Genomic DNA, 56,850 nt, shown 5'->3' on the forward strand with positions numbered 1-56,850 from the left:
CTTTCCCCATAAAACACCCAATTGCCGTGCTGCATCCGGATCCACGGACCCCAGGTCATACTCGTCCAAGGACCTCCTCCTTCAGGTCGGTCGCAGGCCGGTCAGAACACTAGAAGCCGCCACCGACAGAAGCAGGCGATTGTCATATAGGGTCGCCCGTGGCGATCCGAACAGCACTAAATCGAACTGAATGAGAAACGACACCCAGAGCCGAAAAGCCGCAGCTCAGCAAGTGTCGGCCCCGCGCCCGCGGGGATGCTCCCTACACCATCCAGATCAACGGCGTCCAGGTGGGGTCGGCCCCGCGCCCGCGGGGATGCTCCCTACGACCGCACGGTGACGCTGGGGTCCGGCACGTCGGCCCCGCGCCCGCGGGGATGCTCCGCGGCGCCCGGCCGAGCGCGACAGGTCAGATCGGTCGGCCCCGCGCCCGCGGGGATGCTCCCGCCTACGTCTGCCCCGGCTGCGCCTCCGGCCTGTCGGCCCCGCGCCCGCGGGGATGCTCCCCACTGCAGGACCGCGGTGGAGTAGATGTCGCAGTCGGCCCCGCGCCCGCGGGGATGCTCCGGTCTGGGGCGGCCTGCCGAAGGACGCCCAGGTGTCGGCCCCGCGCCCGCGGGGATGCTCCGCCCTGCACGTCCTTTGCCCGGGTCAGCAGCCAGTCGGCCCCGCGCCCGCGGGGATGCTCCCCGGGCAGGGGCGGACATACCGGGGGGGCATTGTGTCGGCCCCGCGCCCGCGGGGATGCTCCCTGTGATGGGTGCGCGGAGGTGCTTGGCGCAGGGTCGGCCCCGCGCCCGCGGGGATGCTCCCGGCACCATCACCGCCGCGTACAAGCGGGCGGAGTCGGCCCCGCGCCCGCGGGATGCTCCGGTATTCGAGGGCCTGACCCCTGGAAGTACCACGTCGGCCCCGCGCCCGCGGGGATGCTCCGGTATTCGAGGGCCTGACCCCTGGAAGTACCACGTCGGCCCCGCGCCCGCGGGGATGCTCCTCCGACCATCTCAGTGAACATTCCGCTGTCGGTGTCGGCCCCGCGCCCGCGGGGATGCTCCGAAGCTCGTGCTGTACCCGGTCGACGCGATGGTGTCGGCCCCGCGCCCGCGGGGATGCTCCCAGCTACTCCACCTTGTGGAGCGTCGACAACGGGTCGGCCCCGCGCCCGCGGGGATGCTCCTCCGGGTGCCTGTCCCTGGCCGACCCTCGTGCGGTCGGCCCCGCGCCCGCGGGGATGCTCCGCCGTACGTGACCAAGGCGCTGGTCGACGAGGCGTCGGCCCCGCGCACGCGGGGATGCTTCTCCTTGGTGGCCTGCTCGGTCAGCGGACCACAGGTCGGCCCCGCGCCCGGCCGCGCCCGTGACCGTGGTCGTGAACAGGCTTGTTGTGGGCGGCGTCGGCCGAGGCGATCCCGGGCAGTGCGGCCATCACGCCGCCGAGCACCGCGACGATCGCGGCCCTGCGCAATGCACCCATGTGTCATCCCCCTGCGAGTAGTGCTGCTGTGCGTACGGCCGGGCACGACGGGCCCGACCGTGCACAACGATCAAGGGGCAGCACGAAATCAATCAGGACGAAGGTTGTATGAGCGTCATAAGTGAACGTTTCGCCCCTGTCAGGGGGTGACAACGCACTTGACGAAGCCGTCCGGGCGGTCGAGGAAGTATCCGAACCCCGTGTCGAGGTCCTCCAGTGAGACGGTGTGGGTGATCAGCGGCTCGAAGGTCAGGCGCCGGTCCGCCATCATGCGCAGCCCCTCGGCCATGGCGGCCATGAGGCGCCACCGCTGCCCGGTGAAGCCGTTGACGATGGTCACGCCGCGATACCACAGCTCGATGTCCAGCTCACGCGGGCCGTCGTGGTGGTAGCCGGCGACGCAGAGCGTGCCGTGCGTGGTCACGAGGTCGCCCGCGAGCTTGAGCCCGGCGGCCTTGCCGGAGAACTCGACGACCACGTCGAACGTGCCGCGCAGGCTCTCGCCTGCCTCCTCGGGGGTGTGCACGTCGCTCGCGCCCAACTCGGCCGCGAGCTCGCGGGCCAAAGGCGCCGGGTCGACGCCGGCGAGACGGGCGGGCGCGCGGTCGGCGGCGACCTGCAGGGCGCCCAGGCCCATGAACCCGAGCCCCACGACCGCCACGCGCTGCCCCGGCCGCAGGCCGCACCTCGACAGCGCCTCGACCACGCAGGCCAGCGGCTCGCCGAGCACGGCCCGGCTCGGCACGTTGGACGGGGCGGGCAGCAGCTCCCTGGCGTCGACGTTCACCGTGTCGGCGAACGCGGGAGACGCGAAGCCGGTGACGCGGTCTCCCCTCGACCATCCATGGACGCCCGGGCCCAGCTCCACGATCTCGCCGCTCAGCTCGTGCCCGAGCCGGCGCGGCGCGGCGTCGTCGTGCTCCGCCCAGGCCGGCAGCTCGGAGACGCAGATCCCCGACGCGAGCGTGCGTACGCGGACCTCTCCCGGGCGGACAGGCGCGTCAGGGACCTCGACGACCTCCGACCGGCCCGGGGCGACGACCTGTGAAAACCGCATGTTCTCCTCTTCCGATCCGGATCAGCTCAGGCCGCGGCGGGCCAGCTCGACGGCTCCGACCACGGGCGGGGCCTGGAGCAGGGTGGCCGTGACCGCCGGGAGCAGGGACCTCAGCTCCTCCTCGAACGCCCGCATCAGGCGGGGCTGGTTGGCGATGACACCACCCGCCACGACCACGGCCCGGAGGTCGGCGCCCCGCCCGGCCAGGCAGGACACGAGACGGGCCAGTGACCGGCCGCCCGCCGTGATGACGGCGTCGGCGGTCGCCGACCCGGCATCCGCGGCCGCGAAGACGACCGGGGCGTGGGCGCCCCAGGTCTCGACTCCTCCGTTCCAGCTCATCGCCGCCGCCAGCTCGGGCAGGCCGCCGACGCCGAAGGCGCGCAGGAGGGCGACATCGAGCCCGTCGCCGGGCGCGCCCTCGTCGGCGCGGGCGAGCACCGCGCGGGCCGCGTCGCGGACGAGCGCGGAGCCCGATCCCTCGTCGCCGAGCACCCATCCCCAGCCGCCCGCGGACAGGTACGCGCCCGTGTCGCGGTGCCTGCCGACGGCGATGGCGCCCGTGCCGGAGATGACGCCGATCCCCCCGGCCAGGCCCGCGGCCGGGACGAGCAGTTCGGCGTCGTTGACCACGGTCACCGGCGTTTCGAGCACCGGGACGAGCTCGTGGGCGAGCCGTTCGAACTGGTCGGGGGTCTCGCAGCCGTGCGCGCCCACGACGACATGGCGTACCTCCGGGCCCTGCCGGAGCAGCGGGTGGAGCCGCTCCGACAACCAGGCCGCCGCCTGGGGAAGGCAGGCCGTCTGCCAGCCGGTGCTGGGCACCGTCAGGTCGGTGAGCACCTCGCCGCTCGACGCGTCGGCGAGCCGGACGCGGGTCTTGGTGCCCCCCACGTCCACGCCGGCCACCACCGGGCTCATCCGATGGGCTCCTCGATCTTGGTGTCGGTGTTGTCGAAGACGAAGTCCTCGATCGCCACGCCGCGCACCATGGCGAGGGATCCCGCGAGCCGTTGCAGTACGGCGGTCTCCAGGACCGTGCGGACCGGCATCGACACGCCCTCGGGGATGCGCACCACGTGTAGGTGGTCGCCGGGGTCGACCTCGGCCGAGGTGACGCAGAGCGTGAGGTGGCGGGCTCCGGCGAGGCTGCGCGCGATCTCCAGCTCCCGGCCGTCGCCGAGGACGACGTGCAGGGTCTGCCCCGCCGACTCCATCTCCCCGTGCAGGTAGTTGCGGGTGACCAGGGCGGAGGCGGGCACCCGGCACACCTCGCGGAGCAGCAGTGCCCCCGACTCGGAGGCGGAGCGGGAGGCTCCCGACGCGACGATGTCCGCCGCGACCACCCGCCCGGCGCGGCCCGCCACCTCGTCCACCACCGGCGCGAGCGCGTGCTCGTGGCGGGTGAGGACGTCGGCGATGCCGGTCCACTCCGCGGCGACCTCGGCCGGGGACGTGCCGAGGATGGTGCGGGCGATCATCGCCAGGGCGATCAACGTGCCGGTGTAGCCGATGGTCGAGGCATAGCTGTCGGGCTCGTTGCCGAGATCGACAGGGTGCGCCGCCGTGTCGCCGAGCCGGGAGGGCACGACGTTGACCACGGCCGCCCGCCGCTCCCGCGGCACCATGGCCAGCGCGTCGACGGTCTCCGGGCTGCGGCCCGACTGCGAGACGCCGATCACGATGTCGGCCTCCGCGAGCGCGACGCCGGAGCCGATCTCGCTGGCCAGCTCCTGGCGGGCCGGCACCGCGCCGTCGGCGAGCATCCGCAGCGGCAGGGCGAGCGCGGCGTAGCTGGCTCCCATGCCGACGAAGACCGGGCGGGAGCGGCCCGCGAACACGTCACGGCCGTCCCGGAGCTGGGCCGCGACCCGCGCCGCGACCCGCTCCAGCGCCGCCGGCTGGGCCGTACGGCCGTCGACATAGGGGATCCGTTCTCCCGGCATTCCGTCAGTTCCCTTCAACACACATAGGCGAGCCAACCGCGACACAAGCCTAGACCAGACGCTTCAAATCAAATACCACTGCATACCAAATGATGCCGTACGGACAACTGGTATTGGTCAGGAGTTCGGACAGCACGAAGCCGTGGGACCGCACGACGCGCGTCCCACGTGGAGAAACAGGCCCGTCAGGCGGGGCTCGTTCCCCCTCGTACGAAGGAGGTGCGCAGGCGGTAGCGGTCGCCCCGATAGGTGATGGCCGAGACCAGGACGACCCGTCCGACGGCGTCGACCATCGACTGGTGCATCACCAGGACGGGATCACCGGGGGTGAGGTCGAGGTGCTCGGCGATCCCCTCGGGGCAGCCCTTGGCCTCGATGACCGACTGGGCGACGACCGGCTCGGCTCCCCCGGCGGTGAGCTCCTCGATCAGCGACGCCTTGGTGAAGTCGGTCTCCGGGAGCCGCGGCGCGACGTTCAGCACGACGCGTGAGGAGTCGACGCCGACGGGGACGCCGTCCAGCATGCGCACGCGTTCGAGCACGAAGAGCCGCGTGCCCGCCGCCACGCCGAACTGGTCGGCCTCGTCGAGCGACGCCTCCTTGACCTCGGCGCGGATCACCCGGGAGGTCGCGGTCAGCGCCTTCCGCCTGGCCGTCTCGGTGAACGACTCCAGCGAGTTGGGCCAGTCGCGGTCGGGCCGGCCGGCGACGTACCAGCCTCGCCCGTGGGACGAGCGGAGCACGCCCTGCTCGACCAGGTGCTGGAGCGCGCGCCGGAGCGTCACCCGGCTGATGCCCATCTGGTTGCACAGCTCACGCTCGGCGGGCAGGCGCCGTCCGCTGGCAAGGGCCCCCTCGCGCACCCGGCGCTCGATGAGTTCGGCCGCTTGCACCCACAGCGGTTCAGGGCTGTCCGAAGCGATGAGACTCGCCTGAGACACCCTATTCACCCGGTCCACGTCCTTTCGTCCCCCGCCCACCTACCGGCGAACATAATGTCATTCTCACACCGGATCCGCCCGGTGGAACTTCACCCATGGCGATCGCCGACCAGGCGATCGAATGCCGCGTCCAGCTCCGGGTTCGCCCGGCGTCGCGACGGCTCCTCGTCGAACCAGGCGACGATCTCGCGCGCTCCCCGCGCAAATGGAACTTTCGGCAAAAAACCGGGCACCAGCCGCTTGATTTTAGAGTTGTCGTAAATGACCGAGTGCCGGAAATCCTCCTGCAGAACCGGCCCCATCCAGGCGATTTCCCGGCCGATGTCCTCGCTCGACCGGTGCACGATCCGGGGCACGGCTCCCGCGGCCGCGGCGAGGCACAGATGGATCTCGTCCCAGGTGAGAATCTCGTCCGAGGTGATGTGCACGCTGTCGCCCACCGCGTGACGGTTGCCGACGAGGCCGATCAGGCCCCGGGCGAAGTCGCGCGCGTGCATCAGGTTCCACAGCGAGGTCCCGTCGCCGTGGACGACCACCGCCTTGCCCGCGCGCCACCGCTCGATGGCGGTCCAGCCCGCGAGCAGCGGCAGCGCCGTCTGGTCGTAGACGTGTGCCGCGCGCACGATCGTGACCGGGAAGTCCTCGTAGCGGTACGCCTGTTCGAGCGCCTCCTCGCAGCGGAGTTTCTGCGCCGGATAGTCGAAACCGTTGTTGCGCCGCGCGGAGGACTCCACGATCGGCAGCGCCGGGGCCGGACGTGCGTACACCGATCCGGTCGAGATGAAGACGTACTGCCCGGTGCGGCCGGCGAACCTGGCCACGTCGGCCCGGACGTCCTCGGGCGTGTAGCCGATGAAGTTCACGACCACGTCGAACGTCTCGTCCCCGAGCGCCGCGCGCATCGACGCGTCGTCCCGCACGTCGGCCTCGACGGCGCGTACGCCGTCGGGCAGGGGCCGCGACGTCGTGCGGCCCCTGGTCACGGCGGTCAGGTCGAGACCCGCCGCGACGGCCTCACGGGCGCAGGCGGCACTGAGCACGCCCGTTCCCCCGAGGAAGAGCACCCGCTGCGCGCTCATCGCGGCCCCACCTCCCCATCGATCACGCGTTCCACCGGCTTGCGGCCCACCGCCAGGCCGCGGCCGACGAGGAACTCGTAGCATCGGCGCAGCAGGCCGTACATGTCCTCGCGGGACCGGTCCGCCTCGACGATGTGCCAGCGGATCGCCGGGTTGGCGCGGACCACGCTCTCCACGTCGACCACGCCCTCGCCGAACGGGACCATGTAGTCGTCCATCCCGCGGGCCGGTCCGTCCTTGAGGTGGACGAACTCCACGCGGTCGCCGAGCGAGGCCGCGACGGGGGCCGGGTCGAGCCCTGCCGTACGGACCCAGTAGACGTCCAGCTCGACGGCGACCGCCGGATCCAGCTCGCGCAGCAGGAGGTCGTAGGCGCGCTCTGCGCCGAAGACGTTCTCGAACTCGGCGAAGTGGTTGTGGTAGGCGATGCGCATGCCCCGCCTGGCCGCGTTCGCCGCCGCCTCGTTGACGCGCTCGACGCCCCGCAGCACGCCGTCGCGCGTGGCGAACTCCTCGGGCTCCATGCTCCAGACGAGCGTCTCGACGCCGAGCTCCTGGTGCTCGTCGAGGATCGCCTCGGCCGCGTCGCCCGCGGGGAACGGCGCGTGGGCACTGCAGAACTCCAGCCCGAGGCCGTCGGCCACGTCCCGTACGACGGACGGCTTGTGGCCGTACAGGCTGATCGGCTCGACCGCGAGGAAGCCGAGCGCCGCCACCCGTTCGAGCACGCCGAGCAGGTCGCGGGAGGCCTCCTCGTGCAGGGACCACAGCTGCGCGGCGATCGGCGCGGCGCGGCCGTCCGTACGTGATCCGCTCACGCCGCACCTCCGATGATCTTGCCGTTGCCGAGGGGCCAGCGGGTCGACCAGGTCAGGATCTCGTCGTCCCGGACGCCCGCCGCCCAGAGCGTCGCCTGGCGGACGAGCTGCCGGAAGCCGGGGTTGCCCCAGGCCCGCGCGTCGTGTCCGAGCGCGGAGTAGCAGACCCGGCCTTCGCCGTGGTCGCGCACGTAGAGGACGGGCTCGGTGCCGTCGTCGGTCACCCGCTCGGCGAGCACCCGGACGTCGGGGCCGTATTCCAGGACGTAGAACTCGTCGTCGATGCCGAAGTCCTCCATGTGGCGGGTGACCGGGTGGTCGCCGCACAGCCGGACGTCGAACCGTCCCTCCGATCCCGAGGTCCCGTGGGAGAGGTAGCGGGAGCCGACCAGCTCGAACGCGACGCGGTCGGCCTCCAGGCCGCCCTCGCCGAACCCGAACAGGTTGCTCGCGTGCAGGACGACCAGTCCCTTGCCCGCGGCGACCAGGTCGGACAGCGCCTGCTGCTCCCGGGGGTGGAAGACGATCGACGAACGGTAGACGACGTAGACGTCGGCCTCCGCCGTGGCCGGGGTGAGGTCGGCGAAGCGCTCCATCCCCACGGCCCTGGCGGTGGGGAGCCCCGCCTCGGTGACGATCTCCTGGAGCGCCAGCGCGGCGCCGATCAGGTCGTGGTGGATGTCCGTACCGTCGACGATCACCATCGCGGACGGCGAGCGTCTCAACTTCATCGTGGATTCCTTCGGTTGTCCTGACGGCCGGGATCGCCTAGCCGGCCAGCGTGGCCGCCTCGGCGTACTCCTTGGCCATGCGGTCGCCGCCGGCGACCTTCCACTTCTGCACCGCCGACGTCAGGCTGGAGGCGGGCTCCCGGCCGAGGAACACCGCGGTGATCGCGTCCTGCATCTGCTGCTCCAGCGACGAGCCCTTGGTGTTGAAGGTCTCGGAGTAGAGGTGCTGCGCGGGGTTGTCGAGGAGCATCGGCACGGCCTTCTGCTGCCACTCGTAGTTCAGCTTGTCCACGCCGGGAGCGCCCTGCGGGTCGCACAGCACCTGCGGGCCGCCCACGATGTAGGCCAGGCCGAGGTCCTGCTCGCGCTGTCCGCGGGTCGTGAGCACGGCGACGCCGTCCTTGACCGTGTAGTCGACGCCCTCGACCCCGTAGCTCATGATGAACGACTCGCGGGAGCCGAACGGCGCGGCGATGTAGTCGAGGACCCGGAGGAACATGTCGATCCGGTTCTTGTCGGTGGTCTTCTTGATCATCGTCATGGCGTACGCGCCGCCGCCGGTCCAGTGGACGCCCTTACCGCCGTCCTTGCCGAAGGGCACCATGATGTCGAAGACCACGTCCTTGTCGTCGGCCACGATGCCGACCGCGCGGTTGCCGTCCCAGAGCATCGCCAGCTTGCCGCCCCGGAACATCGAGTCGCGCTGGGTCTTGTTGTTCATCAGCGTCGGGGTGTCGGGGTGGAAGCAGCCGCTCTTGTAGAGGTCGGCGAGCTCCGCCATGGCCGGGATGAACGCCTCGTGCTCGTAGGCCGAGACGAAGGTGCCGTCGCTGCGCTTGGTCCACTTGTTCGGGACTCCGAACATCATCATCATGAAGTCGGCGATGTTGCTGCCGAACGCGTAGACGCCCGCCTTGGGGTTGGTGACGGCCTTGGCGAGGTCCTTGAACTCCTGGAGGTTCGTCGGATTCGGGTTGGCGCCCGCGGCCTCGATGACGTCGGTCTTCGTGTAGATCTGCGAGGTGAAGATGGGGTCCGACTTGGGCACGCCGTAGATGCGGCCGTTGAGGTAGCCGTTGAGCCAGGCGTAGTTCTGGATGCCGGCGAGGTTCGGATACTTCTTCACCGCGTCTCCCGAGAGGAACTCGCTCAGGTCGGTGAACTGCGCCTCGGCGAGCTGCGGCAGGCGGGAGACGTTCATGTACATCGGGACGGAGACGAACTCGGGCAGATCATCACCGGCGACCAGGGCGGGGAACTTCGTCTGGAAGCTGTCGAACGGCACCTGGAGGGGCTTGACGTTGAGGTTCAGCTCCTTGTTGAGGAGCTGCCAGTAGGGGCTCTCGCTCACCGGCGGCGACGGCTGGCCGTACGTCATGATCAGCACGTTGAAGTCGCTGCCGTCGCCGACCTGCCCGTTGACCGTACGCGGCCCGTCCATGGGGAAGGACGCGTAGACGTCCATGACGCCCTGCGCGTTGCCCTCGAGCAGGGGCTTCGGCTTGACCGGCGGCACGTACGTCGGCAGCGGCACCGCCTTGGCCGCGCCGGACGAGGCGGCGCCGCCGCCACCGGCCTCCGAGCCGGAACCGCAGGCCGCGAGCACGCCGCTCATCGGGACGAGCGCGGCGGCCAGACCGGCGCCCCTCAGCAGGCTCCTGCGGCTGACGCCCTCGTTCGAGGCCGAGAATCCGGATCGATTTCTGATCCCCATGATCTGTTCCTTTGTTTTCTGATGGGAGGTGTCGGAACGCGGGCTTATCCCTTGATGGCCCCGGTGAGCATTCCCTTCGACATGTGCTTCGTCAGGAAGGGATAGACCAGCAGGATCGGCACCGTGGCGATCGCCACGAGGGCCATCTGGACGGACTGGGCGGGTGGTGCCACATATCCGGGAATGGCGGCCGCGTTCGAGGTGACGTTGTTCTGCAGCACGAATGTCCGCATCACGAGCTGGAGCGGCCACATCTGGGTGTCGTTCAGATAGAGCAGCGGGCTGAAATAGTTGTTCCAGTAGCCGACGGCGAGGAAAAGGCCGACGACGGCGATGACGGCTTTCGACAGGGGCAGCACGACGGACCACAGGATCCGCCATTCACCCGCGCCGTCCATTCGCGCGGCGTCGAAGAGCTCCTTCGGAATTCCTTGGATGAAGCCCCGGACGATGACGATATTGAAGGCGCTCACCGCACCGGGGATGATCAGCGACCAGTAGGTGTTGAGCATGCCGAGCTGCTTCACCATGAGATAGACCGGAATCATCCCCGGGCCGAAGAGCAGGGTGAGCAGCACGAACGACAGCAGGCCCCGCTGGAAGAGCGAGCCCCTCCGGCTCAGGCCGTACGCCGCGAGCACCGTGCAGAAGAGGCTGAACGCGGTGCCCACGGCGGTCACGCAGACGCTGATGACGATCGACCTGGCGACCTGGGTGCCGTTGAAGATCTGGTAGTAGGCGTCGAACGAGATCTGCGTGGGCCACACGACGTAGCCGCCGTTCGCGTCGATCTCCTGCTTGGTCGCCAGGCTCGTCGAGACGACGACGAGGAACGGGAAGATCACGACCGCGCTGATCAGCACGAGGGCCAGCGCCTTGAGCGCGAGGGCGACGGGCTTCGGTTTGCCGAGCCAGACGGGCCGGCCGGGGTGGCTCATCGCTTGTACACACCTTCCTCACCGAACCGATGGGCGATCTTGTTCGCCGCGAGGACGAGAAAGAGACTGACGACGCCCTTGAGGAGGCCTGCCGCGGTCGCGGTGCCCCAGCTCCCGTCGACGACGCCGTTGTAGTAGACGAAGGTGTCGAGCACCTCGGCCGCTCCCGGGCCGACCGCGTCGCGTTGCAGCAGGATCTGCTCGAACCCGACCGTCAGGGCGTCACCCAGCCGCAGGATGAGCATCAGCACGATGATCGGCCGCATCCCCGGCAGCGTGACGTGCCAGAACCTGCGCCAGGCGCCGGCGCCGTCCATCGCCGCGGACTCGTAGAGAGCGGGGTCGATGGCCGCGATGGCGGCGAGGAAGATGATCGTCCCCCAGCCGGCGTCCTTCCAGATGGACTGGGTGGTCAGCAGCAGCTTGAACGTGTCGGGGTTCGACATCACGTCGAACGGCGAGAGGCCGTGCGTTATGAGGAACCGGTTGATCACCCCCGCGCCCCCGAGGACCTGCTGGAACAGCGCGACGATGATCACCCAGGAGAGGAAGTGGGGCAGGTAGATCACCGACTGGACGAACCTCTTCGCCGCCGGCAGCGCCACGGTGTTCAGGAGCACCGCCAGCAGGATGGGGACCGGAAAGAAAAGCGCCAGCTGCAGGAACGTGATCTGCACGGTGTTCCACACGGCGGTCCAGAACGACGGGTCGGAGAACAGCGCCGTGAAGTTGTCCCAGCCCACCCAGTCTGATCCGGTGAACCCGAGAAACGGGACATAGTCCATGAATGCGATCACGCTTCCCAGAAGCGGGATGTACGTGAACAGCAGGAGCACGATCGCGGCGGGCGCGACCATCACAAGCAGTGGGGCGTCCCGCCATAAGCGTGCGAGAAACGGCGTCTTCTGTTGGGCCGGCCGCGTTTCCCCGCCTTCTGCGAGCGCACGAGGCAATGCCTGCTTGACCGTCATGGGCACCTCTAATCGAGCTGCGTGGATCGCCGTCGCCTCGGTGCGACATGGGCAGATACCAGCGAAGTACCGGGAAGATACCACTTGCACCAAATCAAGACAAGAAGTACCTTCGCGGTCACATGCTGGTGCGCCGGCATCTTCGGACTTCGGACGGACCGACCCGACGGGACACGCTTTGGACCCCTATTCCGCGCTTCTTCCCCGACCCCGGCAAGCCCTTTCACGCCCGGGAAAATGCCTGCTCAACGCGGGTGTGGCAGTCAAGGTCGCGGGGTCGCCCGCGACCGAGGCGCTGGTGAGGAGGTTCGTCTCGGGACTGCCGCTGCCCGCCCCCGGGCCCGAGGGCGATCCAGCTAATACCACTCAGACCACTTGGGTTTCCGTGACCGAGACCGACGACGCCCCGGGCGCGTACCGGCTGGAGGTCACCGAGTCGGGCGTGGACATCCGCGCCGGCGGCTTCGAGGGCGCCGCCGGCGCGCTGACGACGCTCCGGCAGCTCATGCCCGTCCAGGCGTGGCGGCGCGAGTGGGCGGGCGACGCCGGCGGCTGGGCCGTGCCGTGCGGCACGGTGGCGGACCACCCGGCGTACGAGTGGCGCGGGGCCATGCTCGACGTGGCCCGCCACTTCTTCCCCAAGCAGACCGTGCTGCGCTACGTCGACCTGCTCGCGGCGCACCGCTTCAACCGCCTGCACCTGCACCTGTCGGACGACCAGGGATGGCGTGTGGAGAGCCGCCGCCACCCGCGCCTGCACGAGGTGGGGAGCTGGCGTCCGCTGACCCGGCTCGGCCCCGGCGGCGTCGCGGACGGCACCCCGCACGGCGGCTACTACACGCTCGACGACCTCGCCGAGATCTCGGCGTACGCACGCGCCCGGGGGATCACGATCGTCCCGGAGATCGACGTGCCGGGGCACACCTCCGCGCTGCGCGCGGCCTATCCGGAGCTGGGCCGTCCCGGCCAGGAGCAGGCCGTGCTCGACACCGTCTGGGCGGGCGGCTCGTCCATCAGCCCCACCCGCCCGGTCGTCGCGTTCCTCCAGGACGTCCTGGAGGAGATCCTCGACGTGGTCGACACGCCGTACGTGCACCTCGGCGGGGACGAGTGCGACATGAGGTGGTGGGCGGACGACCCCGCGATCGCCGCGGAGATGGCCGAGCACGGATACACCGACGTGAAGCAGATGCACGGCCACTTCCTCCGCACCCTCGGCGGGTTCCTCGCCACCCGCGGCGTACGCATGGTCGTGTGGGACGAGGGCTTCGTGACCGGGGGCGTGCTGCCGGACACCATCGTCATGGCGTGGCGCGGGCACGAGGTGGCGGGCCGGGCCGCGGCGTCGCAGGACGTCGTCCGTACGCCGCTGTTCCCCACGTATTTCAACTTCGACCAGTCGGACCTGCCCGAGGAGCCCCGCTCGGAGGGCGGCCCGATCACGCTCCGCGACGTCGCGGACTTCGAGCCCGCTCCCTCCGAGTGGCCGGAGGAGCTGCGCGGGCGGGTTCTCGGCGGCCAGTTCCAGATCTGGACCGAGTGGGTGCCCAGCGAGCGGCGCCTCGACTACCTGGCCTTCCCGCGCGCGTGCGCCCTCGCCGAGGTGCTGTGGAACGGGCAGGTCGACGACTTCGCGGACTTCGAGCGGCGGCTCGCCGTCCACCTCGAACGGCTCGACGCGATGGGCGTCGGCTATCGCCCGCTCGCGGGGCCGCACCCCTGGCAGACCGGCGGCACGGGGGTCTGGCGGCGCTCCGGGCCCGGGCGGATCGAGGAGACCAAGAAGTGGGTGGAGTCCGTCTCCCGCGAGCCCTGACCGGGGTCTGACAGACTCCCTGGTCAAGACCCGGAAACTCCTATTGCGAATGGAAATGTGACCTGATGACGCAGAATGCGAACTTCCTGTGGGGCACGGCCACCTCGTCGTACCAGATCGAGGGCGCGGTGAGCGAGGACGGGCGCACCCCGTCCATCTGGGACACCTTCTGCGCGACCCCCGGCACCGTGGCGGACGGCGACACCGGCGCCGTCGCGTGCGACCACTACCACCGCATGCCCGAGGACGTGGCGCTCATGGCCGAGCTCGGGATGGACGTCTATCGCTTCTCGCTCGCCTGGCCCCGCGTGCAGCCGGACGGCACCGGCCCGGGCAACCCCGCGGGCATCGCCTTCTACGACCGTCTCGTCGACGAGCTGCTCGACAAGGGCATCCGCCCGTGGGTGACGCTCTACCACTGGGATCTTCCCCAGGCGCTGGAGGACGCGGGAGGCTGGCCGAGCCGCGACACCGCGTATCGCTTCGCCGACTACGCGGCCATCGCGTACGACGCGCTGGGCGACCGGGTGGACCAGTGGACGACCCTGAACGAGCCGTGGTGCTCGGCCTACCTCGGCTACATCACCGGCCGGCACGCCCCGGGCCGCCAGGACGCCCGCGCGGGCATGGCCGCCCTCCACCACCTGCTGCTGGGGCACGGGCTGGCGGCGCGGGTGATCCGCGAGAAGGCGGCGGCGAGCGGCCGCTCCGACCGGCTCGAAGTGGGCATCACGCTCAACCTCGGCCCCAAGGTGCCCGCGAGCGACTCCCCCGCCGACGTCGCCGCCGCCCGCTGGGCGGACGGGTGGGACAACCGGCTCTACCTCGACCCGCTGATCCGGGGCGAGTATCCGGCCGACATCGCCGACAAGCTCACCGAGCTGGGCTGCCCGCTCCCGGTGCGGGACGGCGACCTCGCGGTGATCTCGGAGCCGCTCGACGTGCTCGGCGTCAACTACTACTCCTCGCACATGATCCAGGCCGGGCCGGTGGGGCAGAACGGCTGGCCGTCGCCGGTCGTCGTGCGCCGCGACGTCCCGCGCACCGCGATGGACTGGGAGGTCACCCCCGCCGCGCTCACGGACCTGCTGCTGCGCCTCGAACGGGAGTATCACGGCCAGGCCTGGTACATCACCGAGAACGGCGCGGCGTACGCCGACGTGGCCGACGAGAACGGCTACGTGGACGACGTCGAGCGGGCGGAGTATCTGCGCACGCACATCGACGCGGTGCTGGAGGCCCGGGCGCAGGGCGCCGACGTCCGCGGCTACTTCGCCTGGTCGCTGCTCGACAACTTCGAGTGGTCGTACGGCTATGACCGCAGGTTCGGCATCGTCCGGGTCGACTACGACACACAGAAGCGGACGCCGAAGCGCTCCGCGCGCTACTACGCCGAGCGCGTCGCCGCCGAGAAGGAGAAGGCCGCGAAGGAGAAGGCGGAGAAGGGCCGGGCGTGATCACCGTTCTCACCAGCCACCTCGGCTACAACACCGGGAGCACGAAGAAGGCCGTCGTGCTCCTGCGTGGCCGGGTGGCCGTCGAGGGTGCCGTTCTCGTCGACGAGGAGGACGGCACCCGGACCACGCTCGCCGTGGGCCCGGAGGAACGGGTCGACGGCTGGTCCCTCGGCACGTTCCGGCGCGTCGACTTCAGCCGGGTGCGCACCGAGGGGCGTTATCGGGTGGAGGTGGTCACGCCCGACGGGGTGCACGCCGGCGAGCCGTTCGTCATCGGCACGCGGCGGGTGCAGCACATGACGCTGTCGGACACCCTCTACTACTTCAAGGCGGTGCGGTCGAGCGGCGAGATCGACCGCAAGGACCGGCACGCACGGTTCTACCAGGACGACTCGGGCCGTACGGTCGACGCGCGCGGCGGGTGGCTGGACGCCTCAGGCGACCACAGCAAGTTCCTCAGCCATCTCAACTACACCCGCATGATGAACCCCCAGCAGACGCCGCTGTGCGCCTGGGCGTTCATGGCCGCCCGCGACCGGCTCGCCGCGCACCATCCGGAGCTGTCGCGCAGCCTGGGCGCGCGCATGCGCGACGAGGGCCTCCACGGCGCGGACTTCCTGGTGCGCTTCCAGTCCGAGGAGGGCTACTTCTACACGGCCATCTTCGACGCGCTGACGAAGGATCTGGACGAGCGGGTGATCAACGCGCCGCTGCAGGACAGCGTCAGGACGACCCGCTGGCAGGCCGCCTACCGCCAGGGCGGAGGCATGGCCATCGCGGCGCTCGCCCGCGCCGCGACGCTCGACGACCACGGCGACTTCACTCCCGGGGAGTATCTGGCCGCCGCCCACCGCGGGTTCGCCCACCTGGAGGAGCACAACCTCGACTACCTCTACGACCGCACGGAGTCGGTCATCGACGACTACTGCGCGCTCATGGCCGCCACCGAGCTCGGCCGGGCCGCGCGCGTCGTGTCCGGCGCGCCCGATCCGGCGGCGTACGAGAAGGCCGCGCTGCGGCGCGCGGAGTCGCTCATCGGCCGCTACACCGACACCGGCATGGGCTTCGGCTACCTGAAGGGAGACGTGGAGGGCAGGCCGTTCTTCCACGCGGCGGAGGCCGGTCTCCCCGCGGTGGCCCTCATGCGGTTCGCCGAGACGTACGACGGCCGCGCGCTCGCCGGTCAGGCACGCGCCACGGCGCTCGCGCTCATGCGCGACGCGGCGCACCTGGCCGACGAGGTGCCGAACCCCTTCGGCTACGCCCGGCAGTACGTGCAGCCGGCCGGCCGGCCGCCGCGTACGGCCTTCTTCTATCCGCACGACAACGAGACCGGCTATTGGTGGCAGGGCGAGAACGCCGCGATCTGCTCCCTCGCGTACGCGGCGCTGCTCGCGGCCGAGCTCCCCGAGTGCGACCCCGCCCTGCGCGACCGGCTGCTCCGGCTGGCGGACGACCAGGTGCACTGGGTGATGGGGCTGAACCCCTTCGACGCCTCGATGATCCAGGGCAGGGGCCGCAACAACGTCGAATATTCCACGGTGTTCCAGAACGTGCCCGGAGGCATCCTCAACGGGGTGACCAGCGGCTTCGACGACGAGCACGACATCGCGTTCATGCCGGACGAACACCGTGAGACCGGTCATTCATGGCGCTGGGCCGAGCAGTGGATCCCGCACAGCGCGTGGTTCCTGCTCGCCGTCTCGGCGCTCGGTTAGGAGGCGGCCATCACGATCATCCGTCCGTTCCGGCCGTTCGACCTGCCGGGCATGTATCGGGTGTGCCTGCGGACCGGCGACTCCGGCAGGGACGCCACCGGGCTCTACCACGACCCGGATCTGCTCGCGCACGTCTACGCCGGGCCGTACCCGGTCGCGGATCCCGCGCTCACGTTCGTCGCCGCCGACGAGGGCGGCGTCCTCGGCTACATCGTCGCGACCGCCGACACGTTCGCGTTCGAGACCTGGCTGGAGGAGAACTGGTGGCCCGCGCTGCGGGAGCGCTATCCGATCGAGCTGGCCGCCGATCCGGCGGACGGCAGCCAGGACTGGCAGCGCGTCGCCCACATCCACCGGTCGCGGCCCCGGCACGACGAGCTGTACGACCGCTATCCGGCGCATCTGCACATCGACATCCTGCCCAGGGGCCAGGGCGCCGGGCTCGGCAGGCGGCTGATGACCACCCTGCTCGACGCGCTGCGGGCACGGCGGGTGCCCGGCCTGCACCTGGGCGTGGGCAGCGGCAACCCGGGCGCGTACGCGTTCTATCGGGCGATGGGCTTCACGGAGGAACGCCGGGGCGACTGGGGTTCCATCATGGTGATGGACCTCCGCGAGTGACCGGACGACCGGCCCGTCCGGGCCGGTCACGGGGGAGGAGCCGCCCCGGAGCTGGGCAAACCGCGATGCTAACCTAAGTCAGTCGCTTTAAACGCGCATTACGCCCCGCCCGCGCAACGGAAGAATCCGCGCATGTCCCCTGTCTCCGTCACCCATACAGCGCGCCGGCTCAGAGGCGTCGCCGCGGTCGCCGTGGCGGGGGTGGCGCTGTTCGCGCTCAGGGACCGGATCCCCGATCCGGACGCGGTCTGGGCCTCGATACAGGGGGTGAACCTCGGCTGGCTGGCCGTCGCCGTGCTCGCCGAGGCCCTCTCGATGCGGCTCTTCGCGGCGCTGCTGCGCCGTCTGCTCAGGAGCGGGGGCGTCAGGCTCACCACTCCGCGCTCGATGGCCGTCACGTACGCCCGCAACGCCGTGTCGAGCTCCCTGCCCGCCGGACCGGTGCTCTCGGTCGCCTTCACCATCCGCGAGCTCGGCCGGCTCGGCGCGTCCACGTCGCTGTCGGCCGCGACGCTCGCGCTCAGCGCCGTCTATTCGACCACCACCTTCGCCCTGCTGGGGCTGGTCGCGCTGCTGGGCGGCGACGCGACCCGGATGCCCGCGCTGATCGCGCTGGCCGCCGCCGCGACGGCCGTCTTCGCACTGGTGCGGCTGCGCCGGCGGCGGCACGGCGCACACCGTCGCGACCCACACCGTCGCGACCCACACCGGCGCGACCCACACCGGCGCCGCGCCTGCCGGATCCTCTCGGCCGGCGACGCGATCAGGCCGACCGGCAGAGACCGGCTGGTCCTCGTCGTCCTGGCGCTGGCCAACTGGCTTCTCGACGTGGCCTGCCTGGCCGCCGTGTGCGCGGCCGCGGGAGTCGGGCTCGGGCCCCACACCGTGCTGCTCGGCTACGTCGCGGGCAAGATCGCTGCGACGGTCGCGTTCATCCCCGGCGGGCTCGGCGTCACCGAGCTCGGCATGGCCGCCACGTTCGTCGGAGCGGGCACCACCGGCACCATGGCGGCGGCCGTCGTGGCGCTCTATCGGCTGATCTCCTACTGGGCCGTGCTCGCCGTCGGCTGGATCGCCTGGCTGCTGCTGCGCGACGCGGTCCGGGCCCGCCTGGCCGCGGCCGGACGGTGGCTGCTCGGCGTCGCCGGGTGCGGTGACGACAAGACGGGCATGCGCCCGGCGAGGTGAGGCTACGGGTCGCCGGAAACGGGCGCCAGCCACAGCCCGACGAGCGCGTCGATCAGTCCGGTCGCCGTGTCGTTCCAGCTCGGCCGCGGCGTGGACGCGCCTTTGGCGAGAGCGCGCTCGCGTTCGGCGCACACGTGTGTGATCAGATGCCACGCCATGTCGCCGCGCTCCGCCCGGACGCCGGCGGGCAGCTCGGGCAGGCAGCGGTGGAACCCGGCCATCACCTTGCGCAGTGAGCCCTGCGTCTCCTCGGCGATGATCGCGCGCAGCGAGGGATCGGTCACCACTTGGGCGATGAAGCGGGCACACCAGGTCGGAGTGCCCTGGGCGGCCAGATGCTCGGTGACCGGGCGGACCAGGCAGGCCACCCAGTCGCGTACGTCGGCGGAGTCGCCGATGCCGGCCAGCATCCGCTCGCGCATCCGGTCGACCGGCTCGGCGTGCCTGCGGGCGATCGCGCGCACGAGATCGGCCTTGGTGCCGAAGTGGTAGCCGACCGCGGCGTTGTTGCCCTGCCCCGCCGCCTCGCTGACCTGGCGGTTGGACACGGCGGACACGCCGTGCTCCGCGAACAGCCGCTCCGCCGCCGACAGGATCCGCTCACGGGTCGCACCGACCCGTTCGGCTCGCACCTTCCCGGCCATCCTCACCCGGCCATCCTCACCCGGCCATCCTGGACACGGCCATCCTGGACACGGCCATTCTGAACACGGCCATCCTCACCACCGCACCGGAACCGCTGCGCGGTTCACCGAACGAAAGGCCACCCGGCCCGGTGCAAGTTCATCCATGCCGGCGAGGTAAGTCAAGCAGTTGAATTAAAACGCCTCGCGGCGCTCGCGAGCACGGGTGGCCAGCGTCACGGGTACGGCGTGGCCCAGCACGCCGACGCCCCAGCCCAGGACGGGCCAGATCGGCCACGGATACCAGGAGCCGGTCGACCGGCCGACGACGAGCCAGACGGCCACCATGAGGAGCGACGTGCCGGCATAGACGCCGGCGTGGATGCGCACCCCGAGCCTGGCCGCCCTAGCCTTCCGGGCCCGGCCGCGCGCCCGGTCCCTCGACGTACGCAGCCGGGGCGGCAGGTCGGCGAGGAGCGCGTCGAGCTCGGCGTGGTGCCGCGCGCGGGTGGCGAGGTCGAGGCGCTCGTCGAACTCCTCCTTGGTCAGATAGCCGGCGCCGTACGCGTCGGCGAGCAGCTCGACCGCGTGGTCGCGGTCCGCCGCGCCGGCCCGGGGAGAGGCGGCGGGTGTGGCAGCGGGGGCGGCGGGCCTGGAGCGCAGCGTGGTGCCGGAGTAGGTGGTCAAGGGAGCCTCCAGGGGTCGGGCGGGCAATCGCCGCGAATGTCGATAACCGGAGCGTCGCACAGACACACTAGCGAATGCAATACGCTACAGTTAACATGTGTAAACAAAAGAAGGGAGACAGGCCCATGGAGGCGACCTCGACGACCGGTCCTTCACGACGTCAGAGGGTGCGCGACGCCACGCTGCGGGAGCTGATCTCGGTCAGCCGCGAGATCCTGACGACCCAGGGCGTCGAAGCGCTGACGATCCGGGCGGTCGCCCGGGAGATGGGGATGACCCCGCCCGGGGTCTACCGCTACTTCGACAGCCACCGCGCCCTCCTCGACGCGGTCATCCTGGCGATCCTGGACGAGCTCACCGAGTTCGTCGCCGCCGCCGTGGCCGAGGTGGACGAGGCCGACACGGCGGGCAGGCTCGTGACCGCCAGCAGGGCGCTGCGGCGCTGGGGGGTCGAGCACCCCCGTGAGTTCCACCTCTCCCTGGTCGTCTCCCCGCCGGAGGAGGAGAACCCGACGGTCCGCCGGGCGCGAGGCCAGGTGGGCAGGCTGTTCGGCGAGATCTTCGCCGGAGTCTGGCGCGACTACGGCAGCGCATCCCCCGCGGCCTGGCCCCGCGAGCCCCGGATCGAGCCGCTGGCCGAACGGCTCGTGCGGATCCTGGAGATCACGATGCCCTCCACGGCGGCCGCGGCCGCCTTCACCCGCTGCTGGATGCGGCTCTACGGCATGGTCTGCCTGGAGTCGCTCGGCCTCCCACGGATCGTCGGCGACGAGGAGGGCGACCTGTTCGAGGCGGAGCTGGCCGAGCTCTCACGGACGCTCGGCCTTCCCGAGGCCGCCCTGCGCACCGGCCGCTGACGTCCATCCCACCCCCCACATCGAAGGAGAGCCATGACCCCCCTGCAGCTCAGCCAGCCCACCCAGATGATCGCCGGCGCCGTCCTGCTGACCATCGTGACCATCGAGTTCGGCGGGTGGTTCCTCACCCGGATCGTCCGCGGCGCGGTGCCGATGACGCCCTTCCAGCAGGCCTTCGCCCGAGCCGGCCACGCGCACGCGGGGGTGCTGGTCATCCTCGGGCTGGTGGGCCTCCTCTTCGCCGACGCCACCGGTCTCGACGGCGCCGCCCTGTGGACCGCCCGGCTCGGCGTGCCGCTCGCGGCCGTGCTGATGTCCGCCGGATTCTTCCTGTCGTCCATCGGACGGGACGTGACCCGGCCCAACCGCCTGATCGTCCTGCTCTGGCTCGGCGCGCTCTGCCTGGCGGCGGGCGTGCTGACCCTCGGCGTCGGCCTGCTGACGAGCTGACGGCCGTCCCCTCGGGGACTGCCTACTCTGACGTCAGAGTAGGGTGAGGCTGGTCACATGGTTCTCCCGGCCGACGCGCCGCCGTCCCGCCGACGTCTCCTACGACGTCCCGTCCTCGCGCCCGCGTCGTGACCGCCGGAAGGCCAGGTATCCGGGCGGCCTCGCCGCCCGCCGGGGCCCGCTCGCGTGGGAACGTCCTGTGCGGCGGGTCCGGCCACACGGGATCGCACGTGGAGAGGAGGACGATGTCCGTCTACCGCGTCAGGATGTACAGCGGGTTCCAGCGCACCCTCACCGCCGACCGGGTCGTCGTCAACGGCGACAACATCTGTTTCGAGCGGAGCAGGAACGGGTCCTGGGTGGCGGCGCTCCAGCTGCCGACGCAGCTGGTCACCCGGGTCCGCCGGAGGTGCGTCCAGCCGGACGGCACGGTCACGTGGAACGTCGAGAAGCCGGAGCCCAGCACCTACTGATCGAGCTCCTGCTCCCAGATCATTGCTCCATAACCTTCCGTGAGAGTAGAGTCTGGCCCGCTTGCGGTGGGACTCCGCTTCGCCGCGTGCTCACCCATCGCAGGCGTCAACGCCACCGCACGGCCCGCCTGGCACCTTCCCCCTCGCCGGGCGCGCCGTCGCGGTGGGAACAAGCGTTGTTCTGCGAAACTCCACCCGTACGTAACGGTAGGCCGTGAGTGGCGACGTACCCGCGAGAGCTTTGACCGCGGGGGGTAGGAAAGGTGAGCGGAGCGATGCCTGAAGGTCTGGTGCAGATCGGCGAGGTCGCCGAGCGGCTCGGGCTGTCTTTGCGCACGATCCGCCATTACGAAGAGGTCGGCCTGGTCGTGCCCGCCCGCACGCAGGGCGGTTTCCGGCTCTACAGCGAGGAGGACGTGCAGCGCCTGGCGCTGATCCGGCGGATGAAGCCGCTGGCGTTCACGCTGGAGGAGATGCGCGACCTGCTGGAGATCACCGACCGGCTCGCGCGCGGCGACGACGATCCCGGCCTGGTCGCCCGGCTGCAGCTCTTCGAGCGGGCGGTCGCGGAACGCGCCGACAGGCTGCGCGAGCAGCTCGCGATGGCCAGGGAGTTCGCCGAGCAGCTCCGGCGTCAGCGGTTGAGCGCCCCGAAGCCGACGCCCGCGCACTGACCTTTCCCGTCTCCCGGCGGCCCCGGCCCGTCCCGCGGGCCCCGCCGGACCCGTACGGACCGGAGCCCGCACAGGCGTCCGGGTAATGGTTCGTTATGCGGATACCCGCCCTCGCCTTGGGGATAGCGACCATTCGTATGGCCTGCCTAATCTGCGATAAGTGACGCTCTTTCCGACCGTTTGACGCACCGCGCATGGAAGGGCGGGGCGCTTCGCCACGGAAGGTGCCCGCTGGTGACCAAGGAGCACGACACGATGAACTCGCAGACCATGGACCGCGCCGACGTCCGTACGGACGAGTCGGTCCTCGACGAATACACGTGTCCGGTGCCGCACACTCCACAGGAGGTCGGCGCCGTACGACACCGCGCGCTCGGCGTGCTGACGGCCTGGGGGACGCCCGGGACCGCCGCGCAGGAGGCCGTGCTGGTGATCTCCGAGATGGTGACCAACGCCGTGCTCCACGCCCTGCCGCCGGCCGAATTCCGGCTCCTCCGCTGCGCGGAGGGCGATCACGACATCATCCGGGTCGAGGTCACCGACGCCGGGGCGGCCCCGGTGTGGCCGGGTGCCGAGGCGGCCCCGGGCGAGTGCGGGCGCGGCGGCGTCGTCGTCGACGCCCTCGCCATCCGGCACGGCGCCCGGAGCGGGCCCTCCGGCACGATCACCTGGTGGGCGGACCTGCCGGCCCGCTGAGAACATCCCGCGTTCCGCGGCGCAGCGTCTCCGACGGGGACTCCCCGAAACGCCGGCGGTAGGCGAGCGCGAACCGCCCCAGATGGACGAACCCCCAGCGATAGGCGACGTCGGTGACCGTGGTGGCGCCCGGATCCCCGACCATGAGCTCGGCCCGCACCCGGTCGAGGCGCACTTCCCGCAGGTAGCTCATGGGCGTCGTCTCCAGCTGACGCCGGAACCCCTCCTGAAGCGCCCGCGCGCCGACGCCCACCGCCTCGGCGATCTCCTCCACCGTGAGCGGTTCCGCCGCCCGCGCCTCGATCAGCTCGACGGCCCGTTCCACCGCCGTCGGTGCGACCCGGGGCTGGGCGCCCGACAGCGCCTCGCTGTAGTTGCTGGGCTGGGCCAGCAGCAGCTGGGTCATCAGCAGCCCCTCCAGCTGCCGGAGCGCGACGGGCTGCTCCAGCATGGCCCCGCCGGTCTCGGCCTCCCGTCTGAGCAGCTCGACGACCGAGAGCCATGACCGTACGGGCGGCCGGGTCAGGTCCATGCCGAGGGAGAAGGTGAGCGGCCTGCGCGGGGTGCGCCCCATGAGCCTGCCGAGGTGGGCTTCGAGCGCGGCGCGGTCGAAGCGGACGATCAGCGATTCGAGCCCGGAGGGCCACCGCATGCACATGGGCCGGGTCAGCGACAGCACCGAGGCGAGCTCGGGCGTCGCCACGATCCGCTCCCGGCCTTGCGACACCTCGGCGGCGCCGCTCAGCGGGATCTCGACGAGCAGATAGTCGTCCACCGGCTGCGGTGTGATCAGCACCTCCGTGCCGTAGCCGAGCGAATAGAGCCCGACTCCGTCGAACGCGACCCCGTTCAGGCGGGCGTCGAGCCGGATCTCCGGATCCACCGGGCGCAGTCCGTGGACGCCGAGGTCGTTCCCGACCAGTCTGCAGGCCTCGTCGACGTCGTGTGTGCGCAGCCGCAGGTGTGCGGCGAGTGGTAGCGACTGTTCGGCCATCTTCCGCCTCCCCCCGCGGCGCAGGCCCCCGTTCCCGCAGGTCGCGGGCACGATTCAAGCCTATGTGATCGGCTGGGACACGGCCGCGGTGCGGACCGCCAGGGCGCGCTCAGATCACCCGGAGGCCCGAATCACCCGGACCCTCAGATCAGCCGGATGCTCAGATCACGCGGCGGGAGACGATGCCGGTGCCGACGTCGTGGCCGCACCACAGGCGGAAGCGCTCTCCGGGGCGCAGATACAGGACCGCGTCGTCGTCGTTGGTCGCGATGGTCACCACGTGCAGGCGGTCACCCGGGATCAGCGGCTCCTCGTCGTCCGACGTGATCGCCGCCTGGAAGGGACGGCTCGCTCCGCTGCCGTACTCCCCCGCGTCGGCGCAGATCACCAGCGACTGCGTGCGGGAGGGCAGTTCGTGCGGCAGGCCACCCTGGTCGGAGGGCAGGAGCGAGATGAGTGCCTTTGCCTGGACGGTCATGGAGACCACCAACTTTCCCGCGTCAATTGCACGGCATCATGTGCACGGCATCGTTTGCACGGCATCGTTTGCACTGTGCAACGTTCGCTCCGGCCGATTGCTTCCCGGGGCTCACCCTCCAGTGTGCGCCGCGGGTGCGGTCGAGCCGCGCACCACCAGCTCCGTCGCGAGCTCGACGTGATGCGACTCGACCTGCTCCCCGGCCGCCAGGCGCAGCGCCGTACGGACCGCGACGGCGCCCATCTCCCGCAGCGGCTGCCGCACGGTGGTCAGGGGCGGCGAGGCCATCCGGGCGATCTGCGTGTCGTCGAAGCCCACGATGCTGAGGTCATCGGGCACGCGCAGCCCCCGGGCCCGGGCCGCTTCGAGCACGCCCAGCGCGATGTCGTCGCAGCCCGCGAAGATCGCCGTGGGCGCCTCCGGCAGGTCGAGCAGGGCCGCCCCGCCCGTCACGCCGTCGTGGTAGTGGAAGGTTCCGGCCCGCGCGTACCCGGGCAGGACGGGCGCGCCCGCGGCCTCCATCGCGGCCCGATAGCCGTGCAGCCGGGCCTGGTTGCAGGCCGCGGTGGCCGGGCCGCCCAGATAGGCGACGCGCCGGTGACCGAGCGCGAGCAGGTGCTGCGTCGCGGCCATGCCACCGGCGAAGTTCGTCGAGCCGACGCTGGTCACCCGGGCCCTCGGCAGGTTCAGCGGGTCGATCACGACGAGGGGCAGCCGCGCCCGGGCCAGGGCGGTGAGCTGCACGGCGGTCAGCTCGCCGGTGACGGCGACCAGCGCCCGGCGTCCGGCCGCGACCAGGTCACGCGCCCACCCTCCCGTGCGGTCGGCGTCGCGCCGGATGCTCACCACCACGGCCACGTCGAGATCGGCCCCGGCCTGCACCGCGCCCTGGACGATCTCGGTGGAGTACGCGTTGAGGTCCGCGTCGAACTCCACCTCGATCGTGTCGGGCGCGGTATCGCCCCGGCGCTGCGGCGGCGCGATGTAGTTGTGCTGCGCCAGCAGCGACAGCACCAGGGAACGCGTCTCCGGCGCGACGTCGCTGCGGCCGTTGAGCACCTTCGACACGGTCGCGACCGACACCCCCGCCGAGGCCGCGACCGTGGCGAGTGTGGCCCGCCTACGACTGGGCGGCATCTGTTCCTCCCTGATCGGGGCTCTCGGCCGGTCGCACGTCCACGGGGGTGACGAGCCGCCGGTCGTGGCCGACGTGGCGCAGCGGGCCGGTCAGCCGCACCCGGCCCCGGCACGGCAGGTCCGACGCGGAGGTGCCGACGTAGACGTCGATGTCCCCGGGCTCGACGATCCGCCGCAGGTCGCGGCCGGTGAAGGCGGTCCTGTCCGCGTGCACGGTGAAGGTCGCCCGCGCGCTCTCGCCGGGTGCGAGCCGCACCCGGGCGAACCCGGCGAGCTGCCGCATCGGCCGGGTCACCTGCGCGAGCACGTCGTGCAGGTAGAGCTGGACGACCTCCTCGCCCGCCCGCTCGCCGGTGTTGCGCACCCGCACCGACACGGTGAACTCCCCGTCGGTGGGCACCTCCTCGCCATCGATCTCCAGGTCGCCGATCTCGAAGGTGGTGTAGGACGCGCCGTAGCCGAACGGGAACAGCGGGGTCGGGTCGATGTTGCTGATGCCGTGGCTGTCGGAGCCCAGCGGCGGCTGCAGGTAGGTGCCCGGCTGCCCGCCCGGGGTCCGCGGGATCTGCACCGGCAGCTTCCCGCTGGGCTGCACGCGGCCGGACAGGACGCCGGCGATGGCCGCCCCGCCCTCCTCGCCCGGCATGAACGCCTGGACGAGCGCGGCCGCCCCCTCGCTGACCCGCCCCAGCGCGTACGGCCGGCCCGACACCACGACCACCACGACCGGCGTGCCGGTGGCGGCCAGCTCGACCAGCAGGTCCTCCTGGACTCCCGGCAGCCTCAGGTCCTCGGCGTCGCAGCCCTCGCCCGAGGTGCCCTGCCCGAACAGCCCGGCGAGGTCGCCGACGACGGCCACGCACAGGTCGGACTCACGGGCGGCCGCGAGCGCGGCGGCGAAACCGGAGCGGTCCTCCTCCCGCCAGTCGCAGCCCCGCTCGTGGACGATCTCGGCGTCCGGCAGCTCGGCCCGCAGCGCGTCGAGCAGGCTCGGCGCCTCCAGCCCGAGCCCGAGCTTCGGATAGCGGGGCAGCACGTGGTTGGGGAAGGCGTAGCAGCCCATGAACGTGCGCGGGTCGTCGGCGCAGGGCCCGACCACGGCCACCCGGCGGGGCCCCTGGCGCCCCTCTCCGAGCAGCGGCAGCGCGTCGCCCGCGTCGAGCAGCACGATCGACCGCTCGGCCAGCTCCCTGGCGAGCGCCCGGTTGGCCGGAGAGTCGAGGTCCACGGCGTCCGCGCCGGCCACCGACCCCTCCGGCGTCCAGTCCGGGTCGAGCAGCCCGAGCTGCACCTTCTGGGTGAGCAGGCGGCGCGCGGCCCGGTCGACCAGTTCCTCGGGCACCTCGCCCCGCCGCACCCGCTCGGCCAGGTGCCGGCCGTAGCCGAGCGTGTCGGGCAGCTCGACGTCGATGCCCGCGGTCAGCGCGAGCACCCCGGCCTCCTCGTGGTCCGCGGCGACCTGGTGCATCTTCGCGAGGAACGCGATCGCCCAGTAGTCCGACACGACCGTGCCGGTGAACCCCCACTCGTCGCGCAGCACCTCGGTCAGCAGCCACGGGTCGGCGGCGGCGGGCACGCCGTCCACGTCGGAGTAGGAGTTCATGACCGAGCGCGCGCCGCCCTCGGCGATGGCGGTCTCGAACGTCGGCAGGATCATGTCCATCAGCTCGCGCCGGCCCATCGGCACCGGGCCGTGGTTGCGGGCCGCCCGCGACGCGGAGTAACCGGCGAAGTGCTTCAGGGTGGCGATGATCCCGGCGCTCTCCAGGCCGCGTACGTAGGCGGAGCCGAGCATCGCGACGAGGTACGGATCCTCGCCCATGGTCTCCTCGACCCGGCCCCAGCGGTAGTCGCGCACCACGTCGAGCACCGGCGACAGGCCCTGGTGGGCGCCCACGGCCCGCATGTCCCTGCCGATCGCGGCGGCCATCCGCTCGACCAGTTCGGGATCGAAGGTCGCGCCCCAGGCGATCGCGGCCGGATATACGGTCGCACCATAAGTCGTGAAACCCGTGAGGCATTCCTCGTGGACCAACGCCGGGATGCCGAGTCTGGAGTGCTTCACCACCTCGCGCTGCAGCCGCACCACCTCGGCCGCGCCCTCCGCCGGAGTCACCGGAGCACTGCCGAACACCCGGGTCAGGTGGCCGAGCCCATTGCGTGCGGCCTCCTCTATAGGCACCGTGCCCGAGGCGGCGAAGACGTCCTGCATGGGGGCCACATTGAGCGCGTTCTCGGGCTCGATCTCCTCCTGCGCCTGCATGTCGTTGCCGATCCACCTGCTGCCGAGCTGGCCGATCTTCTCCTCAAGCGTCATCTCGGCGAGGAGGGCCTCGACCCGATCGGCCACGGGGAGTGTCCGGTCCTGCCATGCCCGGAGCGTCCCGTCCGCCGTGTGCGTCCGATCTGGGGCCGTCATGTGCTCTCCTCAAAAAGGTTTCGAAACATTTCGGCGTCCGGGGCGGTTCTATCGCTAAACTTTCGGTCAACCGTGATCGCCGAGCGTGACGCCTGTTCGTCGGTACTTTACACACGCCTCACGTCAAGCTGGGGAGGTCGTGAGAGCGCTCTTGACAGTGAGGTATCGCAAATCTAGATTGGCGTGCCACGCGGCTTGTGTCGAAATGTTTCGAACGAGCTGACTTCAAGAAGGAGTGGACTGTGGCACCGGGGTGCCGATCCACGTCGCCCCCCTGCCGCGTCCGAGTTTTTTCAACGAGCCGCGGCCAGCCTCGGCGTTCGACGTACGGAGATCAGCGTGGAGTCCAGGACACCATCCCGCCGCAACTTCCTCACCCTCTCCATGGGCCTCCCCCTCGGTGCCGCGTTGGCGGCCTGCGGCACGTCCGGTCCAGCCCCTTCCGGCGGCGGATCCGGTGGCGGTGCCGCCGGCGGCGACGGGGGCGGGGGCGGCGGCAAGGCCACCTACTGGTTCCTCCAGGGCCCGCCCGGAGAAGCCCCCCGCACCGCGGCGGTGGAGCGGTTCAACAAGGCCAACCCCAACGGCCAGATCGCGATCACCACGGTCCAGAACGACGCGTACAAGACGAAGATCAAGACGGCGATCGGCGCGGGCCAGGCGCCCACCATCATCTGGGGCTGGGGCGGCGGCGGTCTGCGCAGCTACGTGCAGGCCGGCCAGGTCGAGGACCTCACCTCGTGGTTCGACGAGAACGCCGCCGTCAAGGACCGGCTGTTCCCCGGCGCCTTCGGCGCCGCGACGATCGACGGCAAGATCTACGCGATGCCGTGCGAGACCGTGCAGCCGATCGTCCTGTTCTACAACAAGAAGGTCTTCGAGAAGGTCGGGGCGCAGCCGCCGCAGTCGTACGGCGACATCCTCGACCTGGTGAAGAAGTTCAACGACGCGGGGATCGCGCCGTTCTCCCTCGCCGGCCAGTCGCGCTGGACCAACATGATGTGGCTGGAGTTCCTCTTCGACCGCATCGGCGGCCCCGAGGTGTTCCAGGCCGTCTTCGACGGCGAGAAGGACGCCTGGAACAACCCCGCCTCCATCGAGGCCCTGACCAAGATGCAGGAGCTGATCAAGGCCAACGCCTTCATCAAGGGCTTCTCCTCCGTCACCGCCGACTCCAACGCCGACCAGGCGCTGCTCTACACCGGCAAGGCCGCGATGATGCTGCACGGCAGCTGGTCGTACGGCATCCAGCAGGAGCAGGGCGGCGACATCGTCTCCAGCGGCGGCCTCGGCTGGATGAACTTCCCCGGCGTCGACGGCGGCAAGGGCGACCCGAGCAACACCGTCGGCAACCCCGGCCAGTACCTGTCGATCTCCTCCAAGGCGACCCCCGAGCAGAAGGAGATCGCCAAGAAGTTCTTCGCCACCGGCGTGCTCGACGACGAAGAGCAGAAGCAGTGGGTCGAGACCGGCGGTGTGCCGATCGTCAAGGGCTCCGACAAGCTGTTCGCCGGCTCCAAGGACGCCGAGTTCCTGAACTTCATCTACGGCGTCGCCAGCAACGCCAAGGTCTTCGCCCAGTCGTGGGACCAGGCGCTCAGCCCGACCGCGGCCGAGGTGCTGCTCGACAACATCGCCAAGCTGTTCCAGCTGTCGATCTCGCCGCAGGACTTCGCCACGAACATGAACGCGGTCATCGGTAAGTAAGCATGGCTGCTATTTCCGCTCGAAGGACGTCGCCCGCCGCCGCTTCGCGCCGCGGCGGCGGCGTCCTGCCATGGTTGGCCGTGCCGGCCCTGGTGGCCTTCGCCGTCTTCGCGCTGATCCCACTGATAGGTGTGCTGCTGCTCAGCTTCACCTCCTGGGACACGCTGGGCGAGATCCAGCTGACCGGGTTCGACAGCTGGCGGCAGGTGCTCACCGACCCCGGCCTGCCGCACGCGCTGTGGGTGACGTTCCTGATCATGCTGCTCTCCTGGGGCTTCCAGACCCCGGCCAGCATCCTGATCGGCGTGTTCCTGGCGGGCCACCAGCGCTACCGCGAGCTGCTCGCAGTGCTGTACTTCATCCCGCTGCTGCTCAGCTCCGCGGCCATCGCGATCACCTTCAAGGCGCTGCTCGACCCGAACTTCGGCCTCGGCGCCGGGCTGGGCATCGACTTCCTCACCCAGGACTGGCTCGGCGAGCCCGGCCTGGCCTTCGGCGTCGTGATCTTCGTGGTGTCGTGGCAGTACATCCCGTTCCACTCGCTCCTCTACCAGGGCGGTGTGCGGCAGATTCCGCGTTCGCTCTATGAGGCCGCGGAGCTGGACGGCGCGGGGCGCGTCCGCATGTTCTTCAGCATCACGCTGCCGCAGCTCAAGTACACGATCATCACGTCCTCGACGCTGATGCTCGTCGGCTCCCTGACCTTCTTCGACCTGATCTTCGTGCTGACCGAGGGCGGTCCCGGCGACGCCACCCGCGCGCTCGCGCTTGACATGTACAAGCGCGGCTTCCAGGCCAACCTCATGGGCGCGGCCTGCGTGATCGGCGTCATCCTCGTCCTCGTGGGCCTCGGCCTGGCGCTGCTGCTACGCCGCATCGGCGGCCGCGACCCCTACGCCAGTCAGTTGGAAGGGGCCTGACCGTGACGGCGACCCACACATCGAGGGCGGCCAAGCGCCCCGCCACGTCCGGGGCGCACGGACGCCGTCCGGCGAAGAGCCGGCAGCGCCCGAACTGGCTGGGTGGGCTGGTGGGCTGGCTGTGGCTGGCCATCGTGATCATCCCGATCTACTGGATCGTGATCACCAGTCTGAAGACGCAGTCCAACTACTACCTGACCAACCCGTTCGCGCCGCCCAGCGATCCCACGCTGGACAACTACCGTCTCGTCATCGAGATGGACTTCCCGCTGTACTTCCTGAACAGCCTTCTCGTCGCCATCGGCACCGTGATCCCGTCGGTGCTGTTCTCGTTCATGGCGGCGTACGCGATCGTCCGCAGCAGTGGCGCCAGCCGCTTCCTGCGCGGCGTGAACTCGCTGTTCCTCATGGGCCTGGCGATCCCGCTGCAGGCGACGGTCATCCCCGTCTACCTGATCATCATCAAGCTGCACCTCTACGACTCTCTGACGGGTCTGGTGCTGCCGTCGGTCGCGTTCGCGATCCCGCTGTCGGTGCTGGTGCTGTCCAACTTCATCAGGGACGTGCCGAAGGAGCTGTTCGAGTCGATGCGGCTCGACGGCGCGACCGAGTGGAAGACCCTGTGGGGCCTGGCCTTCCCGCTCACGCGACCGGCCGTGGTGACGGTGTCGATCTACAACGCGCTGCAGGTCTGGAACGGGTTCCTGCTGCCGCTGATCCTCACCCAGAGCCCCGACAAGCGCACGCTGCCGCTGGCTCTGGCGGCGTTCCAGGGCGGCCCGTACGGCGTGAACGTGCCCGCCGTTCTGGCCTCCGTCGTGCTGACCATCCTGCCGATTCTGATCCTCTACACGGTCGGCCGCCGTCAGCTGCTCAGCGGCCTGACCGCCGGTTTCGGCAAGTAGCCGGGAGTCTCACGCTCCGCCGTACAGACGGCCCAGGTCGACGAGCTCCACGTCGGGCCGTCTGTCGGCGAGGCGGAGCAGCGCGGGGGAGAACCCCGAGCGCGCGAACAGGAGCAGCTTGGGAGTGCGCCGACCTTGCCGCTGGGCAGCAGCCCGCGCAGGTGTTCCAGGCGCTCCAGCCGAGGCACGTCGACCGGTGCCTCCGTGCACGTGGCCTCCCCGATCGCAGACGCCCAGGAAGTAATGATGGGCGCGACTATCACAGGTGCAGCCATCATTCCGGGCCCCACCACTTCGGGTTCGGGTCTTGTACGGCCGTCTTTCCGGGGTTACGCTCGCGCCAAAACTATTAGGAAACTTTCCTAAGAGAGGAAAGGTCACGCGACCGGCCGTCGTGTCACCCGACGCCTTTTCGCGGACGCCGATCGGCACCCCGGAAGGACGGCATTGATGAGGAAACGGCTGCTCAGCGCGGTGTTGCTCGCGTTGGGCCTCTGTCTGGCAGGAGTCGGAGCCGGCCCGGCCCCCGCGTCGGCCGCGCCCCGCGCGGTGCTCGCGTACGCGGCCTGGGCGCCCAACACCTGGTACGCCGTGGGCGCACGCGTGACGTACGACGGCACCGACTACGAGTGCATCCAGGCGCACACGTCGCTGACCGGCTGGGAGCCGCCGATCGTCCCGGCGCTGTGGAAGCCGATCGGCGGCAGCGGCGGCGACACGACGGCCCCCAGTGTCCCGGGCGACCTGCGGGTGACCGGCACGACGTCGAGCAGCGTGTCGCTCGCGTGGAACGCCTCCACCGACAACGTCGGCGTGACCGGCTACCAGGTCTTCCGCGGCTCGCAGCTCGTCACCACCGTGACGGGGACGACGTACACCGACGGCGGCCTGGCCTCGGGCACGACGTACAGCTACACGGTCAGGGCGCGGGACGCGGCGGGCAACGTGTCGGCGGCGAGCGCCGCCGTCTCGGCCACGACCGGCGCGGGCACCGGCACGCCCGGTCAGCCCGGCGCCCCCTCGGTCACCGGCACCACCGGCACGTCGATCTCGCTGTCGTGGGGCGCGTCGAGCGGCGCCGTGACCGGCTACCGCGTCTACGAGGGCACGGTCCAGCGGGCCCAGGTCACCGGCACCACCGCGACGATCGGCTCGCTCGGCGCCTGCACCACCCACACCTACACCGTCAGGGCGTACAACTCCGCGGGCGAGTCGGCGGCGAGCGCCGCCGTCACCGGCACGACCACCGGGTGCTCCTCGGGCGGGGCGCTGCCCCCGGCACATCCTCACCGGCTACTGGCACAACTTCGTCAACCCCGCCGTCGAGCTCAAGCTGTCGCAGGTGCCGCGCGACTACGACGTCGTCGCGATCGCGTTCGGAGAGGCGACCACCACGCCGGGCCAGGTGACGTTCGCCCTCGACTCCGGCCTGGCCGCCGCCGTCGGCGGATACACCGAGGCCCAGTTCAAGGCCGACGTGCAGGCGCTCAGGCAGCGCGGCCAGAGGGTCATCCTCAGCATCGGCGGCGAGGCGGGCCGCGTGCAGGTGGCGAGCTCGTCCGCGGCCACGGCGTTCGCGAACTCGGTCTACTCGATCATGCAGAGCTACGGCTTCGACGGCGTCGACATCGACCTGGAGAACGGCCTCAACGCCACCTACATGGCCCAGGCGCTGCGCGACCTGCGGGCGAAGGCGGGCTCCGGGCTGATCATCATGATGGCCCCGCAGACCATCGACATGCAGTCGACCGGCATGGAGTATTTCAAGCTCGCCCTGAGCATCAAGGACATCCTCACCGTCGTCAACATGCAGTACTACAACTCCGGCACGATGCTCGGCTGCGACCAGAGGGTCTATGGCCAGGGGACGGTGGACTTCATGACCGCGCTGGCCTGCATCCAGCTGCAGAACGGCCTGCGCCCCGACCAGGTCGCGCTCGGCCTGCCGGCCGGTCCCGGCGCGGCGGGCGGCGGCGTCGTCTCCCCCGGCACGGTCACCAACGCCCTGAACTGCCTGGCGCGGCGCACCGGCTGCGGGTCGTTCGTCCCCGCGCAGGCCTACCCCGACATCAGGGGCGCGATGACCTGGTCGATCAACTGGGACGCCGCGAACAACTGGAACTTCTCCAGGACCGTCAAGCCGTTCCTCGCCACGCTCCCCTGAGCCCCTGAGCCCCCGAGCACCTGAGCCCCTGAGCCCCTGAGCCCCCGAGCCGGGGAACCCCTGAACCACCGGACGCCCCGCACCCGGCGATGCGGGGCGTCCGGTCACAGAGCGACCGTACGGAACCCGGCGTTGGCCATCGAGGAGTCGGGAGTGTTCGACGAGCGCGCCGAGTTCCGGTAGCGGTTGCAGTAGGAGTCGTGGCACAGGAACGAGCCGCCGCGCAGCACCCGGGCCCTGCCGCGCAGCGGGCCGCGCGGGTTGTCCGAGGGCGAGTAGACGTAGTAGTCGGGCGCGTACCAGTCCGCGCACCACTCCCAGACGTTCCCCACCGTCTGCCACAGCCCGTACGCGTTGGGCGCGAACGCGCGCACCGGAGCGGTCGTCAGATAGCCGTCGTCCAGGGTGTTCTCCGTGGGGAAGACGCCCTGCCAGATGTTCACCCGCCACTCGTCCCGCGGCAGGTCGTTCCCCCACGGGTAGCGGGCGCCGTCGAGGCCGCCCCGGGAGGCGTACTCCCACTCGGCCTCCGTGGGCAGCCGTCGGCCCGCCCACGAGCAGTAGGCCATCGCGTCGTTCCAGCTCACGTGGACCACTGGGTGGTCGGGCTCGGCCTGCGACAACCGTCCGGCGGGGTGCCGCCAGTCGGCGCCGCGCACGCCCACCCACCATGGGGTGCCGGGCACCGGCCCCATCACGTCGTCGGGGTGGGCGCGCATCGCCAGGTGGAAGACGGCGGAGAAGCCGTACTCCTCCGCCTCGGTGCGGTAGCCGGTCGCGTCGGCGAAGGCGGCGAAGTCCGCGACCGTCACGGTCGTGGCGTCGATCGAGAACGGCGCCACGGTGACCGCGTGGACGGGCCCCTCGCCGTCGCCGGGGTTGCCGTCGCCGGTGGCGTCGCCCATCCGGAACTCGCCGCCGGGCAGGCGCACCTGCTCGACCGCATGCCGTCCCTCCGCGGTGAAGCGCACCGGCTCCTGGGGCAGTCCCGGGGTGGCGGGCGTGCAGCAGGACATCAAATACCCTCGGGGACCGGCTGGCTGGGGTGCGGCTCGTCGCCGAGGGCCGCCTGGGCGTGCCACATGCGCACCTTCATCTCCTCGCGGATCTCCCGGTAGGCCGGGTCGTCGTAGACGTTGCGCAGCTCCTCCGGGTCGGCCTCCAGGTCGTACAGCTCCCACTCGCCCGGGTACGTGAACGCGCCCGTGCCGGGGATGCCCATGCCGTCGTTGTAGAAATAAATGATCTTGTAGCGGGACGTCCGGTAGCCGTAGTGGGCCGGCGCCTTGTGGAAGACGTCGTCGTGCTCCCAGTAGCGGTAGTACATGCCCTCCGCGGGCGGCGGGCCCGGCTCGCCGGTCAGGTCGGCGAGGAAGCTGCGGCCCTGCATCCGGGGGTGGTGCGGCACCCCGGCGGCGTCCAGCACGGTCTGCGCGAAGTCGACGTTCGTGACGATCCCGGTGTGCACCTGGCCGGCCGGGATGCGCCGCGGATAGCTCAGCACGAGCGGCATCCGCAGCGATTCCTCGTACATGAACCGCTTGTCGAACCAGCCGTGGTCGCCCAGGAAGAAGCCCTGGTCGGAGCAGTACATGAGCAGCGTGTCGTCGAAGTCGCCGCGCTCGCGCAGCCAGTCGACCACCCGGCCGACGTTGTCGTCCACCGACGCGACGACGGCCAGGTAGTCCTCCATGTAGCGCTGGTATTTCCACAGCGCCAGCTCCTCGTACGACAGCCCCTCCGGCGGGTCCTGCTTGAGGTCCTCGGCGTTGAGGTGCTCGGCGATCCGCATGGCGGCCCGCCGGGCCGACGACGAGCGTGTCGCGTAGTCGTCGTCGAACGTGGACGGAACGGGGATGGGGTCGGTGTACATCCCCGCGTGCTTGTCGTCGGGCTCCCACGGGCGGTGCGGCGCCTTGTGGTAGATCAGCAGGCAGTAGGGGTCGTCGCCGTCGAGCGAGTCGGCCCAGCTCAGCGCCATGTCGGTGATGAGGTCGGTGGCGTAGCCGGGTACGGTCCGCAGGCCGTCCTCCGACAGGAACGACGGGTCGAAATACTCCCCCTGCTCGATCAGCACGTCCCAGTAGTCGAACCCCTGGGGGTTGTGCCCCGGGCCGTCCCCCATGTGCCACTTGCCGACGATCGCCGTGCGATATCCGGCCGCCTTCAACTGGCTCACGAACGTCGGCTGCGCCGCGTCGATCGGCGTGACCAGCGTCGAGACGCCGTTCACGTGCGAGTAGGTGCCGGTCAGGATGCTGGCCCGGCTCGGCGAGCACAGCGCGTTCGTCGCGAAGCAGTTGTCGAACCGGACGCCGAGGTCCGCGATCTCGTCGATCCGCGGCGTCCGGTTGACGACCGAGCCGTACGCGCTGACCGCGTGCGACGCGTGGTCGTCGGTCAGGATCATGACGATGTTCGGACGCCTGCTCATCGGTAGGTCGCCTCGTCAAGCCCGCTCAACGTGGGGTCGTAGGAAACGTCGCCGACGTCGTACATCGAGGTCATCCAGTGATAGAAGTTGTCGCCCCGGTCGCGCAGCACCTGGTAGAGCCGCCGCATCAGCCGTCCGCGCACCTCCGCCATCTCGGGGTGGTTGTAGACGTTGAGCAGCTCGTCCGGGTCGGTGAGCAGGTCGTACAGCTCGTTGGTGGAGTCGGGGTTGACGACCAGCTTGTAGCGGTCTGTCCTGATCATCCGCTGCGGGTACGGGAAGTGGTGCCCGTGGAACTCGCAGACGATGTCCTCCTCCCACGGCACCTCGCGGGTGGAGGCCAGCGGCACGAGGCTGCGCGAGTCGACCGCCGGGGCGGGGTCGATCCCGGCCAGCTCCAGGATCGTCGCCGTGCAGTCCAGCAGGCTGACGAACTCGGTGCGGACGACCCCGGGCTCCTGGCCGGGGATCCGCAGCAGGCCGGGCGTGCGGTAGATGTCCTCGTACATCGCCGGGCCCTTGTCGTGCAGCCGGTGGGCGCCGGTGAACTCGCCGTGGTCGCAGGTGAAGAACACGGCCGTGTCGTCGTCCAGGCCGAGGCGCCGCATGGCGTCCATGACCCGGCCGATCTCCATGTCGATGAGCGCGACGTAGCCCCAGTAGACCGCGATGAGCTTGCGCGTCACCTCAAGCGGCATGGTGTCGAACGTCCAGTGCGCGCTGTAGTTGGCCTGCACCGGCGGCTTGCCGGCGAAGGTCTCGGCGATCGACTTGGGCAGCTCTACCAGCTCCGGGTCGAACATGTCGAAATACTCGTCCGGCACGATGTACGGCAGGTGCGGCCCGAAGAAGTTGAGCTGCAGGAAGAACGGCTTCGGCTCGGCGGCGTACCGCTCCAGCATCTCGATCGCCCGGGTGGCGAGGTAGTGCTCGAACGTCGCCTCGACCGGCTGGCGCAGCCGCGCGGCGAGCAGGTTGCCCGGCCCGCCGTTCGGCAGCGTGCCGCGGATGCGGTCGTGGATCTCGTACGGCGGCAGGTCGTTGGCCTTGAGATAGTCCAGGTAGTCGGGGTGGTCGACGGGGTTGTGCCACCCGGGCAGGTCGGGCCCGTCGAACCCGAAGTCGGCCGCCCGCCGGTGGTGCCCGACGTGCCACTTGCCGATGAGCCCGCAGTTGTATCCGGCGTCGCGCAGGGCCGTGGAGAACGTCCACTGGTCGCCGGGCAGGTCCTCGATGTAGCCGACGTTCCGCTCGTGGTTGGCGAGCAGCTTGTGCCGGAACGGCGCCTGCCCGGTGAGCAGGCTCGCCCGCGCCGGCGTGCAGATCGCGGTGGGGGTGTACCAGCGGTCGAATCGCGTCCCGGTCCGGGCCAGCTCGTCCAGCACCGGGGTGGCGGCGAGGCGGTTGCCGTACGCGCCCAGGGTGTCGGCCCGGTGCTGGTCGGTCATCAGGAACAGGACGTTCACCGGACGCGTCATTGGGCGGCGCCCGTGAACAGATCGCCGGTGTAGTACGTCTTCGGGTCGACGGCCGAGGGCAGCTTGCCCGCGCTGACGAAGTAGTCGCCCATCCCGCTGAGCCACTTGTCGATCGTCCCGTCCTTGGTGTAGCCGTCGAGGTCGGACAGCGACAGCACCTTCGAGTTCGCGGCGTCGGCCTTGACCTGGTCGGCGGGCAGCTTCAGCATCTCGGCGGTCGCGGCCACGGTCTCGTCGAGGTGCTCGCTGCGATATTGGATGGCGTCGCGCAGCACGCCGATGACCTTCTCGGTCTTGTCCTTCTCCTTGGCGACGACGTCGTTGCCGGCGACGAACGCGGTCGGGAACGACACGGTGTCGGCGAAGTCCTCGTTCTTGGCCAGCTCGACCAGGTCGGGCACGGTCTTCTTGATCGTGGAGATGGCCGGATACCAGAAGCCTGCCGCGTCGATCTGCTTGGAGGTGAACGCCGACACGATCGTGGACGCGTCCATCGGGACGATCTTGACGTCGTCCTTGGTCATCCCGGCCTTCTTCAGCGCGAGGGTGAGGATCATGTCGCCGGAGGTGCCCTCGGGCACGCCGATCGTCTTGCCCTTCAGCTGGTCCATCGACGTGATGCCGGCCTGGGCGATGACGCGGTCGGCGTTGCCGAGCGTGTTCAGCGCGACGACCTTGGCCTTGCCGGACGCGGGGAGCCACATGGCGCCGGGGCCGATGTAGCCGAAGTCGAGGTCGCCGGTGCCCAGCGCCTGGATCTGCAGCGGGCCGTTGGTGAACACGCTGACCTTGGGATCGAGGCCGTGCTTCTTCCACAGGCCCTGCTTGTCGGCGACGGCGAGCAGGCTCGCGCCGTTGAAGTCGGCGATGTAGCCGAAGTTCACGTGGGTGGCGCCGTCCGCACCGCCCGACCCGGCGGAGTCCGACCCGCAGGCCGCCGCCGACAGTGCCATGACGACCGCCGCGGCGGCCAGGAGGGTCTTCTTCATTTCGCGGGCTCCTTGATCTGCCGCTGGTGGTACACCGCATGCCAGACGCGGTTGCGCAGCGCCCCGAACTCGGGGCTCAGCCGCATGTCCTCGTCGCGCGGATAGGGAAGATCGACGTCGATGATCTCGGCGATGCGGCCCGGCCTGGCGGCCATGACGACCACCCGGTTGGCGAGGAACACCGCCTCGTCGACGTCGTGGGTGATGAACATGACCGTCCGCCGCTCCTTGCTCCAGGTCTCCAGGAGCTGCTCCTGGAGCCGCACCCGGGTCAGCGCGTCCAGGGCGCCGAAGGGCTCGTCCATGAGCAGGATCGACGGGTTCACCGCGTACGCGCGGGCGATCGCGCAGCGCTGCTTCATGCCGCCGGACAGCGTCTTGGGCAGCGCGTCGGCGAACTGCTCCAGGCCGACCAGGCGGATGAAGTGCTCGGCCCGCTCGCGCCGCTCCGCCTTGGGGACCTTGGCGGTGCGCATGCCGAACTCGACGTTCTCGCGGACGGTCAGCCACGGGAACAACGCGTACTGCTGGAAGATGACGCCGCGCTCGGGGCCGGGGCCGGTGACCGGCTTCCCGTCCACCAGCGCGGCGCCGCCGGTGGGCTGCTCCAGCCCGGCGAGGATGTTGAGCAGCGTGCTCTTGCCGCAGCCGGAGGGGCCCACGACGGTCACGAACTCGTTGTCGGCGATGTCCAGCGAGACGCCGCCGAGCGCGACGAACGGCTCCTTCCCCACCGGGAAGACCTTCTGCACGTCGCGTACGGAAATCTTGGGAGTGCTCATCGGTTCTCCTGCCAGGCCGTCAGCTTGTTGCCGGCGATCATGAGCAGCCGGTCCATGATCAGGCCGAGGACCCCGATCGCGATGATGCCGACGAAGATCGTCGGAAGGTCGTAGTAGAGCTGCGCGCTCTGCATCCGGTGGCCGAGCCCGGCCTGCGCGGCCAGGAGCTCGGCGGCCACCAGCGTGCCCCAGGCCGAGCCGAGCCCGACCCGCATGCCCACGAGGATGAACGGCGTCGAGGCCGGCACCACGACGCGGCGGAAGATGGTCCCGTCGCCCGCGCCGAGCACCCGCGCGGCGTTGATCAGCGTCTTGTCCACGTTGACCACGCCCTGGTAGGTGGAGATGACGCAGGACAGGAACGCCGCCAGGAAGATGACGAAGATCTTCGGGCTCTCGCCGATGCCCATCAGCACGAGCACCAGCGGCAGCATCGCCAGCGGCGGGATCGTGCGGAAGAACTGGATCCACGGCTCGAACAGGCCGCGGGCCGCCGTGTACCACCCCATGACGAAGCCGACGATCACCGCCGCGACCGAGCCGAGGGCGAACCCCGCGAGCACGCGCCCGAGCGAGGCGCCGACGTCGGTGGCGAGCGTGCCGTCCTGGATCATCTTCCAGGCGGCAGAGACGACCTCGGCGGGAGTGGGGAACTGGAGCCCGGCCAGGGACAGCCCCCACCAGATCGCGATCCCGGCCACGATCGAGATGATGTTGAGGACCAGGAAGGTCCGGTTCTTGCGCGGCCGGGCGGGGGCGTTGCCGTCCCTCGTGGCGCCCGCACTGGTCACGGCCACTATCGGCCTCCGTCCGTCGTGACGTTCGCTTCGTATCCGGCGAGCAGCGGCGACTCGTGGAACAGGGCGGCGATGGCCCCGCGCGCCCCTCCGTCGTCCGAGAGCAGGGCGGGGCGGATCACCGGCGCCGCGTCGGTGCGCCACGACAGCTCGTAGGTGACCGTGTCGGCGACCTGGCGCAGCAGGGCCGGAGCGACCCGGATGATCTCGCCGCCGAGCACGATCTCGTCGGGGTTGAGTGTCATGGCCGCCGTGCCGAGCACCCGGCCGACCGCCGTGCCGGCCTCCCGGAGCACCTGGTCGACGGTCGGATGGGCGATCTCGACCGCGGCCTTCAGGTCGTCGAGCGTGTCGACGGGCACGCCCAGCTCGCGGCACCGCCCGAGGATCGCCGGCACCGACGCCACGGTCTCCACGCACCCGTTCTTGCCGCACCGGCACCGCGCGCCGCCGGGGACCGCGGTCACGTGGCCGAGCTCCCCCGCGTAGCCGTTGGCGCCCTTGACGAGCTGCCCGCCCACCACCAGGCCGCCACCGACGCCGTCCGAAAGGCGCAGGTAGATGAGGTCGCGTACGGAGTCGGACTGGGCGTGCAGTGCCTCGGCCAGCCCGGCGAAGCGCACGTTGTTGTCCACGATCACACCGGCGTGGAAGCGGGTGGCGAACACCTCCGCCACACCGTCGGCGCGCGAGCGGTCGCCCCAGCCCGGCACGCCGACGGCGATCGCCTGAAGCGCGCCGTAGTGGACGCCGGTGTCGGCGCTCAGCCGGTCGATCAGCGCGAGCCCGGCGTCGAGGCGCTCGGGCCACTGCGCCGACTCCTCATAGCGGGCGGTCCCGGACGCGATGATGTCGTGCGCGGCATCGGCCACCAGGACGTTCACGCGGCGGTGGCCGAAGTCGACGCCCATGTACTGCCCGGAGGCCGGGTCGAGCGCGAGCCGCTCGGCCGGCCGGCCGCTGCCGACCCGCTCCACGGCGTCGGTGTCGACGACGCGGATGGCCCCGCGGCCGAGGAGATCGCTGGTGATCTCGGAGACCGTGGTGCGCGACAGGCCGACCCGGGCCGCGATCTCGTTGCGGCTCTGTGCGCCGTTCTGGCGGAGCACGCGCAGCACCCGCTCCTCATGGGAGCGGCGCACGAGGGCATGCACGCCGTTGGGGGTCGGTGACACGCTGGAAACCTAAGGTTCGCCCGTTTTTTACGTCAACCATCCGACAAAAAGAATCGGTAAATCTGCCCGATGCCTGACGAAACCCTCTGACCAGCACGGACACCTCCCCGACACACACACCAAGGCATCCTGCCGCATCCGCCTGAAGCTCCTGAGGCCGCTGGGACACGGGATTACCACCTGACGTACGCGCTCTCCACGGGCGGCGTCGGGCTCGCGACCGGCCCGCACCCGACCGGGCCCTGGACCGACCACGGCATGATCGTCCCCGCGGGCGGCAGCGGCTGCCCGACGGGCAACATCGACCAGGCCATGTTCACCGACGTCAACGGCGACAACTACCTCTACTGGGGCAGCTACGACACCATCTGCGGCGCGAAGATGAACGCCGAGGCGACCGCGGTCACCGGCCCGGTCACGCAGATCGCCCGCGGACGCCGCATGGAGGGCGGCTTCGTCGTCCGGCACGACGACAGGTACTACCTGTTCTACTCCGACGCCGGGTGCTGCGACGGGGCGTTCAGCGGCTACACGGTCAAGGTCGGCCGCGCCGACAGCCCCCTCGGGCCGTTCACCACCCCGACCGGTGTCGACCTCATGGACCTGACCAGCAAGGACGGCATCGTCCTCGCGGCCAGCGGCAACGGCTGGGTCGGCCCGGGCCACAACGCCGTCCAGACCGACCTCAGCGGGCAGGACTGGCTCGTCTACCACGCGATTCCCTCGTCGGCCCCCGAGTTCGGGCCGGTCACGACGACCTGGGGCACGACGATCAGCAACCTGAGCCGGCGTCCCCTCATGATCGACCGGCTCGACTGGATCGACGGCTGGCCGGTCGTACGGGCCGGGGCCGGGCCGTCCACCGGGGCACAGCCTGCGCCGGTCACCACCTGGACCGTGGGCGGCACGTTCAACGAGGGCAAGGCCGGGTGGACCGGGCCGTGGAAGCTCGCCTCCGATCCCGACTCGCTCGGCCACCTCACCGGCAAGGGCTCGACCAGCGAGCTCAGCGACGACCTGGTCCGGGGCGACGTCCGTGTGGAGGCCGACCTGCGGCTGCGCGAGAGCGGCACCGCCGCCGGGCTGATCATCACCCGCGAGAACGGCGCGAAGGACATCACCGCGTGGCTCGACCGCGAGCGCGGCGAGCTCGTCGTCACGGCCAAGGTGCACGGCAGAACGACGACGGCGCGCAGCCCGCTGCCGTCCACGTTCGACTACGGCTCCTGGCACAACGTCGCCGCCGAGCGGCGCGGCGACGCGCTGACCGTGTCGGTGTCGGCCGACCGGCTCGGCGACCCGGTCGCGATCGTCTCCATGACGCTGCCCGCGGACGCCCCCGCGTCCGGCGCCATCGGGGTGACCACCCGAGGTCCGGCCGACGCCGACAACGTGGGCGCCGCGCCGCTCTACCGGCCGGTGACCGAGCGGGTGCCCGACCCCGTCCTCGGCAGGCGGCTTCCGGCGTACTCCGACGAGTTCGACGGCACCGGCTCGCCCACCGGCTGGACGAAGGTCCGCAACCCGTCGGCCACCCTGTCGAACGGCTCCCTCGTCTGGCCGACCCAGAACGCCGAGCTGTTCCAGGGCGACAACACCGCGTCGATCCTGCTCCGCGACGCGCCGCAGGGCGACTTCGCCGTCGAGACGAAGCTCACCTTCGACGGCACGAAGGGCAACCAGCAGGCCGGTCTGCTGCTGTACGAGAACGACGACCGGTGGCTGAAGCTGACGCACACGGTCCTGCCCCTCAACCAGGGCAACGGGGCGGTGCTGCACCAGACCGAGTTCGGCAAGGAGGGCCCGCGCCCCGGCACCACCCCGCCCACCGCCGTCGCCAACGCGCCGATGTTCGGCGGCCCGGCCGCGCAGACCACCTGGCTGCGACTGCTCTACCACTACGACCAGGAGAACGGCGAGCACGACGTCAGGATGGCGTCGAGCACCGACGGCACCCACTGGATCTGGGGCGGCACCTGGTCGCTCCCGCGCACCGGGCCGGTGCGGATCGGCCTGATCTCGATGAACGCGGCGGGCGCCACCGCGACGTTCGACTACCTGCGGACCTACGAGGTGACCAGCCGATAACCGGCGACCGGCCGCTCCTTCACCCGAGGGGCGGCCGTTTCATGCCCGGGGAATGATCCGCTGCGAATTCCCCCGGAGCCGGGACGCGGGCACGCGAGCGGGGTAGGAGGCACGTCGATGCCGATCATCCACACCCGCACGCGATCCCCTGGCGCCCTTCGCCGACGGCCCGCGCCGGCCCCGGCCCTGGCGCTCGCCCTCGCGCTCGCCCTCGCGCCGGCTCTCACTCTGGTCGCACCGCTGGACGCGTACGCCTCGGGCGGCGACGGCAACGGGAACCGCTCGGCCGTACGCGTGGGCAACGGCTCGGAAAACCGCAACCTGGTGACGATCGGCAGCACCCGCCTGCGGGGCGTCCTCCACCAGTTCTCGTCGGGCGTGGGCGGGGTCAGCAGCGTGCAGGGCGGCCTGTGCCGGCCGCGCGGCCGGTTCTGCACGCTGTCGCAGCACATCAAGTCCCGCGGCCCGGCGGGCGACGAGTCCGAAGGCGGGCGGTGAGCCGCTGATGCGCGGCGGTCTCGCCCTGGTGGCGGCCACGGTGATGACGGCGGCGCTGGCCGCGCACGCGACGGTCGCGCACGCCGCCACCCAGACGGCAGGGAGCGGCGACCGCAACGGCAACACCGCCGGCGTCCGCGTCGGCAACGGGATCCGAAACGTCAGCCAGCTGACGGTGGGCAGCGCGCGGAACGGGTCCGGCATCCAGCACAGGACGATCGGCGTCGGCGGCGTGGCGAACGGGCAGAGCATCATCTGCCGCCGGGGAGCGCGCCTCTGCAAGCTGACCCAGCGACTGCGGGGATCGCTCCAAGAGAGCTAGGTCGGAAGATCCTTACGTTGGGGGGTCCTAATCCTCCTTCAGTGACCGTGACGGGCGCGTGCGTGCGGGGTAGATGCCCGGCAGATCCACACACGGACGGATCTGTTCGACGGTCACCGGGGGAAGGCACAGGAGAACATGGCTCGTCACAGGGCTCATCTCAGGGCTCACGACACGAGACGGCACGCGCTCACCAGCTCCGCGGCGCGGCTGCTGGCGCTGACCGCGCTCGCGGTCGCAGGCGCGGGCGTCGCGCTCTCTCCGCTGCTCTCCCCCGCCGACGCGGCGACCCTCCGGGGGCGGGGCGGCGGTGGCGGCGGGAACGGCGCCGATTCGCGGTACGTGTTCAACAACGGCCAGAACAACCTGAACTCCCTGCTCGTCGGCGACGCGTGGAACGCGGCGGGCACTCAGCAGATCGTCTCCGGCGTGGACGCGTCGGTGAACACCCAGGCGTCCAACTGCAGGCGCAGGCCCGGCTGCAAGGGCGCCCAGAACCTGCGGGGCCACATGCGGAGCTCCCCCAGGACGAGCGGCACGGTGATCATCGGACGCTGACACCTCGGGGCCGACACAGCATCGGAGGCCGACGCAGCATCGGAGGCCGACGCAGCATCGGAGGCCGACACAGCATCGGAGGCCGACACAGCATCGGGCGCCGACGCGCGGCGAAACGGCCGAGAACATGGCGGGACACGGACGCGGGAAGACGCCGTCCGCGCCCGGCCGGACGCTACGGTGTGACGAGATTCCGGGCGGGCGGACGGGTGGTGGCGATGCTTCTTTCACACAGCGCATCTGGGCGTGTCCCGCTGTTCGCCGTCGTCCTCGTCGCGGCCGCCGCCGCGCAGGCCCTGCTCACCGCTCCCGCGTACGCGCGGGCCGGGCGGGGCGACGGGGACGGCCCCACCTCCGTAGGGAACGGCACGCGCAACCGGAACATCGTCAACCTGCACAGCCCCACCCGCAATCGCGGCCACCAGCACACGGCGGCCAGCACCGCGGGCGGGGCCACTAACGTGGAGGACGGTTTCTGCCGCCGCACCAGGAACTGCGACATCAAGCAGAACATCGTGGTCGCCGTCGCCGCGCCCCTGTGAACGACCTCTATTCGCTCAGCGCGCGTACGGCCTCTTCCGGGCTGTCGTAGAGGGACAGCAGCTGGTCGAGGCCCATGATCTGGAAGACCCGGGCGATGTCGGAGTGCAGACCGGCCAGGAGCAGGGCGGCGCCCACGTCGGCGGCGCGCTGGTGGGCCGCGACCAGTGTGGCGATGCCGGTGGAGTCGCAGAAGGTCAGGCCGGACAGGTCGACGACCAGGCCGGAGCCGGGGCCGAACTCGACCTCCTCCAGGGCCGCCCGTAGGCGTGGGGTGGTGTGATGGTCCAGGTCACCGGTCACGACCAGCAGGCGCGGCCCGGAGACGGGCGACTGGAGGCTGACGGTCAGACCGTTGTCATGCTGCACCGAGACTCCCGGAGGACGGCGTTCGAGTTGCGGGTGGCACGGCGTGCGGCCGCGAGGCGGCTCGCCTCCGTGGGAGAGGCGAGCGACATCGGTCTGCCGGACGCTTCGTCGACGGTGCTGACGTCGAGCTCCTTCCGTCGCACCGGGCCGGGGCCCTGGGATGTTCCGCCTGGCCGGTGCGTGATGCGCCCATCCTATGGAACGGCCGAACCGTGTTGCCCATACCTGACGGACGCTTCCCTAACCGGGCGGAAGCGTCCCTAACCTGCCGGGCTCGCGCTTTCCCGGCCGATGGGCCAGGCGTCACCCCAGACGGCGTCGCGCGCCTCGCGGTAGGTCTCGCCCTGCCGCTTGGAGACCGGGCGGTCGGCCAGCCCGTCCTCGGCCGTGCACAGGCGCAGCGTGACCAGCCCCTTGCGCTTGACGGGGTGGCGGAGGATCCGGCTCTCCGCTCGCGGCGATGGCCGGGCCGACGCCGCGACATAGGAGAACTTCTCGTCTTCGAAGCTCAGCGTGCCGTCCTTGATCCGCCGGTGCAGGGCGGTGCGGTTGAGCCGGACCGCGAAGTGACACCAGTCCTGGCCGGGGCGGATCGGGCACTCGCCGTCGTGCGGGCAGGGGGCGACCACGTGCAGGCCCGATGCGGCCAGCAACCGCCGGGCCGCCGCGATCCGGGCATATCCGGCGGGCGTGCCGGGCTCGACGATCACGAGCATGCCCGCTCCCCGGGCCGCTCCCTGGGCCGCTCCCTGGGCCGCTCCCCGGGCCAAGGTGCCGACCACGTCCTCCTGGACGGCGGGCGACAGCTCGCCGAGCACATAGGACATCGTGACCAGGTCGGCCGTCGGCGCGGGCGCGCTCCGGTCGACGAACGCCTGCTGCCAGCGCGCCTCGCGTACGGCCACGGCGGGCGCGTGCCCGGCCAGCCGGCGCCCGAAGGCGATGGCCGAGGGTGACTGCTCCAGCACGGTGGCCGTGCGCAGGGTCGGCCAGACCGCGCTCGCGGCCCACAACGCGCTGCCGGTCCCACCGCCCACGTCCATCTGCGTCTCCGGCGCGAACCCGGGGGCCAGCAGGGCGACCTGACGCAGCGCGGCGCGCACGGCGCTGTAGGTCGCCGGCATGCGATAACCGGCGTACGCCGCGACCGCGGCCTCCGTGCCCAGCGCGGGCACGCTGCGGTCGAAGCCCTCCCGATACTGGCGGATCAGCGTCTGCACGCTCCGCGTCAGCTCGGTCGTGGGGAAGCGGCCCAGCGACGCTTCGAGCGCGTCGTCCAGGTCGTCGGGCAGGGTGGACACGGCGTTCATGATGACACGGCGTTCCCGCAGCTCCCTGCTCAGGTCGTCGAAACGACGAGCCGGACGGCGATGGTGCGGGAGGCGCCCTCGTGGTCGGCCGGCGCCGTGAAGGTGAGCGTGAGCCGGGCGCCGGTCTCCGCGCGCTCCAGGAGCGGGTGCCCGCGTGTGACCGCCGCCACCGGCCGGTCCCACGTCACCGTCAGCTCGTCGAGGGCACGCCGGGGATCGGCAACCGTCACCGTGGCCGTGCCGTCGCCGAGGTCGCGTACGAGGACCGCGCACGGACCGGAGGCCGTCAGGAGGCCCGCGTGTCCGCCCGTCCAGAAGTTGACCGCGGTGACGCCCAGCGACGGGACCTCGATCCCCTGCTGCGCCGAGGTGTTGGCGAGCACCCGGGCCCAGCCGGGATCGGCGGCGCGGGCGGCGGTCTCGGCCGGGCCCGCCCCCGGCATGAGGTGGTAGACGTAGTCGGCCGCGTCGGGGTCCACACCGTGGTCGAGCCACAGCGTGGTGTAGGTCCGGGTGACCCCCGCGGCCGTGCGGTCCTCGCGCAGCGTGCGCAGCGGCCGGCCGGCGGGCACGACGTAACCGCCGTGGCCGTCCAGGTGCGCCCATCCGGTCGCCACGGTGAGCCGGGCGCCGGTCCTGCGGTTGTCCACGACGGTCTCGACCGGCACGCCGTCGCGGCACGTGATGCCGGCGCCGAGGCAGACCACGGTGTCGTCGAGGAAGAACCAGGATTTGAACGCCTCCAGCGTGCTCTCCAGGCCGTAGAGGTGCTGGCCCACGGCGGCGTACGTGCCGTCGGTCGCGCCGCCGACCCATTCGGCCGGCGGGCGGGTGTCGCCCCACGCGCCGCCCGCGCCGTCGGGCAGCCGCCGGGTGGAGACCGTCGTGCCCGGCAGCCGGTAGGGGTCCACGGTGGGCCAGAAGGCGTCGGAGTAGTGGTCGCCGTGCCCGCGCGCCCACCAGTAGAGCATCCCCGAGCCGGTGTGCCAGCCGCGCAGGTTCTCACCGTTGCCGTGCTCGTAGCGCGCCACGCGGGAGGAGGCCATGCTGACCGCCGCGCACCAGCCGAGCCTGCGGTGAACGGCGCGGGCGCTCGCCGGGAACAGCCGGTGCCCGGCGGGCTCGGCGGCGGCCGGGACGGTCGCGTCGTCCAGCACCGCCGACAGCCGCCCGTGGAACGCGAGATCGCTCTGGGCCGCCGCCGTGAGCATGGGCTTGACGGTGTCGCGGACGGCCCAGCCCTTGACCATGGCGCGCCAGCGGGCCCGCTCGGCCTCCGGGGCGGTCTCGGCCAGCAGCAGGACCGCCGCGGCGATCTCCCTGCCCCTCCGGTGGTCGCCGTACGACCCTCTGGTGATGCCCCGGCCGCGTACGAGGTCCATGCAGGCGCCGTCGTGGACGAAGGGCGCGAACGCCAGGTCGACGGCGTCGAGCACGGTGCCCGCCGCCGGGTCGATGATCTCCCACGGTGTGCCGCGCAGCACGGCGAACAGCGTCGCGAGGCCGGTCAGCAGCACCGCGCCATATCCGCCCTGATAGGGGACGGACCCGTGCTGGATGAACGAGCCGTCGCGGTGGAAGCCGTCGCCATCGGTGACGTAGGGGAACACCGGGGAGAGCGCGGAGACCGCGAGCGCGGCACGATCGGGATCTGCCCCGGCGATCGCCCGCAGCAGCGTGACCGTGCACAGATCGACCCGGTTCGCCCCGGTGCTGTTGCCCTCGTAGTCGTCCAGGCGGCTCTCCGGCACGAAGGCGTCCACCGCCGCGCACAGCGCCGCGACCTGGGCGTCCGTCACATACGCGGCCGCCAGCACGGCGGCGTCGAGCAGCGCCCGGGGCGTCCCGATCTGCCAGTCCCACCAGTTGCCCGTCTGCTCGGCGTCCTCGGCGTACACGTGGCACACGTAGTGCTCGATGCCCGCGGCTACCGCCGTGCCGAGCCCCGGCTCCGCGGTCAGCCCGGTGCCGGGCAGCGCGTACGCGCGGGCCATCGCCCGCAACCGGGCCGGGGTGGCGTCGAGCGAGGGGAAGGGCAGGTCGGGCCAGAGCGATCGGGCGGTCGGCGTCATCGTGTCGCGGTGCCGGCGGGCCTGCGCGCCCAGCCGCGCCAGCCGGCTCCGGTACGGCTCCCGCTCCGGGTCGAAGGTCCCGGGATATCCGAGCGTGACCTCGCGCCATCGGCGGCGCAGCAGGGTGAAGGTCGCGGGGTCGGCCTTCCGGCGGGGAGCGCAGGCGGCGGTCAGCGCGGCGAGCCCGCCGAGCTGCAGAAATAATCGCCGGGAAGGTCCGTTCACGCGTAGATTATCCGCGCGCTTCCCCTCTTTCATCGATCTTCCGCACGGCTCTATGGGAGCGCTCCCAGATGACGTACTTTACTTCTGCCGTTGTCACCGGGAAAAGGAGCGCGTCGTGCGACGACTGTTACCCGTGGTGTCCTCCTGTCTGGCCCTGCTGCTGTCGCCGGCCCCCGCGTCGGCCGCCTCCGCGTCCCCGTCACACGGGCCGGACACCTGCGCGAAGGGCGGCACGCTGTTCTGCGAGGACTTCCAGTCGCTGCCGGTCGGCGGCGCGGCGAGCCTCAAGTGGGGCGTCGACACCAAGCACGGCACGCTCACGGTGGAGCGCGGCCCCCGCGGCCAGAAGATGCTGCACGTCCACACCGAGGGCAACGGCCGGGCGTTCCTCAAGGTGGACGACTTCGCCCCGCCCGGCAACGGCTTCTACGGCCGCCTGCGGCTGCGCGTCAAGGCGTTCCCCACCGCCCCCGACTGGGCCCACTACACGCTGGTCGAGGCCACCGGCGCGGGGCCGGAGATCGTCCGGCCGCTCGGCGGTCAGTGGGTCCCCACGCTGGGCAAGGACCTGTGGGGCGTCGGCGCGGACGGCGGCCCGACGGGCGACTGGACCAACTGGCGCGAGTCGGCCCCGTCGCGGGCGGACGTGTGGCAGTGCGTCGAGTGGCGGATGGATCCCGCCGACAACGCGATCTCGCTCTGGTTCGACGGCGTGCCCAAGCCCGACCTCACCGTGTCGACCCGGAGCCACGGCGGCAACGACGTCGACTTCGTCTTCCCCCGCTTCGACACCGTGAAGATCGGCTGGCAGCTCTACCAGCCGAACCCCTCCCCCTCGGCGTACGACCTCTGGGTGGACGACATCGCCCTGAGCAGCAGGCGCGTCGGCTGCGCCTGACGTCTCACGCGCCCGGTCACGCGGCCCGTCACGCGCCCGGTCACGCGCCCGGTCACGCGGCCCGTCACGCGGTCTGCCGGGCATCGCGCGGGCCGGTCAGCAGGCGCAGCGAGCCTGCGGCCAGGCCCGCGACGAGCACCACATGGACGACCAGATGGACGGCCATGAAATAGGCGGCGAAGATCGGCCCCCGCTGCCGCCGTACGAACCCGACCAGCTCCGGATCGGCGAGGACGAACCCGGCGACGAACACGGCAGGGACGGCGAGTAGCAGGGGATGGAACAGCCCGAACGGCACGCTCAGCAGCACCAGCCCCAGCCCGGCCAGGGCGAGCCCGCACGACAGGATGCCCGCCGGGCTGTTGGCGTGCTCCGGCTTGGCGGCCCCGCGCCGGGTGGTGGTCAGCGCGAGCGGGATCAGCGGCAGCGCCCGCCGCCACTGCTCGCCGAGCACCGGCAGCAGGCGGCTGCCGTCGTCGTGGCGGCCCACGACCGTGTCGGTCAGCACGATCCGGCTGCGTACGGCGAGCCTGCTGCTGTATTCGACGTCCTCGCAGTCGCGCAGCCGCTCGTCGAGCCTGCCCACGGCCAGCAGCACGTCGCGGCGGACGGCGGCGAGGGCGAACACCACGCTGTTGACCTCGCCCAGGTGGCGACGGCGCCAGTGCACCGCGTGGAGGATGCGATACCACTCGACCGGCCCGTCGTCGATGAGCGGCACGGTGTCGTAGACCCCGTGGACGCAGCCGACCTCGGGATCGTGCTCCAGGATCTCCATCGCGTTCGCGACGGCGTCGGGCCGCAGCGCCACGTCGGAGTCGAGGAAGAAGATCACATCGCCCGTGGTGGCGTCGATCCCGGCGTTCCTGGCGGCCGACACGCCCCGGTTCTCCGGCAGCCGCACGACCCGGCAGCCCAGCTCCTCGGCGATCCGCGCCGAGCCGTCGGTGCTCGCGTCGTCCACCACGACGATCTCGCCGGGCGGCCGGGTCTGCGCCAGCGCCGACTCCAGGCACAGCCGCAACGTCCTGGCCGCGTTGTAGCACGGCACGACCAGCGAGATCATCGTCTCGTCCCCTCCGTCGAGAGCACCTTGGCGTACACGGCGAGCGTCTCCTCGGCGGCGCGGCCCCAGCTCAGCGTCTCGCGCACCAGCCGCTCGCCCCGCTCGGCCAGGGCGCGGCGCAGCCCGGGATCTGTCATGACCTCGATCACCCCGTCGGCGATGTCGCGGGGATCGGCCGCCCGCACGAACCGTACGGCGGGCCGCTCGGGGTCGCCGAGGAAGATCCGGGAGAAGCCGTCACCGAGGATCACCGGCCGGGCCAGGGCCATCGCCTCGGTCGCCACCAGCCCGAACGGCTCGAAGAGCGAGGGGAAGACGCAGGCGTCGGCCATCGCGTAGTAGTCCAACAGCGCCCGCTTGTCCACGAAGCCGCCGGAGGTCAGCACCCGGCCGCCGAGCCCGCTCTCGTTGACGATCCGCGCGACGCCCGCCTCGTCGCCCTCCCCCACGAGCACCAGGCGCAGCCCCGGCACGGCGGGCGCGATGTCGCGCATGGCGTCGAGCAGCGGATAGATCCCCTTCTGCCGTTCGAGGCGGCCGACGAACAGCAGCACCGGATCGTCCTCGGCGATGCCGAGCCGGGCGCGCAGGTCCGCCGCGCCGGCGCGCAGCCTGTCGCGGTCGAACGCGGGGTCGGCGACCACCCGCTCGTACGTGCCGCCGAGGCGGACGACGTCGATGGGCGAGCGGTCCCAGCCCGCCTCGAGCAGTTGCTCGCGCACCTCCGGGGTGGCGACCACGACCCGCCGGGAGATCCGCGCCAGCCACCGCTCCAGCGCGGCGAACAGGTTGAGCGGGTCGGTGATGCTGCGCTGCGGGGCGACGCCATATTCGGTGGTGTGCACGTGGAACACGACCGGCAGCCGCAGCACGTAGTGGCACAGCAGGCCGCACAGGAAGTTCGTCGAGTCGTGCACGGCGACGAGATCGGGCCGCCGGCCGGGACGCAGCCGCCGCAGGAGCAGGAAGTAGCGCCAGTTGCTCACCACGACGGTCAGCGCGAGCAGGAGGAACTCCACACCCCGCGTCCGGTTGAGCCGCCTGCGGCGGGCGATCGCCCTGGTCAGCAGCACGAGCACCCGCCCGCGCGGCCGGTAGACGCCGATGCCGCCGGCCCGCTCCCACACGGGCAGGCGGCCGTCGTTCAGCGTGAAGACCGCCATCTCGTGGTCGCGGGCCAGGTGGGGGGCGATCAGCTCGGCGTAGCGGCCGAGCCCCGCCGTGATGTTGGGCGGGAACTGGTTGATGACGTGGGCGATCCTCACCCGCGCACCTCCGATGCGCCGGCCGGCCGATAGAGCCGGGCGGAGACGGCCGTCACGACGGCCACGAGGACGAGATTGCTCAGGGCGAAGGCCACCAGCCCGCCGATCAGCCCCTGCCAGGCGATCAGCGCCGCCTGGCAGGCGAGCGCGAGCGGCGTCCCGGCCAGCAGGCAGCCGATGAGCACCTTGGCCCCCCGCACCCCGTCCATGGTCAGGGCGACCTGCTGGAGGTTGAACACCGTGTGCGCGCCGATCCCGAGCGCCGACAGCGCCATCAGGCCCAGCGCGTACGGATACTCGCCTCCCACGAGCAGGAAGAAGACCGTGCTCGCCGCGAACGAGAACACGGCGGTCGCCGCGAACACCACCGGGGCGAGCCGGGCGATCCGCCGCATCACGGCGGGTTTGTCCAAGGTCGCCAGCGTGGGCAGCAGCACCAGGCCGATCCCGTCGGTGAACACCACCCCGAGCAGCCGTTTGGGGAAACCGTTGTAGACGGAGTAGACGCCCACGTCGGCCCGGGGTGCCCAGTGGTTGAGGAAGATCACGTCCACCCCGAACACCACCGCCGTCAGCGCGGCGATGGCGGTGACGTACGCGCCGTGCCGGTAGAGCGAGCGGGCCAGCGCCCACGACCACGACCGGGGCACGACCTCGAACCCGGCGGCCGAGACCAGGGCGAAGACCAGGTTGGTGCCGATCAGCGCGACCAGGTAGGGCTCGGCGTCCCGCACGCCGAAGACCAGCAGGCAGCACGCGGCGGCGCCCAGATAGACGACGGCCACGGCGAGCTTGAGCCCGGCGACGAGGCGGAACCTCTTCAGCCCGCGCAGGAAGCTCTCGGTGAGCTGGTTGAGCGTCATCGACAGCGCCAGCGCCAGCGCGAAGGCGAGCGTGCGGGTGTCCACGCCGAGCACGGCGGTCAGCAGCGGCGCGGCGGCGAGACCCGCGGCGAAGACCACCGCGCCCAGCACGAGCGTGGCCAGCAGCGCCGTCGTCACCAGGGCGGGCCGCGCCCCCGGCTCGGCCCGCGGCAACTCCTGGAACATGACGTAGTTGAGGCTGGTCAGCATGCCGACGGTGACGATCAGCGCGATCGACAGGACCACGGTGAACTGGCCGAACGCCGCGGCGCCGATCCCCCGCGCGATGACGAGCGTGGTCGCGGCGGCCGTGCCGCTGGCCATGGTGCTGACCAGCGTGGGCCCGGCGGCCCAGCGGTGGGCGGCCAGGAGCCCGGCCGCCCGGTCCGTCAGCGCGCCCACCCCGTCACGCCCACCGCAGGTGTGCCCGCCGGGCGAATTCGAGGTCGTCGGCCGTGTTGACGCCGCGCGCCTCGTCGGGGTCGGTCACCGGCACCACCGTCAGCGGCCAGTGCCGCTCCCGGGACAGATAGGGAAGGAACGGCAGGAAGTTGACCTCCCCGGTGCGGGCGCCCACGTCCGCCCCGCCCAGATAGCGGGTCCACTCCTCCCGGAGCCCCCCAGTGGTCAGGCCCGTGCTCGTACGCGTGCTCAGGCAGAAGACGCCCACGTCGCTGAGCCCGCCGGGGCGGCACTCGTCGCCCTCCCGCGACTGGCGCACCCGCACCAGCGTCCCGGCGTCGTCGAGCTCATACTCCACGTACGGCTCGGCCATCGGCACCAGCGGGAGCGTGATCCCCTTCTCGTGCGCCCGGACGACCCGGCCGGCCGTCTCGGGGGACAGGCCCGCCTGGTCGCCCCAGACCACCAGGATCGTGTCGTACGCCTCCCAGTGCGGCGCGGCGCCGAAGATCGCGCCGCCCATCCCGGTGGGCCGCTCCTGCACGCTCACCGAGACCGCGCCGGTCGCGATCTCGTCCGCCGCCAGCGCCCGGAACGGCCCCTCACCCTGCGGGGACATCACGACGTGGACGTGCTCGACGTACGGCCGCAGCCGCTCGTGCAGCACGTGCCACACGGTGACGCCGTCGGCGATCTCCACCATGATCTTGGGGATGTCCAGGCCGAGGCGGCTCCCCCGCCCGGCCGCCGGGATCACCGCGCACAACCGTTCAGCAGGCACCGCCCACCTCCGCGTACAGGAGAGACAGGATCTGTTCGAGGTCGCGTACGGCCACCGCCCCGGGAGCGGGCTCCGCCGTGTGGACGTGCAGGGTCGTCAGGCCCGCGCCGACCGCCGACGCCACCCCGTGCGCGGAGTCCTCCAGCACCACGGCCGCGCCGGGGTCGAGCCCCCAGTGCGCGCACGCGTACGCGTAGAAGGCCGGGTCGGGCTTGCTCGCCGGGACGTCGTCGCTGGTGAGCACGCCCCTGAAGTACGCGCCCAGCGAGCAGGCGGCGAGCACCCGCGCGACCGACGCCCGGCTGCCGCTGGTGACGAGGTAGGCGTCGCGGCCGGCGGCGACCAGGCGGCCGAGCAGTCGCCGCGCGCCGGGGAACACCGCCACCACGCCGGCCCGCTCGCGGTAGAGCCGCTGCTTCAGCCGGGCCAGCCGGTCCGCCTCCCCGGTCTCGCCCAGCAGGCGCACCGCCACCTCGCGGGTGCTCGCGCCCGCGTGGTCGGCGTAGCGGAAGGACGCGAGCCGATCGGGCGCGACCTCGGCGATGGCCTGCCGGAACGCCGCCTCGTGCGCCGGGCAGGAGTCCACCAGCGTGCCGTCGAGGTCGAAGAGCCAGACGCGGCGGGCGCACGCGTCCGCCAGGACCGCCGTCATCGGGCCCGCGCCAAGGCCGCCTCGTCCCTGATGGCGAGCAGGGCCTCGGCCGTGCGTTCCGCGTGGTGCACGCCGCGGTGATCCAGGTCGGCGCCGATCCAGCGGGCCCCCGCCCATTCCCCCCGGTCGAGCACGCCGTACGGCACCGCCGGGGCGTCCGGCGTGGACGCGTGATGGCTCAGCACGTGGGTCACCAGCCGCCGCTCGTTGCGGGGATCACCGAGGTAGGCCAGCGTGCGGTCCACGAGGTCGGGCGCGCTCAGCCCCCGGACGTCGTGGTCGTTGCGGGTGTTGACGACGAACACCTTGGCCGCCGCCCGGCTCCGCGCGACGGCGTCGGCCACGCCCGGCGTGAGATAGCTGGGCAGGAGCGAGGAGTGCGGGGTGCCGGGGCCATAGACGATGAGGTCGGCGTCGCGGATCGCCGCGAGCGCCCGCGGGTTCGGCGTCACCTCGGCGCGCTCGCGGCGCAGGACCTCCCTGGTCCACGCGGGCGGCAGCGCCTCCAGCTCGGCCCGCCGCCGCGCGCCGAGCGGCTCGCGCAGCAGGAACAGGTCGGTGATCGCTCCGGGGCCCTGCGGCGCGACGATCTCGGCCTCGTCGGCCAGCAGGCCGCCGTCGCGCCGGAGCGCGGCCAGGAAGGCGTTCTCCCCGTTGGTCACGTTGAGCAGCCGTACGGGTGAGCCGAACGTTCGGGCGCAGGCCTCGACGGCGGCGTTGAAGTCCCGGCCGAGCCGCAGGTAGGCCCCCGCGAACACGAGGTTGCCGAGCGCGCAGTCGGAAAGGTCGAGCCCGTGCGGATAGGCGGCGAGCCGCCGGGCGAACACGCGCAGGTCGGCCGTGACGGCCTCGCGGGCCGCCTCCGGCAGCGCCGCGAACCGGCCGCGCCGCGCGGTGATCGACTCGATGACGGCGGCGAGCCCCGCGGGCGTCGTCCCGCCCGGCAGCCGGTGGTCGAGCACGGCCGCCAGCGCGGCCTGCGCCGGATCGGCGGGATCGAGGTGGAGCAGGAGGTTCTTGCGGAAGTCCGACGGCCCGAGCATCCCGGGCAGATAGCGCCGCAGCGCGCCGGTGGAAAGGCCGTTGTCGTAGCCGTTCACGATCAGCGACAGGACGACGCCCGGAGCGCCCAGCATGCCCCTCGCGATGCCGGCCGCCCCTCGTCCGCCGCAGAACATCGTCACCGCGACGTTCATCGGCTCTCCTCACGCGCCGCCGGCCTGCGCAGGACCCCCCGGCGCAGCAGCCAGTGGCGATAGCCGAGATAGGCGACGAACAGGGCCCGGTCGCGGGCGCCGCGCCAGTATCGCCAGCCGCGCGCGCCGCCGCCGCGCTCCCGGTGCTCGATCGGGACCTCCACCCACGCGTGGCCCATCTCGGCGACCCGCGCGGTGATCTCGGTCGAGCAGTTCATCCCGGCCGACTCCAGCGGCAGCGACCGGAAGAGCGGGCCGTGCACCACCTTGAAGATCGAGTTGAAGTCGCGGTAGCGCGTGTGGTGGAGCAGGTTGCTGACCGCGCCGCTGGCCGCCGACCCCCATCGGTAGGCCAGGCCGTCGGCCTTCCTGATCCGTGCCCCGGAGAACGCCAGGGCCTCCCCGGCCTGGACGCGCGGCAGGATGCGATCGAGGTT

Annotated in this window: 53 protein-coding genes, 1 pseudogene and 1 CRISPR repeat array (1 of these 55 only partly in view); of the genes and pseudogenes, 21 read left to right on the forward strand and 33 right to left on the reverse strand. The window is 71.4% G+C overall.

The genetic code is table 11. The annotated features are described in order from the left end of the window. Nucleotides 1–234 precede the first annotated feature (234 nt). A CRISPR array of direct repeats spans nt 235–1,360; the repeat unit is 28 nt; unit sequence GTCGGCCCCGCGCCCGCGGGGATGCTCC. Nucleotides 1,361–1,613: 253 nt separating this feature from the next. From HCK04_RS30440 to HCK04_RS30485, 10 genes are all read right to left on the reverse strand, one after another. Next, a complete protein-coding gene (locus HCK04_RS30440) occupies nt 1,614–2,531 on the reverse strand; it encodes an alcohol dehydrogenase catalytic domain-containing protein (RefSeq protein WP_142650808.1) in 918 nt (305 codons plus the stop codon). 21 nt (nt 2,532–2,552) lie between these two features. After that, nucleotides 2,553–3,452 carry a BadF/BadG/BcrA/BcrD ATPase family protein gene (locus HCK04_RS30445; protein ID WP_142650809.1) on the reverse strand — a complete coding sequence of 300 codons (900 nt, stop codon included), beginning with the start codon at nt 3,450–3,452 and terminating at the stop codon, nt 2,553–2,555. Then, complete coding sequence (locus HCK04_RS30450) at nt 3,449–4,477, reverse strand: SIS domain-containing protein (RefSeq protein ID WP_142650810.1); 1,029 nt, start codon at nt 4,475–4,477, stop codon at nt 3,449–3,451. The genes HCK04_RS30445 and HCK04_RS30450 overlap by 4 nt, the downstream gene beginning before the upstream one ends. Nucleotides 4,478–4,662: 185 nt before the next feature. Beyond that, on the reverse strand, nt 4,663–5,370 hold the full coding sequence (locus tag HCK04_RS30455) for a GntR family transcriptional regulator (protein WP_205830910.1): 708 nt from the start codon (nt 5,368–5,370) through the stop codon (nt 4,663–4,665). Nucleotides 5,371–5,507: 137 nt separating this feature from the next. Then, nucleotides 5,508–6,497 carry an NAD-dependent epimerase/dehydratase family protein gene (locus HCK04_RS30460; protein ID WP_142650812.1) on the reverse strand — a complete coding sequence of 330 codons (990 nt, stop codon included), beginning with the start codon at nt 6,495–6,497 and terminating at the stop codon, nt 5,508–5,510. Further along, nucleotides 6,494–7,315 (reverse strand): sugar phosphate isomerase/epimerase, encoded by an 822-nt coding sequence (locus HCK04_RS30465; RefSeq protein ID WP_142650813.1) that lies wholly within the window; start codon nt 7,313–7,315, stop codon nt 6,494–6,496. The genes HCK04_RS30460 and HCK04_RS30465 overlap by 4 nt, the downstream gene beginning before the upstream one ends. Next, entirely contained in the window at nt 7,312–8,046 is a 735-nt protein-coding gene (locus HCK04_RS30470) for a ThuA domain-containing protein (protein WP_205830911.1), read from the reverse strand. Before HCK04_RS30470 ends, HCK04_RS30465 begins: the two co-directional genes overlap by 4 nt. A gap of 37 nt (nt 8,047–8,083) precedes the next feature. Further along, complete coding sequence (locus HCK04_RS30475) at nt 8,084–9,760, reverse strand: extracellular solute-binding protein (RefSeq protein ID WP_142650814.1); 1,677 nt, start codon at nt 9,758–9,760, stop codon at nt 8,084–8,086. A 44-nt stretch (nt 9,761–9,804) separates the two neighbouring features. Continuing rightward, the gene (locus HCK04_RS30480) at nt 9,805–10,698 is read right to left on the reverse strand and encodes a carbohydrate ABC transporter permease (protein WP_142650815.1); all 894 of its coding nucleotides are present in this window, start codon (nt 10,696–10,698) and stop codon (nt 9,805–9,807) included. Further along, entirely contained in the window at nt 10,695–11,555 is an 861-nt protein-coding gene (locus HCK04_RS30485; RefSeq protein ID WP_240971956.1) for an ABC transporter permease subunit, read from the reverse strand. Before HCK04_RS30485 ends, HCK04_RS30480 begins: the two co-directional genes overlap by 4 nt. Nucleotides 11,556–11,847: 292 nt before the next feature. Here HCK04_RS30485 and HCK04_RS30490 point away from each other — a divergent pair, with 292 nt between their 5' ends. From HCK04_RS30490 to HCK04_RS30510, 5 genes are all read left to right on the forward strand, one after another. After that, entirely contained in the window at nt 11,848–13,485 is a 1,638-nt protein-coding gene (locus tag HCK04_RS30490; RefSeq protein ID WP_205830912.1) for a beta-N-acetylhexosaminidase, read from the forward strand. A 65-nt stretch (nt 13,486–13,550) separates the two neighbouring features. Next, a complete protein-coding gene (locus HCK04_RS30495; RefSeq protein ID WP_142650817.1) occupies nt 13,551–14,942 on the forward strand; it encodes a GH1 family beta-glucosidase in 1,392 nt (463 codons plus the stop codon). Further along, the gene (locus tag HCK04_RS30500; protein ID WP_142650818.1) at nt 14,939–16,660 is read left to right on the forward strand and encodes a glycoside hydrolase family 9 protein; all 1,722 of its coding nucleotides are present in this window, start codon (nt 14,939–14,941) and stop codon (nt 16,658–16,660) included. The genes HCK04_RS30495 and HCK04_RS30500 overlap by 4 nt, the downstream gene beginning before the upstream one ends. A gap of 51 nt (nt 16,661–16,711) precedes the next feature. After that, on the forward strand, nt 16,712–17,281 hold the full coding sequence (locus tag HCK04_RS30505) for a GNAT family N-acetyltransferase (protein WP_142650819.1): 570 nt from the start codon (nt 16,712–16,714) through the stop codon (nt 17,279–17,281). A 132-nt stretch (nt 17,282–17,413) separates the two neighbouring features. Further along, nucleotides 17,414–18,469 carry a YbhN family protein gene (locus HCK04_RS30510; RefSeq protein WP_142650820.1) on the forward strand — a complete coding sequence of 352 codons (1,056 nt, stop codon included), beginning with the start codon at nt 17,414–17,416 and terminating at the stop codon, nt 18,467–18,469. 2 nt (nt 18,470–18,471) lie between these two features. On the opposite strand, the gene HCK04_RS30515 is transcribed toward HCK04_RS30510, so the two are convergent. Further along, nucleotides 18,472–19,113, reverse strand: coding sequence for a TetR family transcriptional regulator (locus HCK04_RS30515; protein WP_142650884.1), 642 nt, complete (start codon nt 19,111–19,113; stop codon nt 18,472–18,474). Between the two features lie 174 nt (nt 19,114–19,287). Beyond that, nucleotides 19,288–19,779, reverse strand: a complete 492-nt coding sequence (locus tag HCK04_RS30520; RefSeq protein ID WP_205830913.1) for a DUF1707 domain-containing protein — start codon at nt 19,777–19,779, stop codon at nt 19,288–19,290. A 125-nt stretch (nt 19,780–19,904) separates the two neighbouring features. Between HCK04_RS30520 and HCK04_RS30525 the strand changes: the two genes are divergently transcribed. From HCK04_RS30525 to HCK04_RS30545, 5 genes are all read left to right on the forward strand, one after another. Further along, entirely contained in the window at nt 19,905–20,636 is a 732-nt protein-coding gene (locus tag HCK04_RS30525) for a TetR/AcrR family transcriptional regulator (protein WP_168066393.1), read from the forward strand. Nucleotides 20,637–20,669: 33 nt separating this feature from the next. Beyond that, nucleotides 20,670–21,086, forward strand: a complete 417-nt coding sequence (locus HCK04_RS30530; protein WP_142650823.1) for a hypothetical protein — start codon at nt 20,670–20,672, stop codon at nt 21,084–21,086. Nucleotides 21,087–21,331: 245 nt separating this feature from the next. Further along, a complete protein-coding gene (locus tag HCK04_RS30535; RefSeq protein ID WP_142650824.1) occupies nt 21,332–21,559 on the forward strand; it encodes a hypothetical protein in 228 nt (75 codons plus the stop codon). A gap of 275 nt (nt 21,560–21,834) precedes the next feature. Then, on the forward strand, nt 21,835–22,233 hold the full coding sequence (locus HCK04_RS30540) for a MerR family transcriptional regulator (RefSeq protein WP_142650825.1): 399 nt from the start codon (nt 21,835–21,837) through the stop codon (nt 22,231–22,233). Between the two features lie 234 nt (nt 22,234–22,467). Further along, nucleotides 22,468–22,929: an ATP-binding protein gene (locus HCK04_RS30545; protein ID WP_205830914.1), complete on the forward strand. Its 462-nt coding sequence runs from the start codon at nt 22,468–22,470 to the stop codon at nt 22,927–22,929. Here HCK04_RS30545 and HCK04_RS30550 read toward each other — a convergent pair. From HCK04_RS30550 to HCK04_RS30565, 4 genes are all read right to left on the reverse strand, one after another. Further along, nucleotides 22,898–23,923 carry an AraC family transcriptional regulator gene (locus HCK04_RS30550; protein ID WP_142650827.1) on the reverse strand — a complete coding sequence of 342 codons (1,026 nt, stop codon included), beginning with the start codon at nt 23,921–23,923 and terminating at the stop codon, nt 22,898–22,900. The two genes, HCK04_RS30545 and HCK04_RS30550, sit on opposite strands and share 32 nt — an antisense overlap. Before the next feature lie 160 nt (nt 23,924–24,083). Beyond that, a complete protein-coding gene (locus tag HCK04_RS30555; protein ID WP_142650828.1) occupies nt 24,084–24,401 on the reverse strand; it encodes a hypothetical protein in 318 nt (105 codons plus the stop codon). A gap of 111 nt (nt 24,402–24,512) precedes the next feature. Next, nucleotides 24,513–25,538, reverse strand: a complete 1,026-nt coding sequence (locus HCK04_RS30560; RefSeq protein ID WP_142650830.1) for a substrate-binding domain-containing protein — start codon at nt 25,536–25,538, stop codon at nt 24,513–24,515. After that, the gene (locus HCK04_RS30565) at nt 25,522–27,957 is read right to left on the reverse strand and encodes a glycoside hydrolase family 3 N-terminal domain-containing protein (protein ID WP_142650831.1); all 2,436 of its coding nucleotides are present in this window, start codon (nt 27,955–27,957) and stop codon (nt 25,522–25,524) included. The genes HCK04_RS30560 and HCK04_RS30565 overlap by 17 nt, the downstream gene beginning before the upstream one ends. 339 nt (nt 27,958–28,296) lie before the next feature. Between HCK04_RS30565 and HCK04_RS30570 the strand changes: the two genes are divergently transcribed. The 5 genes and pseudogenes from HCK04_RS30570 (at nt 28,297) to HCK04_RS42865 (ending at nt 33,653) form a co-directional block, all read left to right on the forward strand. Beyond that, entirely contained in the window at nt 28,297–29,664 is a 1,368-nt protein-coding gene (locus HCK04_RS30570) for an extracellular solute-binding protein (RefSeq protein ID WP_312845780.1), read from the forward strand. Nucleotides 29,665–29,744: 80 nt separating this feature from the next. Continuing rightward, entirely contained in the window at nt 29,745–30,584 is an 840-nt protein-coding gene (locus HCK04_RS30575) for a sugar ABC transporter permease (RefSeq protein WP_260617465.1), read from the forward strand. Nucleotides 30,585–30,586: 2 nt separating this feature from the next. Continuing rightward, nucleotides 30,587–31,489: a carbohydrate ABC transporter permease gene (locus tag HCK04_RS30580; RefSeq protein ID WP_142650834.1), complete on the forward strand. Its 903-nt coding sequence runs from the start codon at nt 30,587–30,589 to the stop codon at nt 31,487–31,489. 450 nt (nt 31,490–31,939) lie between these two features. Continuing rightward, nucleotides 31,940–32,653 (forward strand): annotated as a pseudogene (locus tag HCK04_RS42860) (carbohydrate-binding protein); the annotation flags it as partial. 178 nt (nt 32,654–32,831) lie between these two features. Then, the gene (locus tag HCK04_RS42865; protein WP_260617466.1) at nt 32,832–33,653 is read left to right on the forward strand and encodes a glycosyl hydrolase family 18 protein; all 822 of its coding nucleotides are present in this window, start codon (nt 32,832–32,834) and stop codon (nt 33,651–33,653) included. Nucleotides 33,654–33,757: 104 nt separating this feature from the next. On the opposite strand, the gene HCK04_RS30595 is transcribed toward HCK04_RS42865, so the two are convergent. The 7 genes from HCK04_RS30595 to HCK04_RS30625 are packed head-to-tail and all read right to left on the reverse strand — an operon-like array spanning nt 33,758 to nt 41,308. Then, entirely contained in the window at nt 33,758–34,669 is a 912-nt protein-coding gene (locus HCK04_RS30595) for a formylglycine-generating enzyme family protein (RefSeq protein WP_185949066.1), read from the reverse strand. Further along, nucleotides 34,669–36,087, reverse strand: coding sequence for a sulfatase (locus HCK04_RS30600; protein ID WP_142650839.1), 1,419 nt, complete (start codon nt 36,085–36,087; stop codon nt 34,669–34,671). The genes HCK04_RS30595 and HCK04_RS30600 overlap by 1 nt, the downstream gene beginning before the upstream one ends. Then, nucleotides 36,084–37,553 carry a sulfatase-like hydrolase/transferase gene (locus HCK04_RS30605; RefSeq protein ID WP_260617467.1) on the reverse strand — a complete coding sequence of 490 codons (1,470 nt, stop codon included), beginning with the start codon at nt 37,551–37,553 and terminating at the stop codon, nt 36,084–36,086. Before HCK04_RS30605 ends, HCK04_RS30600 begins: the two co-directional genes overlap by 4 nt. An 8-nt stretch (nt 37,554–37,561) precedes the next feature. Next, the gene (locus HCK04_RS30610; protein ID WP_142650843.1) at nt 37,562–38,554 is read right to left on the reverse strand and encodes an aliphatic sulfonate ABC transporter substrate-binding protein; all 993 of its coding nucleotides are present in this window, start codon (nt 38,552–38,554) and stop codon (nt 37,562–37,564) included. Beyond that, nucleotides 38,551–39,336: an ABC transporter ATP-binding protein gene (locus HCK04_RS30615; RefSeq protein WP_142650845.1), complete on the reverse strand. Its 786-nt coding sequence runs from the start codon at nt 39,334–39,336 to the stop codon at nt 38,551–38,553. The genes HCK04_RS30610 and HCK04_RS30615 overlap by 4 nt, the downstream gene beginning before the upstream one ends. Beyond that, the gene (locus tag HCK04_RS30620; RefSeq protein WP_221889995.1) at nt 39,333–40,133 is read right to left on the reverse strand and encodes an ABC transporter permease; all 801 of its coding nucleotides are present in this window, start codon (nt 40,131–40,133) and stop codon (nt 39,333–39,335) included. Before HCK04_RS30620 ends, HCK04_RS30615 begins: the two co-directional genes overlap by 4 nt. After that, complete coding sequence (locus HCK04_RS30625) at nt 40,133–41,308, reverse strand: ROK family transcriptional regulator (RefSeq protein ID WP_205830915.1); 1,176 nt, start codon at nt 41,306–41,308, stop codon at nt 40,133–40,135. The genes HCK04_RS30620 and HCK04_RS30625 overlap by 1 nt, the downstream gene beginning before the upstream one ends. 180 nt (nt 41,309–41,488) lie before the next feature. Between HCK04_RS30625 and HCK04_RS30630 the strand changes: the two genes are divergently transcribed. The 5 genes from HCK04_RS30630 to HCK04_RS30650 all read left to right on the forward strand — a co-directional run bounded on the left by HCK04_RS30630 (nt 41,489) and on the right by HCK04_RS30650 (nt 45,316). Next, nucleotides 41,489–43,396: a family 43 glycosylhydrolase gene (locus HCK04_RS30630; RefSeq protein ID WP_240971965.1), complete on the forward strand. Its 1,908-nt coding sequence runs from the start codon at nt 41,489–41,491 to the stop codon at nt 43,394–43,396. Between the two features lie 117 nt (nt 43,397–43,513). Continuing rightward, nucleotides 43,514–43,894 (forward strand): hypothetical protein, encoded by a 381-nt coding sequence (locus tag HCK04_RS30635; RefSeq protein ID WP_142650847.1) that lies wholly within the window; start codon nt 43,514–43,516, stop codon nt 43,892–43,894. Between the two features lie 7 nt (nt 43,895–43,901). Beyond that, the gene (locus HCK04_RS30640; protein WP_142650848.1) at nt 43,902–44,216 is read left to right on the forward strand and encodes a hypothetical protein; all 315 of its coding nucleotides are present in this window, start codon (nt 43,902–43,904) and stop codon (nt 44,214–44,216) included. A gap of 138 nt (nt 44,217–44,354) precedes the next feature. Continuing rightward, a complete protein-coding gene (locus HCK04_RS30645) occupies nt 44,355–44,774 on the forward strand; it encodes a hypothetical protein (RefSeq protein WP_142650849.1) in 420 nt (139 codons plus the stop codon). 218 nt (nt 44,775–44,992) lie between these two features. Further along, nucleotides 44,993–45,316 (forward strand): hypothetical protein, encoded by a 324-nt coding sequence (locus HCK04_RS30650; RefSeq protein WP_142650850.1) that lies wholly within the window; start codon nt 44,993–44,995, stop codon nt 45,314–45,316. 7 nt (nt 45,317–45,323) lie between these two features. On the opposite strand, the gene HCK04_RS30655 is transcribed toward HCK04_RS30650, so the two are convergent. The 3 genes from HCK04_RS30655 to HCK04_RS30665 all read right to left on the reverse strand — a co-directional run bounded on the left by HCK04_RS30655 (nt 45,324) and on the right by HCK04_RS30665 (nt 49,290). Beyond that, entirely contained in the window at nt 45,324–45,683 is a 360-nt protein-coding gene (locus tag HCK04_RS30655; protein WP_260617468.1) for an STAS domain-containing protein, read from the reverse strand. 260 nt (nt 45,684–45,943) lie between these two features. Then, nucleotides 45,944–46,984, reverse strand: a complete 1,041-nt coding sequence (locus HCK04_RS30660; RefSeq protein ID WP_260617469.1) for a small ribosomal subunit Rsm22 family protein — start codon at nt 46,982–46,984, stop codon at nt 45,944–45,946. Nucleotides 46,985–47,022: 38 nt separating this feature from the next. Next, entirely contained in the window at nt 47,023–49,290 is a 2,268-nt protein-coding gene (locus HCK04_RS30665; RefSeq protein ID WP_142650852.1) for a polysaccharide lyase 8 family protein, read from the reverse strand. Between the two features lie 115 nt (nt 49,291–49,405). On the opposite strand from HCK04_RS30665, the gene HCK04_RS30670 reads away from it, so the two are divergent. Continuing rightward, entirely contained in the window at nt 49,406–50,188 is a 783-nt protein-coding gene (locus tag HCK04_RS30670; RefSeq protein WP_185949067.1) for a hypothetical protein, read from the forward strand. Nucleotides 50,189–50,252: 64 nt separating this feature from the next. On the opposite strand, the gene HCK04_RS30675 is transcribed toward HCK04_RS30670, so the two are convergent. The 7 genes in view from HCK04_RS30675 to HCK04_RS30705 are tightly spaced (at most 4 nt apart) and all read right to left on the reverse strand, a layout consistent with a single transcriptional unit that may run on beyond the window. After that, nucleotides 50,253–51,254 (reverse strand): glycosyltransferase family 2 protein, encoded by a 1,002-nt coding sequence (locus HCK04_RS30675; RefSeq protein ID WP_168066397.1) that lies wholly within the window; start codon nt 51,252–51,254, stop codon nt 50,253–50,255. Further along, complete coding sequence (locus HCK04_RS44375) at nt 51,251–52,519, reverse strand: glycosyltransferase family 4 protein (RefSeq protein ID WP_142650854.1); 1,269 nt, start codon at nt 52,517–52,519, stop codon at nt 51,251–51,253. Before HCK04_RS44375 ends, HCK04_RS30675 begins: the two co-directional genes overlap by 4 nt. Continuing rightward, nucleotides 52,516–53,784, reverse strand: coding sequence for an oligosaccharide flippase family protein (locus HCK04_RS42870; protein ID WP_168066399.1), 1,269 nt, complete (start codon nt 53,782–53,784; stop codon nt 52,516–52,518). Before HCK04_RS42870 ends, HCK04_RS44375 begins: the two co-directional genes overlap by 4 nt. Before the next feature lie 4 nt (nt 53,785–53,788). Beyond that, the gene (locus HCK04_RS30690) at nt 53,789–54,565 is read right to left on the reverse strand and encodes an NTP transferase domain-containing protein (RefSeq protein ID WP_260617470.1); all 777 of its coding nucleotides are present in this window, start codon (nt 54,563–54,565) and stop codon (nt 53,789–53,791) included. Continuing rightward, nucleotides 54,555–55,217 carry an HAD family hydrolase gene (locus HCK04_RS30695; protein WP_142650855.1) on the reverse strand — a complete coding sequence of 221 codons (663 nt, stop codon included), beginning with the start codon at nt 55,215–55,217 and terminating at the stop codon, nt 54,555–54,557. The genes HCK04_RS30690 and HCK04_RS30695 overlap by 11 nt, the downstream gene beginning before the upstream one ends. Then, a complete protein-coding gene (locus HCK04_RS30700; protein ID WP_142650856.1) occupies nt 55,214–56,413 on the reverse strand; it encodes a 2-phospho-L-lactate transferase CofD family protein in 1,200 nt (399 codons plus the stop codon). The genes HCK04_RS30695 and HCK04_RS30700 overlap by 4 nt, the downstream gene beginning before the upstream one ends. Beyond that, on the reverse strand, nt 56,410–56,850 hold the 3' portion of the coding sequence (locus HCK04_RS30705) for a glycosyltransferase family 2 protein (protein ID WP_260617471.1). It continues 354 nt past the right edge of the window; only the last 441 of its 795 coding nucleotides appear in the window; its start codon lies off the right edge, out of view; its stop codon occupies nt 56,410–56,412. Before HCK04_RS30705 ends, HCK04_RS30700 begins: the two co-directional genes overlap by 4 nt.

This window comes from Microbispora sp. CL1-1, assembly GCF_012034195.1.
GTDB lineage: Bacteria > Actinomycetota > Actinomycetes > Streptosporangiales > Streptosporangiaceae > Microbispora.

Excerpts from the sequence above, each read along its gene's own strand:
- HCK04_RS30440 (WP_142650808.1), bottom strand. The coding sequence starts at position 2,531 with ATGCGGTTTTCACAGGTCGTCGCCCCGGGCCGGTCGGAGGTCGTCGAG.
- HCK04_RS30445 (WP_142650809.1), bottom strand. The coding sequence starts at position 3,452 with ATGAGCCCGGTGGTGGCCGGCGTGGACGTGGGGGGCACCAAGACCCGC.
- HCK04_RS30450 (WP_142650810.1), bottom strand. The coding sequence starts at position 4,477 with ATGCCGGGAGAACGGATCCCCTATGTCGACGGCCGTACGGCCCAGCCG.
- HCK04_RS30460 (WP_142650812.1), bottom strand. The coding sequence starts at position 6,497 with ATGAGCGCGCAGCGGGTGCTCTTCCTCGGGGGAACGGGCGTGCTCAGT.
- HCK04_RS30470 (WP_205830911.1), bottom strand. The coding sequence starts at position 8,046 with ATGAAGTTGAGACGCTCGCCGTCCGCGATGGTGATCGTCGACGGTACG.
- HCK04_RS30475 (WP_142650814.1), bottom strand. The coding sequence starts at position 9,760 with ATGGGGATCAGAAATCGATCCGGATTCTCGGCCTCGAACGAGGGCGTC.
- HCK04_RS30480 (WP_142650815.1), bottom strand. The coding sequence starts at position 10,698 with ATGAGCCACCCCGGCCGGCCCGTCTGGCTCGGCAAACCGAAGCCCGTC.
- HCK04_RS30485 (WP_240971956.1), bottom strand. The coding sequence starts at position 11,555 with ATGGTCGCGCCCGCCGCGATCGTGCTCCTGCTGTTCACGTACATCCCG.
- HCK04_RS30495 (WP_142650817.1), top strand. The coding sequence starts at position 13,551 with ATGACGCAGAATGCGAACTTCCTGTGGGGCACGGCCACCTCGTCGTAC.
- HCK04_RS30505 (WP_142650819.1), top strand. The coding sequence starts at position 16,712 with ATGTATCGGGTGTGCCTGCGGACCGGCGACTCCGGCAGGGACGCCACC.
- HCK04_RS30510 (WP_142650820.1), top strand. The coding sequence starts at position 17,414 with ATGTCCCCTGTCTCCGTCACCCATACAGCGCGCCGGCTCAGAGGCGTC.
- HCK04_RS30515 (WP_142650884.1), bottom strand. The coding sequence starts at position 19,113 with ATGGCCGGGAAGGTGCGAGCCGAACGGGTCGGTGCGACCCGTGAGCGG.
- HCK04_RS30525 (WP_168066393.1), top strand. The coding sequence starts at position 19,905 with ATGGAGGCGACCTCGACGACCGGTCCTTCACGACGTCAGAGGGTGCGC.
- HCK04_RS30530 (WP_142650823.1), top strand. The coding sequence starts at position 20,670 with ATGACCCCCCTGCAGCTCAGCCAGCCCACCCAGATGATCGCCGGCGCC.
- HCK04_RS30535 (WP_142650824.1), top strand. The coding sequence starts at position 21,332 with ATGTCCGTCTACCGCGTCAGGATGTACAGCGGGTTCCAGCGCACCCTC.
- HCK04_RS30540 (WP_142650825.1), top strand. The coding sequence starts at position 21,835 with ATGCCTGAAGGTCTGGTGCAGATCGGCGAGGTCGCCGAGCGGCTCGGG.
- HCK04_RS30550 (WP_142650827.1), bottom strand. The coding sequence starts at position 23,923 with ATGGCCGAACAGTCGCTACCACTCGCCGCACACCTGCGGCTGCGCACA.
- HCK04_RS30555 (WP_142650828.1), bottom strand. The coding sequence starts at position 24,401 with ATGACCGTCCAGGCAAAGGCACTCATCTCGCTCCTGCCCTCCGACCAG.
- HCK04_RS30560 (WP_142650830.1), bottom strand. The coding sequence starts at position 25,538 with ATGCCGCCCAGTCGTAGGCGGGCCACACTCGCCACGGTCGCGGCCTCG.
- HCK04_RS30565 (WP_142650831.1), bottom strand. The coding sequence starts at position 27,957 with ATGACGGCCCCAGATCGGACGCACACGGCGGACGGGACGCTCCGGGCA.
- HCK04_RS30595 (WP_185949066.1), bottom strand. The coding sequence starts at position 34,669 with ATGTCCTGCTGCACGCCCGCCACCCCGGGACTGCCCCAGGAGCCGGTG.
- HCK04_RS30600 (WP_142650839.1), bottom strand. The coding sequence starts at position 36,087 with ATGAGCAGGCGTCCGAACATCGTCATGATCCTGACCGACGACCACGCG.
- HCK04_RS30610 (WP_142650843.1), bottom strand. The coding sequence starts at position 38,554 with ATGAAGAAGACCCTCCTGGCCGCCGCGGCGGTCGTCATGGCACTGTCG.
- HCK04_RS30615 (WP_142650845.1), bottom strand. The coding sequence starts at position 39,336 with ATGAGCACTCCCAAGATTTCCGTACGCGACGTGCAGAAGGTCTTCCCG.
- HCK04_RS30635 (WP_142650847.1), top strand. The coding sequence starts at position 43,514 with ATGCCGATCATCCACACCCGCACGCGATCCCCTGGCGCCCTTCGCCGA.
- HCK04_RS30640 (WP_142650848.1), top strand. The coding sequence starts at position 43,902 with ATGCGCGGCGGTCTCGCCCTGGTGGCGGCCACGGTGATGACGGCGGCG.
- HCK04_RS30645 (WP_142650849.1), top strand. The coding sequence starts at position 44,355 with ATGGCTCGTCACAGGGCTCATCTCAGGGCTCACGACACGAGACGGCAC.
- HCK04_RS30650 (WP_142650850.1), top strand. The coding sequence starts at position 44,993 with ATGCTTCTTTCACACAGCGCATCTGGGCGTGTCCCGCTGTTCGCCGTC.
- HCK04_RS30675 (WP_168066397.1), bottom strand. The coding sequence starts at position 51,254 with ATGATCTCGCTGGTCGTGCCGTGCTACAACGCGGCCAGGACGTTGCGG.
- HCK04_RS30695 (WP_142650855.1), bottom strand. The coding sequence starts at position 55,217 with ATGACGGCGGTCCTGGCGGACGCGTGCGCCCGCCGCGTCTGGCTCTTC.
- HCK04_RS30700 (WP_142650856.1), bottom strand. The coding sequence starts at position 56,413 with ATGAACGTCGCGGTGACGATGTTCTGCGGCGGACGAGGGGCGGCCGGC.